The organism is Burkholderia sp. 4M9327F10 (assembly GCF_005503145.1).
Taxonomy (GTDB): domain Bacteria; phylum Pseudomonadota; class Gammaproteobacteria; order Burkholderiales; family Burkholderiaceae; genus Paraburkholderia.
This window is the reverse complement of sequence record NZ_SCNV01000003.1, coordinates 228140-284836: the sequence shown is the minus strand read 5'-3', so window position 1 is coordinate 284836 and position 56697 is coordinate 228140. Positions and strand designations below refer to the sequence as shown.

The window sequence follows — 56697 nt, the reverse complement described above, 5'->3', positions numbered from 1 at the left end:
CTGCTGATCATGATGAACACGCCATTCGCGCCGAAATCGCGCAGAAAGAACGCCACCAGAAAGCCCGAGAAAATTGCGCTCAGACGGCTCCACGAGTAGACAAAACCAATGGCCCGCGCGCGGATTTCAGTTGGATAGAGCTCCGACTGATAAGTCTGGAACGAATAGGTCATGATGGTCAGCGCCAGGTTCATGCAGAAGCCGAAAACAATCAGCCCCAATGAACCGGTCTGATGCGCAAAAGCGAGCCCGAACACCGCAATCGCACCCGACGCGCCGACCAGACTCCACTTGCGCTCGATCTTGTCGGCGAAGAAGAAAAACAAGGCCGGTCCAAGCGGCAGCGCAATCGACATCAAAAACGAGTATTGCAGGCTATGCACGAGATTGAAGCCCTTGCTGGTCAGCAGCGAAGGGATCCAGTTGCTAAAGCCATAAAAGCCGATCACCGAGACCGCGTTATAGACCGACATCATGATGGTGCGCTTCAGATAAGGCGCTTTCAGGATGTCGCGAAAGCGGCGCTCGACCGTGGGCGCGCTATGCGTATGCGGCACCGGCGTCGGCAATGGACGCCGGTATTGGCGCTCGACAACGCGCTCGATCTGCTGCGTGACGCGCGCAGCCTCATCGAGGCGGCCACGCGTCACCAGCCAGCGCGGACTTTCGGGGATACCCAGGCGAATCACCCAGACAATCGCCGCGCCCACCGCGCTCGCCAGCACGACCCAGCGCCAGCCATCGATGCCGAACGGCTGCTGCGGCACCAGCCACCAGGACATCAACGCAACCACCGGCACTGCGCAGTACGGCACGATCTGCGTAATCGCAAAGGCACGGCCGCGCAGATTCTTGGGCATCAGTTCGGCAACATAGGTATTGATGGTGACCATCTCGACGCCGAGCCCAATGCCCGCCAGCAGACGGAAAATATTCACGCCAGGCGCGCTATGCTGAAACGCCATCATGATGCTGGCGGCCGTATAGGCGAGCAGTGCCACCACGAAGATACGGCGGCGGCCAAAACGGTCAGCAAGAAAACCGAGCCCCATGGTGCCGATAAACAGCCCGAGAAACGTGGCCGCCACAAAGGCCGCAATACTGTTCATGGCAAAGATCGATGTCGAAGTCTTGACGAACAGACCGCTCTCGATCAGCCCCGGCGCGATATAGCCGGTCATAAACAGATCGTAAAACTCAAAACAGCCGCCTAGCGACAGCAGAAACACAATCGTCCAGATATGCCGCGTGGCAGGCAGACGGTCGAGCCGCGCGACAATGCCGCGGGCCTGGGTTTCTTGATCGGCGGTATGCTCCACGGCGTCCGCGAATCCTGCGCGCGAAACCGCGTTTGATGCGTGTCTCATGTACTCCTCCAGTCAGGTCTCTTCGCAGTGCGGGCTTAGATCGCGCCGTCTTCTCGTAGCCGCGCAATCGTGTCGGCATCAAAGCCGAGCCGCTGCAAATGCGCGTCTGTGTGTTCGGATAGATGCGGCGCGCGCGAGGCCGGCGCGCCGTTCATGACTTCGCCGTGGGCGTCGGCAAAGCGGAAGCCCGCGCGCGTAACACGCTGGACGGTTTCGCCATCCTGCAGCTCATGAACGAATTCACGCTCGACAAGTTGCGGCTGGCCAATCGCCTCGGGCACGCCTAGCACCAGTCCGGCCGGCACGCCTGCCGCGGTCATGCGCTGCTCCCAGTTGCTGGCGGTGTCCAGGGCGAGCGCCGCTTCGATCTCACGCTTCAGTTCGATGCGATAGCGCTTGCGCGTATTGCGTTCGCTAAAGCGTTCGTCGTGCGGCAGATCGGGGCGGCCAATCAGTTCGCATAGCGAAATAAACTGCTTCGTCTCATTAGCGGCAATATTCAGCATGCCTTCGCCGCAGACAAAGGTTCCGGAAGGCGCGGCGGTGAAGTTTTCGTTGCCCATGGGAGTGGGCGTGACACCGGCATTCAGATAGTTGGAGACCACCCAGCCCATGCTGGAAAGCGTCGCCTCAAGCATCGAAACATCGATTACCCTGCCCTCACCCGTGCGCTGCGCCGCCACCACCGCCGCACAGATCGCCAGCGCCGCGCTCATGCCGCCGACCGTGTCCGCCACCGGATAGCCGACCCGCAGCGGCGCGCTAGCGGCGTCGCCGGTCACGCTCATTGCGCCCGACATGCCCTGGATAATCTGGTCGTAGGCCGGACGATGCGCCAGCGGACCGTCATTGCCGAAGCCCGAAATCGCGCAGTAGACAAGGCGCGGATTGACCTCGAGCAGCGCCTGCGCGCCCAAGCCGAGGCGGTCCATCACGCCGGGCCGGAAATTCTCGACCAGCACATCGGCCTCGGCCACAAGCTTGCGCAGGATCGCTTTACCCGCCTCGTGCTTCAGATTGAGCGTGAGCGATTCCTTGCCGGCGTTCACAGCCACAAAGGATGCGCCCATATTGCGTGCGGAAGCCTGCGGATCGGCGCCCAGGCGGCGCGCCAGATCGCCGCCGGCGGGATTCTCGACCTTCAGGACATCAGCGCCGAGCAGCGCAAGCTGATAGGTGCAGAACGGCCCTGACAGAACATTGGACAGATCCAGCACGCGAATGCCGGAAAGCGGGAGGGAAATCATAACGAGCCTTTTCCGAGTTGACCTGCTGACGTTCCATCTAACAGAACGTCGTTCTATAATTTGATGAAGCGGATCGTAGTCCTCGGAATCGGGAGGTGGGAATAGGGGTTAGCACGGAGACAGCGGTGCTGTACGAGCAGTTTCTGCGGGGCCGTTTTGCCGCGGGGGAGTGCTGGAAATATCTACCTATAGATCCGCCAAACGATCTACCATTAACTTCGTATCTATCTGTAATAAAAGGGATTTTTATGATAAAATTTCACCCTCAGATCTACCACGAGATCCGCCACCAAAACAGCCATGAGCAGCGCTGAATCGAAATACCCGTATCACGCGGTCCATCAGATGCATCCCCTGCTTCCCTCGGAGCCGAAGCTAAATAGCTTGCGTCCGCTGGCAGCCGAAGTCATCGGGCAAGCCAAAGACCTGGCTGCGCATGGCATGCCGCATCTGCGCGATCTCTTGCGTGAGGCGCTGCGCCCGATGAATTCGTACTACACCAACAAGATAGAAGGCCAGCATACCGAGCCCTTGTTAATCGAGCAGGCGCTTCAGAGGGATTTCTCCAGCAAGCCAGCGGAAGCACGCAAGCAACGTATCGCGGTGGCCCATATCGTCACGGAGCGTTGGGCAGAGGAAACCTTTCCGTCTTTCGACTCCGATACGCTTTTCCAGAGCACTGTTGCGCAAGCCATTCACCGGCACCTTCATGATCAACTGGCGCCGGAGGATCTGATCCAGACGGATGACGAGGGTAAAGAGGAAAAGGTCACGCCCGGTGTATGGCGCGAGCGGGGCGTCAAGGTCGGCGTGCATATCCCTCCCGATCCGGCCATGGTGGCGAACTTTATGGAGGAATGGCATCGCGGCTATCGCTACACCCGCTCGGGAGAGACGGCGCTTATCGGCCTGATGGCGGCCCACCATAGACTGGCCTGGATTCACCCGTTTCTGGACGGCAACGGCCGTACGGCCCGGTTGCATACGCATATCGGACTATCCGCGCTGGGGCTGACACAAGGGCTATGGTCGCCCATGCGCGGTTTTGCGCGGGAACAAGCGGCGTATTACAGCCATCTTGTGGCGGCCGATGCACGTCGTAAAGGCGATTACGACGGCAGAGGCGTATTGAGTGAAAGCGGTCTCGTGGAATTCATTACCTTTGCCATGAATATCTGCCTGGATCAGATCGGCTTTATGGACGGCATGCTGCAAATGCAGGCGTTTGAAGCAAGGCTGGCGCAGATGCTGGCGGCCGAGGCCACCAAGGAACAGACCCGCTATCTGAAAACCGAAGCAGCTCAGCCGCTTGCTTACCTCGGAACAGTCCGGTCAATGGAGCGGGCCAGATTCAAAGGCATGATGGGGCTGCCTGCGCGAACCGCAGATCGTGCGTTGGTCGATCTGTTCAAGCTGGGCATTGTGCGCTCCAGGTCACCCAAGGGTCCTGTCGAACTTGCGCTGCCCATTGGGCTGTTTCGCTATCTTTTCCCACGCCTGTGGCCGGAGGCGGAGGCCAACACCGCTTAATAAACCCGCTGCGAGTCACCGCAACGTCGTTACGCCCGCACATGGCCGGCGCTCACCGCCCATGCGCCACTCCTGTGCGCCCAACCGGCCGTGCACCGCTTCCGTGCGTTGCACTGGCCGAACGCCTGGCGGAAAAGCATTCCCGCACAGCCATCGCATCAACTGATATAGATGGCATACCGCTTGCTTAAAGCTCGATTTGCTGCCCAACCATCGCAAGCCAGGCGCGAAGCGCTGCCCAACCCGATACCCCTCTCCCGATGCCGCCGCCCTCAGGCGAACCATGCTGCGCGTACTACTCGTAACCGATACCGACAAACCGATAGGCGATCTGCGCGAAGCACTCGCCCGGCTCGGCTACGACATGCTGGCCGGCACGGCGGCCTCGCAGGCGCTGCACCGCAGGGTTGAAAGCGAGCGGCCTGATGTCATCATCATCGACACCGAATCGCCGTCACGCGACACGCTCGAACAACTCGCGGTGATGAACGCAACCGCACCGCGCCCCGTGCTCATGTTCAGCAACGACGCCAACCAGCAACTGATCCGCGACGCCGTGGGCGCGGGCGTCACCGCCTACCTGGTCGAAGGCCTGGCAACCGAAAAGCTCGCACCGATTCTCGAAGTCGCGCTGGCCCGCTTTGCCCAGGAAACGCAGCTACGCGAAAGGCTTGCACAGGTCGAAAACGAACTGGCCGAGCGCAAGCTGATCGACCGCGCCAAGCGTCTGATCATGGATCAGGAAAAGCTGGCCGAACCCGCCGCCTACGCGAGCCTGCGCAAGCGTGCAATGAACCAGGGCGTCAAGCTCATCGAGGTCGCGCGGCAGATTGTCATGGCCGCTGACTCGCCCAAATAAAGCGTGGCTCATGAACCAACCTGCCCCCCTTACCCCACCCTCGCCACCCTCCGCGCCGATGCCGCCCGAGAAAACGCATCTGCGGCTTGGCTTTGTCTCGCTTGCCGATGCGGCGCCGCTGGTCGCAGCCAAGCTGCTCGAGTTCGGACATGCGCACGGCCTGACCCTCGAGCTATCGCGCCAGCCGTCATGGGCCGCACTGCGCGACAAGCTGCTGGCGGGCGAACTGGATGCCGCCCACGCCCTATACGGTCTCCCATACGGTGTGCAGCTTGGCCTCGGCGGCCCGCAAACGGATATGGCCGTGCTGATGGTGCTCAACCGGAACGGCCAGGCCATTACACTGTCGAGCCGTCTTGCCGACGCGTTGACCGAACACCGTGAGTTGCCGCGCGCACTGGCTACGCTCGGCCGCAAGCCGGTCTTTGCGCAGACGTTCCCGACCGGAACGCATGCAATGTGGGTCTACTACTGGCTCGCGTCGCAAGGCGTGCATCCGTTACGCGATATCGAAAGCGTGGTGATTCCGCCACCGCAGATGGTGGCCGCGCTTGCAGAGAACCGGCTCGATGGATTCTGCGCCGGCGAACCGTGGAATGCCGCGGCCCAGGCACGCGGAATCGGTCGAACCATCGCTTATACCAGCGAGATATGGCCGGATCATCCGGAGAAGGTCCTCGCCTCCCGGCGCGATTTCGTCAACCAGCATCCGCGCACCGCGCGAGCGCTGGTGCAAACCATGCTCGAAGCGTGCCGCTGGCTCGATGGCGAGGGGCATCGCAACGAGATTGCGCGCTGGCTGGTGCGGCCGGAATATATCGGCATTGATGAAGCCTTGATTGCGCAGCGCCTTACCCGCGACAGCGCAGCGCTTGCCTCCAGGCGGCAGCCCGTGCGGTTCTTCGAAGACGGCGCAGTGAACTATCCGCGCCCGGACGACGGCGTCTGGTTTTTGACTCAATACGAGCGCTGGGGGATGATCGCGCACCGCGACGACTATCGCGAGATTGCGGCTGCGATCAATCAGACCGGCTTGTATCGCGACGCTGCGAGCCAGATCGGCATTGCGATTCCGGCCGAGACCGTCTCGCAGGTTTTGATCGATGGCAGGGTGTGGGACGGTAGCGATCCGGACGGATATGCAAAGGGGTTCGAGATCCGCGCTTGAAGCAGCGGACCGGAGGCGGCCACGGCGCACGCCCCACCGCTGCCCGACTGCGCAGCCCGAGTTCACAAACCTGAGGCCAATTCACAAAAAAGCACGGGGCGCATCCCAAGTCCAACGAACCATCACGCGCCCCGCTACGGGGAAACCCGTCTCGCCTCAGTGCGAAGCGATATACGACTTCACAGCAGGCAACCCCGGCTTGCCATCGATCGTCGTCACGCCGGCCAGCCACTGATCCAGCACTTGCGGATTCGCCTTTAGCCACTCGAGTGCGGCCTGGTTTGCATCGGTCTTGTTCATGATCGGCACCATCACATGATTCTCGATGGCCGTGGTGAACTGCAGATTCGACACCAGCTTCGCCGCGTTCGGGCAGCGTGCGGCATAGTCGGGCGGCGTCGCCGTAAATACCTTGGCTTCGCCATAGTTTGGCCCGAATACATCGTCGCCGCCGGCCAGATAATCGATCTTCATCTGCACATTCATCGGATGCGGTTCCCAGCCGAGAAACACGATCCATTGCTTTTCGCGGATCGCGCGGTTGACCTCGACCAGCATGCCCGCTTCGCTCGATTCGACCAGTTTGAATTTGCCGAGGCCGAACTGGTTGCCATCGATCATCTTCTTGATCAGCGCATTGCCGTCATTGCCCGGCTCGATACCGTAGATCTTGCCATTGAGCTTGTCCGCGTACTTCTGGATATCGGAAAAATTCTTCAGGCCGCCGTTATACACATAGTCCGGCACGGCCAGCGTATACTTCGCGCCGGTCAGATTCGGCGTCGCCAGCACCTTGATCGTGCCCGCCTTGACGAACGGGGTGATGATCGGGTCCATGGTCGGCGCCCAGTAGCCGAGAAACACATCGATCTGCTTGCTCTTGATACCTGCAAAGGTAATCGGCACTGAAGCGATGGTCTTCGTTGGGCGATACCCGAGTCCTTCAAATACCGTCGAGGCAAGCCCGGTCGTGGCCGCAATATCGGTCCAGCCTACATCGGCAAAGCGCACATCGCGGCATACAGCCGGATCTGCTGCGTGCGCCATCGCGCTTGCGAGCCCAAGTACGCAAGCCGCTGCCCTGCACTTTCTATTCATTTCTGTTCTCTCCACGCTTGTTGTTGACTTAATTGGCCTGACGACGCTCCACACTCGGCGCATGGCCGAACTGCGCCCGGTATGCCTTGCTGAAATGACACGGCGAGTGAAACCCGCATATTGTCGTGACGCGCGCAATGGATGCATCGGTGGTGCGCAACAGATCGCGGGCCCGGCGCAGACGCAGCGTCAGATAGTAGTGCGTCGGCGATACGCTCAGATACACCTTGAACATGCGCTGCAAATGACGCTGCGAAAGCTGCACGAGGCGCGCAAGTTCCTCCAGCGAGAGCGGCTCCTCGATATTCGCCTCCATCAGGCGCACCACCTCGATCAGCTCCGCACGCGAAAAACCCACCCGGGCGTCGACAGGAATGGGCTGCGGATCGCTGGCGCTACGAATACGCTCCAGGATAAATTGTTCGGATACCTGAGCAGCAAGATTTTGCCCCAAGCGGCCACCCACGAGATTCAGCATCAGATCAAGCGGCGCCGTGCCGCCGGTGCACGTCAGGCGATCACGATCGATCACAAACAGTTCGTCCGCGAAATGCACGCGTGGAAACTCCTTGTGCAGCGTCGACAGATCCTCCCAATGCACGGTGCAGCGATAGTCGTCCAGCAGACCCGCCGACATCAGCGCATAAGCGCCTGTGCAGATGCCGCCAAGCGGTACGCCCTGCTGCGCCACATCGCCCAGCAAGGCCTTGACGTCGGAATCGACCGCGCTGCGAATCTGCGTACCGCCGCACACGATCAGCGCATCGGGCATACCCGCCTCTTCGAGCGTGCGAGTCGGCTTGACCGTCATGCCGTTGCTGGCCCGCACCGCGACACCATCCGGTGTCAGCACCGACCAGCGGTAATGCTGTGCCCGGCCCACATAGTTGGCCATGCGCAAGACTTCGATCGCGCTCGTGAAGGCGATCATCGAAAAGCTGGGCAGCGTCAGAAAACCGAAATGCGCAAGACTCGACAATGGCGCGCCAAGTCGGGGCGAGCGGGCCGATTCAGTCGTAGCAGGCGTCACGTCGCGCTCCATGATGCTCAGGGTGAGTTGTTCCATCGCGAAGGCCTGAAGGCCTTCGCGATGCGCGAGTTGAATTCGAACGGGTTAAGGTGGGCTTCTGTGTTCTTGTTCGAAAGGTCAGCTTTGTACGGCCGGCTGTTCGCGGCGCACCCGCATGACATTGCGCAAGCCTGCAAAACGCGGCGCGGTGGCGGCGCCCGGCGAGCGGCCAAAGCTTTCGGTGATCCGGTCCAGAATGATCGCCAGCAGCACCACCGAAAGACCGCTTTCGAAACCGAGTCCGATATCGAGGCGCTGGATACTCGCCAGCACATCGTTGCCGAGACCGCCGGCGCCGACCATCGAAGCAATAATCACCATCGAGAGCGCCATCATGATGGTCTGATTGACGCCCTGCATGATCGACGGCAGCGCGTTTGGAAACTGCACCTTGTAGAGCAGTTGCCACGGTGTGCAGCCGAAGGCCTGGCCTGCCTCGACAATCTCGCGGTTGACATGACGGATACCGAGGCTCGTCAGACGCACGGCGGGCGGCATCGCAAAGATCACCGTGGAAAGAATCCCCGGCACGCGCCCGAGACCGAACAGCATTGCCGCAGGAATCAGATAGACAAACGCGGGCATGGTCTGCATCAGATCGAGAATCGGCCGCACCACCATGGCCACATGCTTGTTTTTGGCAGTCCAGATACCGAGCGGAATACCAAACAGCAGACTGATCAGGGTCGACGACAGCGTGAGGCCAAGCGTAATCACGGTCTCGTCCCAGAAGCCGGTCGCATAGATCAGCAACAGCGCGAGCGTCGTAAAGAACGCGAAACGCCAGCCCACCCGCCACAGCCCGATGCCGATAAAGAAGGCCATCAACGCCCACATCGGAATCGCTTGCAGGCCATGTTCGATCAGCGCGGCGAAGCTCTCGATAGCCTTGCCGACTGCGTCGAAGGTATTCGCGTCGTGATCGAGCAGATAGTGAACGGAATCGTCGACCCAGCGGCCGAGCGGGATCATCTCAGACATGGGAACCTCGATTGCGCGTAAGAACCTTCAGGACAGCGGCCTGATTGACGGAACCGCAATAGCGCTCTTCGTCATCCACCACCGGCAACGCGGTCGCATTGGCACAGACGCGCGACACCACATGTTCCAGCGACGCACCCAGCGAAATGCATTCCACCTTGCGCAGATCGGGCGCGGCGTTGCCGATCGCATCGCGGGTCACAAAGCCGCGAATGCGCCGTTCCGCATCCAGCACGAACGCATACTCGGCGCTGCCGTTTAGCGAAGCCGCGACGCTCGTTTGATCGAGATTGCGCACCAGCGGGATATCGTTGGTCTGCATCAGGTCGCCGGCGGTCAGATAGCGGCTTGTATCGACGCCTTCGAAAAACGCGCGCACATAGTCGTCGGCCGGGTTGCTGATGATTTCCTGCGGCGTGCCGATCTGCACCACCCGGCCGCCTTCCATAATCGCAATCCGGTTGCCGATGCGCAGCGCCTCTTCGAGATCGTGCGAGACAAACATGATCGTGCGGCGCTGGTTCCTTTGCAGCTCCAGCAGCACGTTCTGCATTTCCTTGCGCTTAAGCGGATCGAGCGCGGAAAACGCTTCATCCATGATCATCAACGACGGATTGACCGCCAGCGCACGCGCCAGACCGACACGCTGCTGCATGCCGCCGGACAGCTCAGCCGGCAGCTTCTGCGCAAAGTTCGCGAGGCCGACCTGTTCGAGCACGCCCAGGGCGCGTTTTTCGCGTTCCTTGCGGTTCACCCCCGCCACCTCAAGACCGAACGCGGCATTCGAGAGTACCGTGCGTTGCGGCATCAGCGCAAACGACTGGAACACCATGCTCATATCGGTGCGGCGCAGCGAGGTCAGCTCGGAGCGACGCACGGCGGCTATATCGCGGCCGTCGACCAGCACCTTGCCCGCGGTCGGCTCGACCAGCCGGTTGATCAGGCGGATCAGCGTCGACTTGCCGGAACCCGACAGGCCCATCAGCACGAAAATCTCACCTTCCTGCACGTCGAAGGACACGTTGTGAACACCGACTATATGGCCGGTTTTCGCATGCACCTCGTCCTTGGTGGAGCCGCTTGCCAGCATATCGAGCGCCAGCCTGGGATTGGCTCCGAAAACCTTACATAATCCTTCGACCACGACCTTTGGGGAATTCATCGAATCCATCTCCTCGTTGTGCTGGCGCCGGCCCGCACTGTCTGCCTACATAGTTGCCAGAAAAAACCCCGACAGGCCGACTATTTGCGACAGACGCTTGCGGAAATACGACACGCACAGAAAAGCACAGGTGTTAGGAGGAGGCTGGGAGGCTTGCTGGGTGGGTGTTTGAAGCGATGGTGCAATGCGTCACAGGTAATTTGCCGATGTCGCGTATTGGATGGTGGGTGTCCGAATGGGGACAACCGGATATGGCGTGGGCGCGAAGCGGCCGCTTTCCTGGAGGGGCTCAGCGGCTCTTGGCCGCCGCCCCGCGCCCAGCAACCTTATCATCCGTCAAAACCGATACCCGATAGAAACAAACGAAATGATCGGGTCAAGCTTGAGCTTCGTACTACTGGTCACGGTTCCAACTTCGGAGTGCGTGGTCAGCGTAGCCCGCGTTGATAGCCACATATATGAAAGCGAGACGTCGACCGACCAATGTTTGTCGATGTTATAGGCGAAGCCCGCATTGATGACAGGTGCAAAAGAACTGCTCAACTTCGCCGTAGTCGTCCCCTCGAGGGCAGTGCCATATGTCTGCGAATACAAAAAGCTGCCACTCGATACAGCCTGGCTCAATTTCACACCGCTATACCAGACGTACGATCCACCCGCGCCGAGGTATGGACGAAAGCGACTCTGCGCATCGTTGAAGTAATACTTCAGGAGCAGCGTCGGGCTCCACTCGTATGCAGATCCAATTTGCCCGAGGGCCGCGAGCGACCCGGTGCCGGTCAAGTGAAACTTCGGCGGTGCGCCGAGCACGGCGGTCGTGGCGATGTGATCGGTGAAAAAGTAGGTGGCCGTAAGACCAAACGTGTCCGCATCGTCAACCGTCGCGCCCGTGCCGGCCTCCGTTACGCTCGTGCCGAGTGCGTTGACAGTGAGCGGCTTGCTGGAGTCCTGCGGCGCAAGATGAAACCAGCCGACGTCCGTGACGAAATCACCAGCGCTCTGCGCCTGCGCGGCCGTGCTTGCCAACAACAATGCGGCCGTTACACCGAAACCCCGTACCCTTTTCATTTCATCTCCTCCGTTTTTAACCGATTTTGGTGATACGTCGGAGGAGATTCTATGCGCACGCTCGTTCGATTTATCGTCTGTTCCGTTGAGTGTTATCTCTGTAATTTGGTAAGGATTGGTGGTCAGTGCCGAAACAGCGAACGCGAACGGCGAGCGCGCCGATCAGATCGGGGGCAATCCGCCTCCACTCCGCGACGAAGGATCGTAAATTTCTTTGGATTCCTGATGTAGCTACCGCGCTAGTAGCTGGCGCACGGCCCCAATAAAACCCTCAGCCTAGGCAACAGCCCAGCGAGCTTTGTCTGGCGGGATCGCTTCGACGCCGTAGTCCGCGATCCCCCGCAGACTTTCGACCTGCCGCAAAGCCCTACCAAATTCCGGTTGAACAAGACCACCCTTCACCAACTTCAAACCGAACGCGGCAATCAGCCCGCTATGCGTTTCAGGTGACTTATCCGCCACACCGCTACCCAGCAGCGCCGCGTGTGCGGCATCAAACATGGCGTAGTACGCACGATTGCACGCCCCTTCGTAGCCGCCGGCCCGTAACAGTACTCGCGCCTCTTCGAGCGCCCGGTCTGCCTTCGCCATGAAGTCCGAGTGCGTCCTGCTCACAGCGGAATGCCCTCTCGCCTGATGTTCTCAATCAATACCGGATTGCTGAACAGATCGGGATGCTCCATTTCATCCTCCCACAGGGGCAGGGCCCCCACCAGCACCCCGGTTTCCAGCAACACATCGAACGACATTCCTGCCATATCGAGGGCAATGTCCGTGCGCTCCCCATGCTCACCGTGAAGAATGACCGCAATATCAGCGTCGCTCTCGTCGTTGTAGTCGTGCCGGGCACGACTACCGAAAAGAAGCGCCCTGCTCAACGGATACTGGCTGGCAATGCGCTTCAGAAATACTTCCGCGGCATGAGCTGTTATCGGATCAACGGATGGATTCACCGAGTTCCCCTTTCCACCAACAGTTAATTTCATAGTGTCAACGTGTGTTGCAGAAAATCGTCACCAGCGAAATATCCCGGATCGAATTCTGCCGGGTAACCGCGGCGACCTCAAGCGCAAGCCGAACCTGATACGGCCCAGTGAACGGCGGGTTCGACACTCCGTAACGCTGCCCATACTGCACACATTGCAAGCAAGTATGACGGCCCTGCGCCGTGAATGCAACGGACGCCCCTGGACTGCCGGCGCTTCCGCGCTGCCCACCGATGCCGAGCCCTCGGCCAACACGCCAGCGCTAACGTGAAATGATCCAGCCTGCGCATGCGCATGCGCACAAACCAGCCAACCATCACACGGATTACCTCCGCCCGGAATCCGCCACCGCATTCGCACCCGACACCTCAGCAAAAAACTCCGCCGCGTGCTCGACAAACGCTTTCACCTTGGCCGGCAACAGCGTGCGGGTGTTATACGCGATCCGCAGATCAATTTCCGCATCAACTACTTCGAATTCCTGAAGAATAGCCACCAGCTTTCCGCTGGCCAGTTCATCCTGGACGATAGCCGCCGGCACAAAACTGAGGCCAAAGCCCTGCTGCACCATCTCGCGATTGAACACGGCATTATTCGATGCGATGTCGTACCTGAGCGGCACGGCCAGTTCCTCCGCGCCGAGGCGGAAGGTCAACTGGGGTTTGCGAAACGCCGGCGAAAACACCACAAAAGTATGGTCGGCCAGATCGGACGGATGGGTCGGCCGTGAATGCCGTTTCAGATATGCCGGACTCGCCACAATAACAAGAGACATGCGCTCCAGAAGCCGCGTGACAACAGTCTCGGTGCTCAGCATGAAAGGCAGCACGATGCCGAGGTCGAAACCGTCCGCCACCAGATCGACGGGCCGCTCCGTGAGCGTCACATCGAGGCTCACTTTGGGGTGCTTGCGCTTGAAGGTGGAGATCAGCGGCACCAGCCGGTTGACAGTAGCCGTCGTATGCGCAACGAGGCGCAGCACCCCGCTCGGCTCGAGAGTCTGCGATGATGCGTCCGCTTCGAGCGCTTCCAGATCGTCGAGAATTCGTGCGCAACCTTCGTAGAAACGTTCTGCCGCCTCGGTGAGCGAAACCTGCCGCGTGGTCCGGTTAAACAGACGGCTGCCCAGACGCCGCTCGAGTCCCGAGATCGAGCGGGACACAATCGGTGTGGTCAGGCCGAGCATATCCGCAGCGCGCGTAAAGTTGCGCGCTTCAACAACAGCGCGGAACACCCGCAGACTCTCCAGATAATCCATAGGGCACCTCGTAATAGACGCAACGATAAGCAGTTGGCGGCGAGGCTCATGGCTCTGCGCCGCCGAATGCTGAACTGAGCGTCTGGAGATTACCGCATAGTGGTCCTGGGCCTCAGCAATCGTGTCAGCGGCGGCAAGCGCAGCCGCCGCTATGGCGTGCGTGCTGGCTTATCCCGCCGCGCGCACCCCGTAACGCGCCGCCGGCTGACTGCGCGACAGCTTTGGGCCCATCGCGGCGCGGGCTGCCTCGAATGCCTCCCAGTCCGCCACGTCAGGCAGCGAGGGAACCGTCGCGAGTTCGCCCAGATCGAGACCGGCGAGCGCCGCATCGACGAGATCGTCGGCGCTCATCACGATAGCCTCCGGGAGGTTTTCCACGGGCTGACCGGCAATGTCCCAGAACTCGGTGCGGGTGGCCCCCGGCAACACGGCTTGCACGCGCACGCCCTTGGCGGCCAGTTCGTGATGCAGCGACTGGCTAAACGCCAGCACGAATGCCTTGGTGCCGCCGTATACGCCGTTCAGCACTTCCGGCGCCACCGCCACGATTGAGGCGATATTGACAATGGTGCCGCTGCCGCGCGCCACAAACACCGGTGCAATCGCATAGGTGAGGCGCGTCAGCGCCGTGACATTCAATTCGATCATCGCTTCCATCTTGTCGACGTCGGAAACGAGCAGCGGCCCGGCGCCGCCGATGCCGGCATTGTTCACCAGCATGGTGATGCTCGAATCGGTGCGCAGAATCTCTTCGACGCGGCGCACGTCCGCCTTGACGCCCAGGTCGGCGGCGACCACTTCCACCGAACGGCCCGTCGCAGTTGTCAGACGATTGGCCAGCGTATCCAGGCGCTCGCGGTTGCGGGCAACCAGAATCAGGTCGTAGCCGCGGCGGGCAAGGCGCTCGGCATAAACTGCGCCGATTCCCGAAGAAGCACCGGTAATGAGGGCTGTGCCCTTGTGTGTCGTGTCGTTCATTAGATCTCTCCATTTGCACCGACCCATGTCGGTCTGCATGAAACACAGCGTAAGCGCATAATGGAGTGTCTCCAATGTCATAGATGCCACCTTTTAGGCCATCGCCAGACCGTCAGTTGCCTCTCACCAGGGAATCATCATGTTGCGGATCGGAATCGTGCTCTACCCCGGTTTCCAGGTAATCAACCTGGCCATCACCACCGTGTTCGAATTCACCAACATTACGGCCGGCGAGGCGCGCTATGAGGTCGTGCTGCTTTCGGAGCATGGCGGGCCGGTGCGCTCGTCGGGCGGGTTTTCGGTGGAAACCCAGCCGTTCGACGACAGCCGTTTCGATACCGTGCTGGTGGTGGGCGACAACGAAGTGATTGAACCGAGTAGCGGGCTGATCGGGTTTCTGCAGCATTCGGCGCAGACCTGCCGGCGCATCGGCTCGACCTGCACGGGTGCGTTCAACCTGGCACAGGCCGGGCTGCTCGACGGCCGGCGCGCCACCACGCACTGGTTCTTCGCGGCCCGCTTACGGGCGGACTACCCGGCCGTCAAACTGGAAGAAGACCGGATTTTCATTATCGATGGACCGGTATGGACTTCCGCGGGCATGACGGCGTGTATCGACCTTGCGCTTGCGTTGGTCGAAAAGGACACGGGCGTCGAACTCGCGCGCTCGGTGGCGAAGAAACTGGTGGTCTACCATCGCCGCGCCGGCGGGCAGTCGCAGTTTTCCGCGCTGCTGGAACTGGAGCCGCGCTCGGACCGCATTCAGACTGCTCTCGCCTATGCGAAAAACAATCTGCATACCGAATTATCGGTGGAGCAGCTTGCCGAAGCCGCACACCTGAGCCCCCGTCAATTCAGCCGGACGTTTCGTGCCGAAACGGGTCAGTCGCCGGCCAAGGCGGTCGAGCATCTGCGCATTGAGGCGGCGCGTCTGATGCTGGAGTCGGGGTTGCATCCGATCGAAATCGTCGCAAGGGATACAGGTTTCGGGGATCGCGAGCGGATGCGGCGCGCCTTCCTGCGTGCATTTGGCCAACCGCCGCAGGTGATTCGCCGCGCGGCGCGCGGCGAGGAACAGGAACCGGCGTAAAAAACCGCCAAGGACAATGCCCTGCGCCGATTCCGGCTTGTCCGTCCGGCGCCTCAAAGCTTGCACGCACAGCAACCGTGGCATGCGAACAGTTGCCGGACGGACAACCGCTTTCCTTATGCACGCGCTGCGTCGGCAACACGGGGAACTGCGTCGGCGCTGCGCTGTTTCGGTTCGGCCGGCTCCTTCAACACGAGCCACACCACCGCCGCGCCAACCAGATCGAAGCAGGCGAGCGCCACGAACAGCGGGTCATAACCGACCCATGCCACCACCACACCCACGGCCAGCGAAAACAGCGTCGCCCCGGCGTAGCCAGCCATGCCGGTCAAACCCGTGGCGGTCGCAACGTCGTTCTTGCCGAACACGTCGGATGCCAGTGTATAGAGCGCGCCTGAGAGCGTCTGGTGTGCAAAGCCACCGATACAGAACAGCGCAATCGCCACATACGGGCTTGTCGCGAGGCCAATGCAAGCCGGCCCGATCATGCACAGCGAACCGGTCACCACCACCAGCTTGCGCGAGGTAATCAGCGACGTGTTGAAGCGCTTCTGGTACCACGGCGCCAGATAGCCCCCAAGCACACAGCCGATATCCGCGGCCAGAAACGGCAGCCACGCAAACATCGCGATTTCCTTCAGGTTCATATGGCGCACGCTCACCATATAAAGCGGAATCCAGAAGTTGAAGGTCTGCCACGCCGGCTCGGCCAGAAAGCGCGGAATCGCGATGCCCCAAAAGGCGCGGCGCTTGATAATGGCGCGCCACGACGGCCGGTTCGCGCTGCTTGTCTTGTACTGGGCCTCCTGGCCCTGGAGGATATAGTCGCGCTCCGCATCGGAGAGGCGCGGCTGATCTTTGGGGGCGCGATACAGCAGCAGCCACAGCAGGCTCCACACCAGCCCGAGCACGCCGATGCAGACAAACGCCATGCGCCAGTTGCCATGCAGCACCCACCAGACCACCAGCGGCGGCGCGATCACCGCGCCAATCGACGAGCCGATATTGAACCAGCCGGTCGCAATCGAGCGCTCTTTGGCGGGAAACCATTCCGAGGTCGCCTTGAGGCCCGAGGGAATGCCCGCGGCCTCGGTGACGCCCAGCATGCCGCGAAACACAGCGAGCGAAATCCAGCCATTGGCGGTGCCATGCAGCATGCAGGCGCCCGACCACGCAATCGCAAACAGCGCAAAACCGATCTTGGTGCCAACCACGTCGAGCACATAGCCCGCCACCGGTTGCATCACCATATAGGCGGCCTGGAACGACGCGACAATATACGAGTACTGCGCGGTGGAGATGCTCAACAGCCGGTTCATTTCCGGCGCGGCCACCGCCAGCGAATTGCGCGCAATGTAATTGACGATCAGACCCGACGTGACCAGTCCGATCATCCACCAGCGCATGCCTCTCACCTTACTCATTTGCTCCTCCAGATTGCCGCCGTGTCCCGGCGTGCCGTATCGCATGGCGCGTACCGCGTGGACCCGGCGGCTCGGATCGCACCATGGACGCCAAGATAATCAAGAGGTCAAATAGTTGTCAAGCAACATTCATGGGGGCGGAACTGGTGCGCGTGAGGCAGCCGCATTTTGCATGACTTTTTGCGGATATAAACGGGTATTAACACGAATATAGCTGCATAATTGAATACATACGCGTTTACCCGATATATCATTTTGCCATACAACTTTTTTGAGAAAACGCCAGGGATGTCAACCGGGAGACGGCGCGCAGTCACGGCGCAACACTGCCGTAGCGCGCATAAGAACGGCCGGCGAACGCCGGCCGCGTCATGTTTCAATCAGCCAGATCAGTGCAGCGTATTCTCATCCAGCGGTTGCAGCAGCGCGGTTACGCTCAGGTCCTGCTGCAATTCCGGCCAGTAGAGCCGCTGCTTGTCGATCGAGATGGCGAAGTGTTCCCGCTCCACCGGCGAGGCCGAGGCCAGAGCCGGAAACTGGCTCAGCGGAAAATGCGCCGCCCGGCCATCGGCGAGATCCAGCACCATAAACCTTGCATCGAAATGCACATTCACCGCAGCGCCTTTCATGTCCGGCTCCTTGAGAGAGGCAAGCCCTATGAGGGTATAGCGCCGAAACCGGCCATTCAAGGAAGAAAAAGCGGGTACGAGCAGGCGTCGAAAACCTAGAAATTGAAGTTGTCGATATTGCTCGAATCAAACGTGGTCGGCGGTCCAAGGATAATTTCGCCCTGCGCCCCAATCGTGCGTTTGCCCAGCTTGCCCGCATCGAACGATTCGCCTTCCTTGCCGGTAATCGTGCCCGAGGCGAGCGCCGCCGCCGCATAGGCGGCCAGATAGCCGAGCTGATTCGGGTCCCACAACTGGAATGCCTTCACGGTACCGTTCTTGACGAACGCACGCATCTGGTTCGGCGTCCCCAGGCCGGTCACATCCACCTTCCCCTTGCTCGACGACGACGAGATATAGCGCGCCGCGGCCGCAATCCCCACCGTCGTCGGCGCAACGATTGCCTTCAGATTCGGATACGCTTGCAGCAAGCCTTGAGTCTCGACAAACGACTTCTGGTCGTCATCATTGCCATAGGCGATTTTCACGAGCTTTATCTTCGCGTACTCGGGCTTTTTCAACTCCTCTTGCATCCACTTGATCCATGTGTTCTGGTTGGTCGCATTGGGCGTAGCCGAAAGAATCGCAAACTCGCCCTCCCCGCCCATCAGTTTCGCTACCAGCTGGATTTGCCCACGCCCGATCCCTTCCGCGTTCGCCTGGTTCACAAACAGTTGACGTCCCTCCGGCGCGGTATCCGAGTCGAAGGTAACGACCTTGATGCCCTGCGACATGGCCTTTTTCAGGTAAGGCACGACCGCGTTCGCATCGTTGGCCGCAATCACAATCGCATCCTGATGCTGCGTAATCAGCGTATTGATGTACTGCACCTGCGACGATGCGCCCGCATCCGACGGGCCCACCACCTTGCCGACGCCGCCGAATTCCTTGATTGCGGCCATGCCGCCGTTATCGGCAATCACCTCATAGGGGTTGTTGATCTGCTTGGGAATAAATGCAATCTTCAGGCCGCTCTTGATATCGGCTGCGCCCGCCGCGCAACTGATGCCCAACAGGGCGACGCACAGCGCAAGCGCTCCGGCCTGACGTAGGGGTTTGAACATGAAGTGTCTCCTGGCTGAATAATCGGACGTTGCTGCGTCCGGGTTGTTGATTTCAGGAACGGCATGCCGCACAAGCGTCGTCTTGCGGCAAGGCAAGGCAACGCTAGGCAAGACCAATAGGCTATGAAGCAGCAGACTTCGCGATAAACCGCCGGTCGCGCATTGCCCGCCAGCGGGCCACCAGATTCGGAATCAGCACGGACGCGAGCAGCAGCACACCGGTCACGATCGTGAGCGTTTCGCTGGAGACGTCATCGAGCGTCAAGGCGTTTTTCAGCACGCCGATAATCAGCAGCGACAGCAACACACCGACCATCGAACCACGTCCGCCGAAAATGCTCACGCCGCCGAACAGCACCGCCGCAATCACCGAGAGCTCGAAGCCCTCGCCGTTATCGCCCCGCGCGCTGGTAAAGCGCAAGGTGTAGACCACGCCGGCCAGTGCACTCATCAGGCCGGACAAGACAAACAGGCGCAAACGGATCTTCGCCACCTCGATACCGGAGAACGTCGCGGCGGTCGGATTCGCGCCAATCGCATAGAGACTGCGGCCGAACGCCGTGGCCTGCAGCAGCACGGTGAACACCACCGCACCGACGATCACAATCACAAACGGCAGCGGGATAAACGTCGCGCCGAGATTGTTCATGCCGAATGCCGTATAGCCCGCCGGAAAATCCGCGACCGCCTGATCGCCGAGCAGCACATACGCCAGGCCGCGAAACAGCGCCAGCGTGCCGATCGTCACGGCAAGCGAAGGCAGATTCAGCTTGACAATCACCAGGCCGTTCAGCAGTCCGGCCAGCGCGCCGACGATCAGCACCAGCCCGATCGCGAGCGGCATCGGCAAGCCCATATGCCACAGCACGCCCATTAGCGCGCTCGATGCCCCGAGCACCGACGCCACCGAAAGATCGATTTCGGCGGCCACGATAATCAAGGTCATCGGCAGCGCCATCAAGGCAATCTCGGTCAGATCGGCCAGCACGTTGCTGATATTGGCACCCGTTAGAAACACTGGCGAGAGCACCCGGCCCAAGGCCAGCGACAACACCAGCACGATGACCAGCAATATTTCCCAGCGCAAAGGCGTCTCGCGCTTGCGGGTCAGCAAGGCGGAATCGGGTTTAGCCATGATCGCGTTTCCTCATCATGCGTTTGGCGACGGAGCGGGCCAGGAGTGTGTCGGCAGCAATGGCGGCGACAATCAGCGCGCCTTGAATCGCCTGCTCCCAGAACGGCGACACGCGCAGCACCACCAGCGCAATGCTGATCACGCCCAGCACCAGCGCACCGAGCGTCGCGCCGAGGATGGTGCCCACTCCCCCCGTAATCGCCACGCTGCCCACCACCGCGGCGGCCACCACCTGCAGCTCGATGCCCTTGGCGGTGCTGGCATCCACGGTGCCGAAGCGCGCCAGCCATAGCGCGCCCGCAAAACCCGCAATCGCACCGGACAGCAGAAAGCCCGACATCACGCGCCGCTCGACATTGACGCCCGCGAGGCGCGCCGCCTCCGGATTCGAGCCGATCGCATAGTGCTCACGTCCGCCGCGAAACTGCTTCAGATACACCGACAATCCGGCCAGCACCACAAGCGCGATCAGCGCCAGCGTGGGCACGCCAAGCACCACGCCGGTCGCGAGCCGCGAATACGCATCGGGCAAGCTGGTGGCGTTGATCTGACCGCCATGCACCCACGCATAGTCCGCCCCGCGGAAGATATACAGCGTGGAGAGCGTGGCGACCAGCGAAGGCACCCGCCCCACCGCCACCAGCAGCGCATTGATGCCGCCCGCCACCAGGCCGATTGCCAGCCCCGCCGCCAGCGCGACCAGCACGGGCATATGTGGAAACGCGACATACAGGCTGCCGACGGCATAAGCGCTGATGCCGACCGTCGAGCCCACCGAAAGATCGATATGCCGCATCAGGATCACGACCGTCATCCCCGCTGTCAGCAGGCTGATAATCGACACATTCAGCAGCACATCGCGCAGATTCTGCAGATTCAGAAACTGCGGCCGGGCGAGGCCCGTGCCGGCAATCAGCAGCACCAGCACGATAAACAGCGTGGTTTCGCGGCTCCTGGCAAGCGCCGCGACCAATCCGCCCGCTTTCGGCGTAGCGCCGCCAGCGACGGAAGGCTGAACCGGCGCCGGATGAGGATGAGTATGGGAGTGGCGCATCATGCGGCGTGCCCCAGTGGGTTAGCGGGTTGACCGAGGGCGGCGCCCATGATGCGTTCTTCGTTTGCATCGGCGCGGGCGATCTCGGCGCTAATCCGTCCTTCGTGCATCACGAGCACCCGGTCGGCCATGCCGAGCACTTCCGGCAACTCGCTTGAGATCATCAGCACCGCCATGCCGTGCGTGACCAGTTCCGCGAGCGCGCTATACACCTCGGCCTTGGCGCCTACATCAATGCCGCGAGTCGGCTCGTCGATGATCAATACCTTGGGGTCGGTCGCGAGCCATTTGCCGAGCACGACTTTCTGCTGATTGCCGCCGGAAAGCGTGCCGACCGGCGCATTGGCGTCGCCCGCTTTCAGACGCAGCCTTGAGCCCCATTGCGCGGCAAGTTGCGTTTCGCTGCGCGTGGAAATCAGCCCGTGTTTGACGAGACGCCCAAGCACCGTCATCGACGCATTGCGCGCGATGCTCAGTTCGAGCGCCAGCCCCTGCTGGCGGCGGTCTTCCGGCACCAGCGCAAGCCCGGCCCGCACCGCCGCCGCGGGCCGCCCGGTGGCAAGCGGCTTGCCCGCTATCCACACCTCGCCCGCATCGAGCGGATCGATGCCGAAGATCGCGCGGGCCACCTCGCTGCGTCCGGCGCCAACCAGTCCGGCCAGCGCCACAATCTCGCCCGCGCGGACCTCGAACGAGATGTCCTTGAACACGCCAAGCCGCGTCAATCCGCGCACCGACAAACGCACGTCGCCCGGCGCAACATCCGCTTTCGGATAAAAGCTCTCCAGATCGCCCCCGACCATCTTCGCCACGATTGCCGCCGTGGTCAGATCCGCGGTGGGCGCATCGAACACCTTCGCCCCGTCGCGCATGATGGTGACATGCTGCGTCAGCGCAAACACCTCGTCGAGACGATGGGTAATGAAGAGAATCGCCACATCGCGTTCGCGCAGCTTGCGCACAATCGCAAACAGCCGCTCCACTTCGGTCAGGGACAATGCCGCGGTCGGCTCGTCCATGATCAGCACGTTCGCGTTCAGCGAAAGCGCCTTGGCGATTTCAATCACCTGCTGATCCGCAATGGACAGCCCCCGCACCAACTGGTCCGCCTGCAGATCGACGCCGAGCGATGCCAGCAGGCCATCCACTTCGCTGCGCATTGCTTCGTACTGAATCCGGCCAATGCGATCCACCGGCTGCCGGCCCATGAAAATATTCTCGGCAATCGACAGATCGAAAAACAGCGTAGGTTCCTGGTAGATCACCGCAAGACCGGCATCGCGCGCTTCAGCAGGTGTCGCAAAGCGCCGCGCCACCCCGTCGACCACAATCTCACCGGTATCGGGCTGATGAACACCCGCGAGTATTTTTACGAGCGTCGATTTGCCCGCGCCGTTTTCGCCGAGCAGCGCATGCACTTCGCCCGGCCATAGCGTGAGATCGCCATCCGATAGCGCGCGAACCCGGCCGAACGATTTGCTCGCATGCCGCAGTTCGAGCCGGGGCGTAGCGGTTGTCTGTTCCTGCACTGCCTGTCTCCTCCATCCTGCGGCATCGTCAGCGCGCCGCCTTGCTTCAGGGGTATTCCAGAGCGACTTCCAGCCGGTCAGATCCGGTAAATGCGCTCGGCGTTGCGGCGAAACAGCGCGTCCTGCTCGGCCACGCTCGCGTCCGCCACGATTGAAGCGTAGGCATGCCAAAGATCCTCATACGATCCAAACAGGCGGTCCACTGGAAAATTGGATGCAAACATGGCGCGCTCGACGCCAAACGCGTCGATCGTTTCGAGCACATAGGGACGCAGGCTTTCCACTGTCCAGTGATGATCGAACATCGCAAGGCCGCTGATCTTGACCGCTACGTTCGGGCAACCGGCGAGGCGCCGCATGCCGTCACGCCAGGCGCGATATCCCGCCACGCTATTGCGGTCCACAAACATGCCCGCATGATTGACGATGAACTGGGTGTCGGCATGGGCCTCGGCCAACGCCACCGCTTCGTCCATCTGCGACGGATACAGTTGCAGGTCGAACGACAGGTTATAGCGGCGCAGCAAGGCAAAATTCTCACGCCACAACGAGTCGCGCATCAGATGCCGGCCGATATAGTCGAACAGCTTGTTCCCATGCACATTCAGGATCTGCCGCACGCCGCGCGTATTGGCAAAGGCCGCATGAGCTTCGAGGACCTGCGCGGCATTGGGCGCCGCAAGATCGGCCCCGGCGACGATGCCGTTCGGCATGCCATGCGAGCCTGGTTCGTTCGCAATGCCCTGCAGCCAGCGCGTTTCTTCGACCGGGTCGGCCGGGTCGTGATTCGCCTCCACATGCACCACTTTGAGAATCTCGATCTCGCCCGCTTCGCCGCGCAGATCGGCCAGCAAATAGTCGTGCTTCATCTCACGGGCGTCGCCGACGAACGACACGCCCGGATTTTCAAGCCACGGGTAGCGATGCGTCTTCAGATCCCATAGATGAATATGCGGGTCGATCACTTGCATGAGGCATCTCTCCTTGCTCGAACGGTCCATCAACCCGGGGGCGGCAAATGAAACACCGGCTCCAGCGCCTGCTGCAGCGGCGTGTGATCCGGGGCGGTCTGCATGATGTCAGCCATGTAGTCCCACCATTTGCGCATGACATCGAGTTCCGGCAAACGGTCCATATGATGATTGGGGATGCGCGTCAGAATGGCAAACAGATGATTACTACCCGCGTCGAAGAAAATGCGGTACTCGTGCACGCCGGCCTCGCGCAAGGCATCCACCAGTTCGGGCCAGATCTCCCGGTGCCGGCGTTCATACTCCTCGCGCATGCCGGGGTTAAGCACCATCCGGAAAGCGATTGTCTCCATTGCGGCCTGTCTCCCGTCGTTGCTTTTCATCTTCGGGGCGCTTTCTGGGGGAAGCGTCTGAACCGACTATAATTCCTGCGTCGATAGCATCTCAATCCGTTGTTGGGATTAGGCGATCCAGAAACCGGATCGCACGGCGCATGCATCCGCCCTATCCATTCGCCGTCTGCTTCCGCCTGCCCGCATCCGTCAACGCCTCCGCCATATGAGCCAGAACGCCGCCACTGTCGCCCTCGTCAACCGGCTCAAATTCAAGCATCTGGCGCTGCTGGTCGCGCTCGACGACGCCCGCAACCTCCACCAGGCCGCCGACGCCGTCAACGTTGCCCAACCGAGCGCATCCCGCATGTTGGGCGATATCGAAGAGGCGTTCGGCTTCCTGCTGTTCGAGCGCAACGCGCGCGGCATGCAGCCTACGCCGCTTGGCGTCGTCACCCTTGCCTACGCCCGGCGCGCGCTGGCCGAGCTGACCCGCTTCGCCGAAGACCTCGACGTCAAGCGCAAAGGCGGACACGGCCAGTTGACGGTGGGCGCCATCATGGGCGCCGCGCCCGATCTGCTGGCCATGGCGGTCGCCGCGCTGAAAACCGAACGGCCGCTGCTGAACGTACGCATCCTCGGCGAAACCAGCGACCAGGTGGTCCAGTTGCTGCACCGCCGCGAAGTCGATCTCGCCCTCGGCCGCCTGACCAATCCTTTGCAGCACAACGATTTCAGTTTCGAGCCGCTCGCCCGTGAGACCTTGATGCTGGTGGTGCGCACCGTTCATCCGCTGGCGCAGCGCACCGCCATTACCTTGCGCGAACTGATCGACTGGCCGTGGGTTGCCCAGCCCATTACCAGTCCGGCGCGCGTGCTGTTCGAAGAAGAACTGGCCCGCGCCGGACTCGCTACCCCGGTCAATCTGACCGAATGCGCGTCGATCTTCGCTACCCTGCAATTGCTCGAAAACTACGATGCCGTGGCGATGCTGCCGGAATCCGTGGTGCGCGACCATGTGCGCGGCAAGCTGCTGGTGGCGTTGCCCGTCGAGATCGGCAAGAGCCTCGCCGGCTTCGGCATTCTCACGCGCAAGGAAGAGCCGCTCGCCGAACCGGCGCTGCATTTCATCGACTTGCTGCGTAGCGTTTCGCATAAGCTGGCCCGCGAGGCAGGCGTTCAACCGGATAGCGCGGGCAGCGGCGCGATTGAGCCTGCGGATGCCCCTCCCTTCCCCTTGCCCGCTCACTGAGTCTCGCGCATTGCCCTGTATCTGTTCGCTCACTGCAGGTTGACGAACAAACCGCCATCCACCAGCAACGCCGCACCGGTCACATAGCGCGCATAGTCCGAAGCAAGAAACACCACGCAATCCGCGACATCCTCCGGACGTCCTAACCTGCCTAACGGAATCCGCTTCTCGAAGTAGGCCTTCTTGGCTTCGTCCGCGAGGTCTTCGGCATTCAGGTCCGTGGCAATCGTGCCCGGCAGCACCGAATTGCAGCGAATCCCATACGGTCCCAACGCAATCGCGCACGACTGCATCAGCGAATGCACGCCGGCCTTGGTCGGTGTGTAATGCGTCTGCATGCCGCCGCCAACGAGTGCGCTAATCGAACTCGTAGCGACAATCGCGCCGCCCGTGCCTTGCGCCTTCATCTGCTGTGCCGCCGCCTGGGTCACGAAAAACGCGCCGTTCAGATTGACCGCCACGGTCGTCTCCAGCACCTCGGCGGGCATATCGAGAAACGCGTGGAACGGACAGATGCCCGCATTGCTCGCCAGCACGTCGACCCTGCCGAAGGCCTCCACGGTACGCCGAACCAGTTCCGCACCGGTCTCGCGTGCAGCAACGTTGCCTTCTACCGCTAGCCCACGCCGGCCAAGTGCGGCAATCTCGGCCAGGACTTCTTCAACGGCCGAGCGGCGTCCGTACGATGCGTCGTTATCGCCCCAGTAGTTGATCGCCACATCGGCGCCTTCGCGTGCGCAGGCCACGGCGATAGCCCGGCCAATGCCGCGCGATCCGCCTGTGACGATCACCACCTTGTCCTTGAGCAGCACTGGGTTCTCCTTGACCGGTCCGGCCGTTGCCATCTTTCGGTTTTGCGTCACGCACTACAGGCTCAACGCGTCCATCTCGACACACCGCTTTTAACGCGGATAAGGCCGCACCAACGCACAGTCCGGATTGAGCCGCACGCCGAAACCCGGCGTCTCCGGCACCTTCATGCGGCCATTCACGGGCACGGGTTCATCGAGCAGCAGCGGCGTGAACATGGGCACCACCTGATCCGCCTTGGGCGCCATCATCAGAAACTCCGCGAACGGCGAGTTGTGACGCGTGACGACAAAATGATAGCTGTACACCGAGGAACCGTGCGGTACCACCATCACGTTATGCGCATCGGCCAGCGCGGAAATCTTGATCAGCTCGGTCATGCCGCCGCACCAACCCACATCCGGCTGGATCAGATCGCAGCAGTTCATTTCCAGCAGCATGCGAAAGCCCCAGCGCGTCGCCTCGTGTTCGCCCGTCGAAACCATCATGCCGCGCGGTACATTGCGGCGCAGTTCGGCGTACCCCCAGTAGTCGTCCGGCGGCAGACACTCTTCCACCCATTTCAGGCCATACTCGTGCGCCGCGTGCGCGAGCTTTGTCGCATAGGGCACGTCGAGACTCATCCAGCAATCGAACATCAGCCAGAAATCGTCGCCGACGCGGCTGCGCATCTCGGCCAGGCGCTCGATATTCTTTTTGAGTCCGGCTTCGCCCTCGGCCGGCCCATGCTGCAACGGCAGCTTGCCGCCGATAAAGCCCATTTCTTTGGCAAGATCGGGGCGCGCGCCGGTTGCGTAGAACACCAGTTCGTCGCGCACCGGGCCACCCAGCAATTGATAAACAGGCTCCTTGCGAATCTTGGCGAGCAGATCCCACAAGGCCAGATCGACGCCGGAAATCGTATTCAGCACGACACCCTTGCGGCCATAGTACAGCGTGGCGAAATACATCTGATCCCACATCTTCTCGATGTCGGTGACAAGCTGGCCTTCAAGGAAACGCGCCAGATGCTTCTCAACGATAAACGCGCCGATCTCGCCGCCCGTCGTCACTGCAAAACCGACGGTGCCGTCGCTCGCCTCGATCTCGACCACCAGCGTACCGAGCACATTGATACCGAACGACTGGCGGCTCTGCCGGTACTCGGGATAGCGCGCCATTGGCGTGGAGATATGGTCGTCGATCCAGTGGCCATCGGCCTGATCGTGATAATCCGCACCGCCGCCTCGGACGATAAAGGCACGCACGTGCTTGATAGTGGGCATCGCCATAAGAAAGGCTCCGTTTTCCGTTTGTAGGGCAGTCAAGCGCGGCCGTCGATAGACTAACGGGCGCGGTGTATCAATGGCGTCATGGTCTGTGCGGCAGGCGCAGTGTCGCGGCGAAACAGCGTGCCGATCAGGAGCGCCGCCAGCAGGCTCGCCGCGCCGAGCAGCAGCAGGCCCGCCGAAGTGGACGCGAACGCGTGTTCCGCGGCGGTACGCAACGACGGCGCGATAAAGCCGCCGAGGCCGCCGAGCGAGTTGATCAGCGCAATGCTGCCTGCGGCGGCGGCGCCGGTCAGATAACGGGTGGGGAAAGTCCAGAACAGCGGCTGTGCCGCGATAAAGCCGCTCGCGGCGCAACACAGCGCGGCCAGCGCAAACAACGGGCTATGCGTCAATCCGGATGCGCAGATGCCGAGTCCGGCCAGCACCAATAGCGCCACTGCCCAGCGGCGATGGCCGCCGCTGCGGTCCGCGCGTCGCGGCACGCTCCAGGTCACAGCCAGCGCACACAGCCAGGGAAGCGCGGCGACAAGCCCCACGCGCAGGCCGACCGTCGTGCCCATCAATGCCGCAACCTGCTGCGGCAGATAGAAAATCACACCATACACGCTCATCTGGATCAGCAGATAGATCGCCGAGAGCGCCAGCACCCGCCGGTCGATCAGCGCGGCCAGCAGGTTGCGCGGGGCGTGCGCGGATGCCGTGCGGACGTCCTGATCGAGCGCCTCGCGCAAGGCGGCGCGCTCTGCGCCATCGAGCCAGCGGGCGTCTTCAGGCCGGTTGTCCAGATACCAGAACGCCCATACACCGACCGCCGCCGCCATGGAGCCTTCAATCAGAAACAGCCATTGCCAGCCCGCCAGACCCGCGGCGCCATGCAAATCGAGCAACAGGCCCGAGAGCGGACTGCCGAAGATAAACGCGAGCGGCGCGCCGAAATAGAACACCCCCACGGCCCGCGCACGCGCCGACTGGGCAAACCAGTGCGTCAGGTAATAGATCACGCCCGGAAAAAAACCGGCCTCCGCGACGCCAAGCAGAAAGCGCAGCGCATAGAAAGCGTTCGCGGTATGCGCGAGACACATGGAGGCCGACACCAGCCCCCACGTCACCATGATGCGGCACATCCATAGACGCGCGCCGACCCGGTGCAGCAGCAGATTGCTTGGCACTTCGAACAAGGCATAACCGATAAAGAACACCCCGGCGCCGAACGCAAACGCCGCGTTCGACAAGCCGGTATCGTGCTGCAGCGCCTTTTGCGCGAAGCCGATATTGGCTCGATCGAGAAACGCCAGCACATACATCAGCAGGAGAAACGGCAACAGGCGCCGCATCACCTTGCTGTTGATCGCCTCGAGGGAAGCGGGCGAAGTGGGATTCATCGACTCTCCTGTCGACCTCTCAGGTCCGTCTTATATGGCCGGTTCGGTAGTGCCCGTGCGCGGGTTACAGCGGATTCGGCGAGCCCGGCTGCGGCTCAGTAAGTCGCGCGGCCGCCGGACAGATCGAACACTGCGCCGGTGCTGAACGCACAGTCTTCCGACGACAGCCACAGGATCAGCGAGGCCGCCTCTTCCGGCAACAGGAAGCGGTTCATCGGGATCTTCGAGAGCATGTAGTCGATATGCTGCTGCGACATCGAATCGAAGATCTCGGTCTTGGCCGCCGCCGGCGTGACTGCATTGACGAGAATATTCTTCGTGGCCAGTTCCTTGCCCAGCGATTTGGTGAGGCCAATCAGACCGGCCTTCGAAGCACTGTAGTGCGACGCGTTCGGGTTGCCTTCCTTGCCGGCCACCGAGGCGATATTGACGATGCGTCCATAGCCCTGCTTGAGCATCTGCGGCACGACCGCGCGGCAGGTCAGGTAGGGGCCAATCAGGTTGACGTCGATCACCCGGCGCCAGACCTCCGGTTCCAGTTCCCAGGTGGTGCCGTTGCCGCCGGTAATGCCCGCACAGTTGATCAGCACGTCGATACTGCCGTGGGCGGCGAGAGTTTGCGTGACGGCATTCGTCACCGAAACTTCATCGGTCAGCTCGACGCTCACCGCCGACACCTTGCCCAGTTCAGCCAGTTCGCCGCGGCTGCGCTCGAGGCGCACCGCGTCGACATCCCAGAGCGCGACCGAGGCGCCTGAATTCAGCGCGCGCTGCGCCACTGCATACCCAATACCGCGCGCCCCGCCGGTAATGACGACGGCACGCCCCTCCAGATCGATTCGGTTCATCGTGTGTCTCGCTTCCGTGACACGGCTCGCACCCTGTCACGGTTATGGTTGTGTTGGTGTCAGCCAATATACGGCGCGTCTGATACCGGAACAATTCGAGTATTGGAAGGTGCGATAACAAAAGTGGATCGAAGCGGATTGTCAGATCCCAACTCCCTCAAGCCCCCGCGCTCACCCGATTGCGCCCCGCCGACTTCGCCACATAGAGTTGCGCATCGGCCTGCGCCATCAACCCGGAGACACTTCCTCCTTGCGCCGGCAAGCAGGTCGCGCAGCCGACGCTCACCGTCACCGAGCCCTGAGCGTCCGGCTCATAAAACACGCTGATCGCCTGGACCTTCTTGCGGATCTTCTCTGCGATCACCAGCGCCCCTTGCGCCGAAGTTTCCGGTAGCACCACGGCAAACTCCTCGCCGCCATAGCGGGCCACCAGATCCACCGAGCGCCGCACCACCGAGGCAATGCATTCCGCCACCGCGATCAGCACCTCGTCGCCGGCGGCATGGCCATAGGTGTCGTTAAACTTCTTGAAGTAATCGACGTCCACGAACAGCACCGACATCGCGCTGCCGTTGCGCCGCGCACGCAGCCATTCCTCGTCGAGCCGGTTGTCGAGGACGCGGCGGTTGCTCAGGCCCGTCAGCGGATCGGTGGCGGCCAGTCTCACCAGCTCCGCCTGCGCCTCCACCTTGCCCTGCAGCGTGAACGCCAGCAGCCACGACACCAGCACGAACACCGCGCCCAGCGCAAGCGTCAGACCACCCGCAAGCAGACTGCGGCGGCGCCATTCGGCAAACACGTCCTCCTCGGCCGGCGCCACCACAGCGATCAACGGCGTGGACGGCACATGCGCATAGGTAAAGATGCGCCGCACGCCATCCACCGCGGATTTCGCCACATAGGAGCCTTCCGCGCGCGAGGCCATCAACATGAATGTCGGGGACTTTGCGATGCTGCTGCCGATTGCCTCCTCGGTGTACGGTTTGCGCGCGAGCAGCGTGCCGTCGTCGAGGACGATAAATACCGAGCCCGCTTTACCCGTATTGATCTTGTCGAGCAGATGCTGGAAATATTCGATCCGGATAGCCAGTAGCGCGACGCCCGCAAAGGCGCCATCCGGGCCATTGATGCGGCGGGTCAGCCCGATCGACAGATTGCCGCCGCGCAGCCGCGAGCGAAACGGATGCGACACGAACAGGCCCACATCGGGATTGCGCTGCTGGGCAACAAAGTAATCGCGGTCGTCGAGCCGTACCGACGGGTCGAGTTCGTCCCGCTGCGAGGCGATCACGCGGCCGCCGGCATCCAGCACATAAGCCCCGCCCAGATAAGCGGCCGTGGTCGCCCGGTCGAACAGCACCGCCTGGCGCAGCTCGGTGGGCAGCTTCCAGGTCTGCGGATTCTGCGCGCCATCGACCATCGAATGCAGCGACAGATCGTAGATCTCGACATTGCGCGCGAGGTCACTGGAGACTAGCGACACCAGGTTTTCCGACGTTTCGTGTGCGTGGAGCAAAGCGTCGGCACGGCCGTCGTAAAGTGTCAGAAAGGTCAGGCTTGCCATGGCCGTTGCCACCGCCGTGCCGGCAATGCCCGCCAGAAACGGGTGGCGGCCCACGGCCTGGGTGAGTGCCGCTGCGCACCTGCGCACCGCCTTACGCCAGCGCCGACGTAGAGAAAGCACTCGACCCGTCACCGGTTCCCCTCCGTCGTGGATAAAGCGTTCGTCAGAACGGTGGGTCTGTCTGACGAACTGGAACGTACCGCCAGCGCCCGATCCGGCCTAACGCCTGCCGCCCGCCTCGCGTCGCTAGCCGCCCGTACATTGACTGTAACCGCTTCGCCGCGCCACGGGAAATCCGCGTGTGCCCGGGGCGGCGGCATAACGTCGCCTGCGTCGCTGCTTTTCCACGACAACGCCAGCAGAGGCCCCGGTTTATCGCTAAAATCTTGAGTCTGTCCTTGCGCAAACATGGAACCATGTCGACGACCGGTTCGGATTTACCCAGCCTGCTTCCGGCCATGCTGCCGCGCTTGTGGGCGTTTGCGCTACGCATTTCAGGCGACCGGCACGACGCCGAAGACCTGGTGCAGCGCGCCTGCGTGCGTGCGCTCGAACGCGCGCATCAGTTGCAGCCCGGCACATCCGCGCTGAGCTGGATGTTCGCCATCGTGCATTCCACGTGGATCAACGAGTTGCGCGCCCGCAGCCGGCGCAACCGCTCCAGCACGGAATGGGATGATGAAATGCTCGAAACCGTCGCCGATCCTGCCGCGCGCACGCCGGAGGAAAATGCCATCAATAACCAGATTGTCAATGCAGTGGCCCAGTTGCCGGAAGCGCAGCGCGTCGTGATGCTGCTCGTGGCCGTAGAAGGGCTCAGTTATGTCGAAGCGGCTCAGGTGCTCGACGTGCCGATCGGCACGGTCATGAGTCGGCTGTCGCGGGCGCGTCAAACTATCGGCGCGCTGTTCGGGGTGCGGGACAGCCGGAGAAACAAAGTTGCAGTCGCGAGTAAGGACCCGGTCTCATGAAAATGGACTCTATCCTGCTGATGGCATATGTGGACGGCGAACTGTCCGCAGAGGAATGCCAGGAGGTCGAAAAGGAGATCGCCGTGTCGCCCGATGCCGCCGAATTTGTCGCGCAGTTGCAAACGTCGCGCCTGCCTTATAAGGAAGCTTTCGCGCAACAAAAGCTGCCGCCGGTGCCGGACAGCCTGACCGAAGCCATCGCGGCGCTGGCGCGCACCCATGCGCAGCGTACCGCCACACCCGGCGCCAATGACGCTGTGCTCGAGCACGGCCCGCTCGCTCCGCCGTCGGAGCCGGTGCGCTCGCGGCTGCGTGTGGCGCCGCTGTGGCTGGCGGCGGCCTTCGTTGCCGGGGCGTTCTGCTGCAGCATCGGCCTGCGCCTTGTGCCGGGCCTCGGCGCCGGCCCCGGCGCCAACTCTTCCGCAACGGTTGCCGCGGCCAACCCGCAGGCGTCAAGCTGGATCGCAGCCGCGGCGGGCTATCAGCAGCTCTATTCGCGCGAGACCATTGCCCAGGTGCCGGTCAATGCCGAACTGTCGGCGCAAACGCTCGACGAAATTCGTCATCAGGACGGGCTCGATTTGCGAATTCCGGACCTGAGTCAGGCCGGACTGACCTTCAAGCGCGTACAGCGGCTGCGCTTTAACGACAAGCCGCTGGTGCAGATCGTCTATCTGCCGCCACAAGGTGCGCCCATTGCGCTCTGCGTGATGAAGGACGCACGGGCCGACGCGGCAATCGCCGAGCAGCGCGTCGCCAGCATGAACGTCGTGACATGGCGCCACGCCGATCTTAGCTATGCGCTGATCGGTAAGCCCGAAGGGGTCGATCTGTCGGCGCTGGCGAAAAATATCTCTTCCGACAACGTGCAGACGCTGTTCGGCGACGCCGGGATCTCGATGCTGGCGGCAAACTAGTCGCAAGGCGCGCAAGCTGCGCTAACAGATGGGGGTCTTTGCGGCCATGCCCCTGAGCGAGAAGCGAATTCGCCAGATCGCAATGCGGGCGCGTGACAGCTGGACGCACTCCCGCTGAGGTGGGATCGTGTGATCCTTGCGCCGCTCACATCGAGAAGTGTGCGCTACCAGGTCCAGCGCGCGCCGGCATTGCCGGTAATCGTGCGCTGATGCTCGCCGCCGAGATTCGTCAGGTAGCTGAACGTCGCATAGACGCTGCCGTGCTTCGTCAGTTGTGCGACCAGCCCTGCGCCGATCTGGCCGGCCGTCTGGCCGACCTGGGTGCCCAGCGTCGTCGTCCCGTCGAAGGTGGTCTGGTCATCTGCGCCGAAGGAACGCAGCACGTTCACGCGCAGGTAAGGCTTCCAGTCAATCCCGTGCGCGTCGAATGCCCATTGCAGCCGCGCCCCCAAGCGGGCGAGGAACGTGTTGCCGTTATTCCACGCCACGTTCGATATGCCGTCGTTAAATTGTTCCAGCGACAGCCATTGCCAGACCAGTTGCGCCTGCGGCTCGAGCGTCAGACCGTAGCCCAGTGGAATCGGCAGTCCGGCCTCGACCGAACCCGTGAATGCATTGCCGTCCGTCGAACCGCTCACGCCGTCGTTCGAAAGCGTCCGTACGGTCAGCGCGCTGCCCATCAGCACCGCGTCCGTGTACCAGCCACCGGGGCCCAGATGCGTCCAGTAGCCGCCAAGGTTGTACGCATTCACCTGCAAGGTGCCAACGCCCAGATCCGGCTGACCCAGTGCGAAACCGTTCACGTCGCCCACGGCGCGTGAGAAGCCGAGAAAGAATCCGTAGTGATTGCTGTGACCGCTGGGGCCGTTGTCCGCATACAGGTCCTGCCCGATCTGCATCCCCCACACCGAGCCGTCGAACGACGGTGTCACGTCGCCCTTCTGCTGCATGTCGCTGTAGCCGCCCCACGCACGCGCCCACGATGCGGGCGCCGGGCCGCTGCCGGTCAGCAGCCCCTGTTCGCCCTCGCGATCATGGAACGTATCGATCTGCAGCAGCCCCAGTTGGCGGGCGACGGCCGGCGCTTCGGCATACAACGGTACTTCCTCGCGGTAAACCGGCACCTCTGCGGCACCCGGGACCGCATCGGCAACAGCCTCGGTGATCGGTGACGGCGTGCCCTCCGCAACAACGGGCGATTCGACCGGCGCAACCGGCTGCCCCGGTTGCGACGTCTCCGCCAGCGGCTTCGAGGGCACCGTGTCGCGCAGATACCAGCTATTGCCTGTTCCCGCCGACGTGCCGCCTTTCGCGAGGTAATACGTGTAAGCACCCGCACTGACCGATCCGCCTGACAACGTGAATGCGCTCGCAGCGGTCGTCGCCCCGCTGAGCGCCTGTACCACCTGGATTCCGTCCGCGAGGGTCTGCGCACCCGGTCCGCCAGCATTCGTCACCTTCAGCGCACTCGTACCGCTGGCCGCGCCGCCATTGATCACCAACTTGTCCGACGCCGCACCGTCCCCCGCCAGATACGTATTCAGCGCGATCGTCGCGTTCTGCCCGACATAGTTGCCCGTGACCGTCAACGTATTGCCGACGCCACTCCCACCCAGTTGCACAAGCCCCGCATTCGTCAGATTGCCGTTGATCTGAAAGTTTCCGGTCGAGCCGCCCGAAAGGCTGGCGAGCGCATTCGCCACGGCAAGCGTCCCGCTGTTTGTCACGCTGCCGGTCACACTGCCATAGCCGCCAAGCGTCGCGCCCGACGCGACCGTCACCGGTCCGCCGCCGGACAGTGCCGCCGATGCACTCGTGCCGTCACCGACGATCGCCGTGCCCGCATTTACGTTCGTGCCGCCCGTATAACTGTTCGCACCATTGAGCGTCAGTGCGCCGGAGCCGAGCTTCGTCAGCGAGCCCGCGCCCGTGATGTTCTGCGCGATTGTCGAGTTGTAGCCTTGCGTGTCGATCGTGCCATTGTTCGAAGTGATCGACACCGCGCGGCTCGACGCGAGATTGAACGCGCTGCCAAACTGCAGCGTGCCACCGTTGAACGTCAAGCCACCGGACGACGCGCCGAGCGCATTGTCTGCCGCCACCAATAACGTGCCCCCGGTGATCGTCGTGCCGCCCGAATACGTGTTGCCGCCCGATGCGGACGGCGACAGGCTCAGCGTGCCGGCGCCGGTCTTCTCTACCGCGCCCGCGCCGCCGATGAGGCCTGTGTAGGCGCCTGCACTGTCCTGCTGAAAGCGCACGAGCCCGTTGTCGGTCACCGAGAGCGGCAGGTTCGATGCGTTGGCCTGCAGCGTCGCGCCGCTGTCCACTGTCGCGACAACCGATGCCGTCGTTGTGCCAAGCGTGCCTGTCAGGTCCAGCGTGCCGCTCTGCACGAGGGCTGTCGCAAACGTGCCGGTGCCGGCCCATGTCCAGGCGTCGCCTGCCATCGTCAGGCTCTGGAAGTTGACGAATGCGTTCGACGCGGTTCCCGAGCCTTGCAGGTTCACCACGTTCGTACCGGCGCCGCCGTCAGCCGTGCCGACAATCTGCGAACCGGTCTGCAGGTTTAGCGTGACGTTGCCGTTGCCGCCCTTGATTGCGGTGCCGCTGCCTCCCTGAATGAGCCCGGCGTTCGTGATCGTCGTATTGCCATTGGTCGAACGCACACCAATGCCGTTGTTGCTGATGATCTGTCCGCCCGCCTGGTTCGTGATCGTCGCCGTGAACGAACTGCCGAGGGTGTTCGACACGACCGCGTCCACACTGCCGCTGCTCGACGCGGTGCCGGTGGTCTGGACCGTGCCGCTATTGATCAGCGTGTCGTTGTTGCCTTGCATGTAGACAGCCGGGCTGTCCTTGCCGTTCGAGGTCAACGTGCCGCTGTTGTTGATCGTACCGCTGCCGCCGAGCAGCGATGCGGCGCGCGCATTGCTGCCCGATGTCGAGACCGTGCCCGTGTTGATGAGCATATTGCCTGAAGCGCCGGTGTTGCTCTGCCCCCAGGCGGCCGTCATGCCATACGAGTTGTTACCCGTGGTGGTGACCTTGCCGTTGTTGATCAGCGTGTTGTTGTTGCCGTTCGCTGCGATGCCGTCGTTGTAGGCGCCGGTTGTGGTGATCACGCCTGTCGTGCCGTTGGTGACGGTATTGCCGTTGTTCACACCGTTCAGCATGGCGCCGCGGTTGGTCACACCAGAGCCGTTGCCTGATAGCGAGAGCGTGCCGTTGTTGATAATCGAGCTCGATGTGTCGACCGAAAACGGCGTCGGATTGCTCGACAAGGCATAACTGCCTGTCGCAGTTGAATCGATGCTGATGGTGACATTGGTGCTGCCGGTCACCGCGACGACAGAAGGTATGCCCGCGCCCGAACAGGTAACGGTCGTATTGCTGGCCGGCGCCGTAGCCGAGCACGCCGCCTGAGCCCCCACCGGCATCGCGCCGGTCAGGATCGCTATCCCGCCGATGCCGAGACTCCACACGTTCCTTTGCATAGTGTCGCCCGCTTCAAATCAGGGTTGTCGATGCAGACCGGTGCGTGGTTTGGTTTATATATCTATCGTGAATACATCGCAAGAACTGGCCGAATTGGCATCTGCCATCAACGCGTAAAAGACACCGGTTAAAACGCGACCTCTCAGGCTATTCTTGTGCATCACAACATAATCAGGTTTCCGAAATAGCAAATGATCTTCGCCGATTAAACGGCAAGCGCAATAGCCTAGCTGGCAAGACATTCGAGGAAGATCGGCAGTTTAAATTACGACCCCGCTTACGCCACCGTCGATACCAGGCCATTGTGCAATGCCGTATGCAATACAGATAACGAATACCCCGGCCGGATCTTTTGAAAAGAAAGCCGGCGTCCACCCGATTGCGGCGCGCAGAAATAGCACCCGCCCCTACGCAACCAGGACAGCCTTGGCCCCTTCCCGGGACTCATACGCCATGGCCTGTTCGATCTGGTCATAACCGAACTCCATTCCCGCTCTGGTCCTGAACATTGGATCGTCGATCACGCCCTCAAGCGCCTTCAGCGCGGCAACCAGCTTCTCCTGCTCCTTCACAGTCCTGCTTTCGAAATTGCTGAACCGCCTCATGGTCAGGTTCGTCATCATGAAATGCGCAGATTGAATCGAAAGCGAGGTGGCGCCCCCCAGAACGCCGTAGAAATAGATTGTTGAATTCATCGGCAGGCCTGGATATATCCTCCCGGTCAATTCGCCGCCCACTCCGTCGAATACGGCAGTCGCCCCAAGTTCGGCGGACAGCGCGCCGAGCGTGCCGGTAAAACCTTCGTTTGTGACGATGACATGCTCTGCACCCGTCCGGCAAAGCGCCTCTCTCGCTGCCTCGCTACGCACCAGGAAAATCGCGGGCAGCTTCCTTCTGCGCGCCAGCGAAGCCAGCGCGTATCCGGTAGCCGAATTCCCGGCCGTGACAATCACCCCTTTGTGGCCCGCTTCGGCGATCTCTTCGAGAAAGGCGTAGGCCGTCATCACGTTGACGAGCGAACCGCTATAGTCCCTCGCACGAACATGATCCGGCAGGATCAAGCAACTGGTGTAAGGCACTTGCGCTGTTTCACACCACAGCCCGATACTCTCCGGGCTTCGTTTGAGCGACCGGTAGATTGCCACTTGCCGGCCCGCATATTCCGCCGGAACACCGGCTCCTACCGCGATCACCCGCCCTGATCCAGAAGCTCCCCATACGTCATACCGGCTGGTTGCCAGTGCAACACCGGCGGCTGTCGGCCGCTTCAGGAAAGTCTTGTCGCCAGGATTGATCGCCGAGGCCTCCATGTCGACCAGGACATGGCCCGGCGCGGGCTCGTTCGGGGTCGGGATGTCGCGTAGCTCCAGTTCCCGGCTCGGCGTCACACATATCGCTTTCATCAGTCAGCTCCTTCAGTCCAAGTGTCAGTGATTGCACAGCCGATAACATAAGCAACTTGATCCATTGCCGAAACGCTGCCTCTCGACATACCATCAATTCCATTCTGGAATTGATGGTGGTGGTCCATATGGATCGACTGGATGCGATTCGCCTGTTTGTGCGCCTCGTCGAATGCGGCAGTTTTTCTGCCGTGGGACGTGAGCAAGGCATCGGGCAGCCTGCGGTGAGCAAGCAGATTGGTGCGCTGGAGCGGCATCTTGGCGCCCAGCTCGTGATACGGACATCACGCCAGCTCGCGATCACGGAAGCGGGGCAAACGTTCTACGAGTCGGCAAAACAATGGGTCGACGACTTTGACGCGCTCGAGTCTTCCGTGGGCGAGCGGCAGCAGTCGCCACGCGGCGTGGTCAGGCTCAATACCGCGCCAGGGCATGGCCGGCTTTGCATTACGCCGCTACTCCCCGAGTTCTTTCGACGGTATCCGGACGTCGCGATCGAGCTATCCGTATCCGAGCGCTATGCGGACCTGGTTGGAGAAGGTATCGACCTTGCAATCCGCCATGGTCGATTGCTGGACTCCTCGCTTACCGCAAGAAAGTTGTCCGAGACCGATTTCGTGCTGGTGGCAAGCCCGGGCTATCTCGCCGCGAACGGTGTGCCGACCCGCTTCGCGGACCTGGACAAGCACACCTGCATTGCCTTTGCGAAAGATGGTGAGCGCAGCCCCTGGTCACTCCGGGTCGGGCAGAACAGCGTCTCCTACGTTCCGCGCGGTTCGCTGCTGACCGGCGATGCGGAACATATTCGCGCGGCTGTGCTTTGCGGCCTTGGCATTTCTCAGGCGCCATTCTGGCTACTGGCCGAAGAAATCCGCTCCGGCCAGGTCCAGGTGTTGCTGCCCGAGTTGCAACCTGAGACGGTGCCGATCCATCTTGTCTATGCAGCAGGCCGCCGGGTGCCGATGAGGGTCCGGGTGTTGATGGAGTATCTGGTCTCGGCATTCGAGTCGAGTGGCTCATGATCGCCTGACCGGCCGCTTATTGCTCCGCCCATTCGCGAATCGCCTCAGCGAACAGCCTGAGCGCCGTAGGTGGGTGACGGTTTGCCGGGTAATACAGGCATAGCCCTGGAAATGTCGGACTCCACTCCGGCAACAAGTGTACGAGGCGCCCGGAGTTCACATGATCCACCACCAGATGTTCCGGAACCCACGCAATGCCGATGCCATCCAGCGCGGCCTCCACCATCAGATTCAGATTGCCAAGCGTCAACTGCCCCTCTACATCCACGCTCGTGCTCTTGCCGCGATATTGCAGATCCCAGCGGTAAAGCGAACCGCTCTCGAAACGGAAGCGAATGCAGTTGTGTTGCTTCAGGTCGCGCGGGGTTTTTGGCAGCGTCCGGTCTGACAGGTACTCCGGCGACGCTACCGCTGCAAACCGCATCTCCGGGCCGAATCGAATCGCGATCATGTCGCGTGGAACGTCTTCCAGAACGCGAATACCGGCATCGAAGCCGTCCGCGACGATGTCCACAAGCCGCGTATCGACCACGAACTCGACCGAGATGTCCGGATAACGCTTAAGAAATTCCGGCAGCACGTGGCGGATCAGCAGCCTTGCCGCTGACTCCGATGCGCTGATCCGGATTGAGCCGGACGGACGGTTGCGAGCCGAGGCCGCCTCGTTCACCGCATCTTCCAGGTCCGCCATGGCCGGCCGAACCCGCAGCAGCATTTGCTCGCCCGCTTCTGTCAGCGCCACTGAGCGCGTGGTGCGGTTGAACAGGCGTACATCGAGTTTGGCTTCAAGGTTACGAATGGTGTGACTGAGCGCGGACGGCGACACGCCAAGCGACCTTGCCGCGCGGCTGAAGCTTTGCTGCTCCGCTATTTCGACGAAAGCCGTCAACTCGGGTAGACCGGTGCGCATGATTTGTGAAATTTACTCAATACATCATGAATCATATCGCGGATTGTTGAAGATACGACATCAACCTAAACTTTGCTTTGTTGCCGGCACGTCGCGTGTATCCCTACCGCGAGCCGTATTCGGGAGAAGCAAATGCAAAAGCGAACACTAGGAAACAGCGGCCTTGAAGTCTCTGCACTCGGCCTCGGCTGCATGGGCCTGAGCTACGGCTACGGTCCGGCCACGGAACAGGCGGACGGTATCAAGCTGATCCGCTCGGCGTTCGAGCAGGGTGTGACGTTCTTCGACACGGCTGAGTGCTACGGCCCGTTTCTCAACGAGGAACTGGTCGGCGAAGCACTCGCTCCGTTCCGCGATCAGGTGGTGATCGCCACCAAGTTCGGCTTTCAGGATGGCGACTCGAAGCAGCCGCTCGACAGCCGCCCCGAGCGCATCCGTGCCGTGGCAGAAGCCTCGCTTAAACGCCTGAAAACGGATCGTATCGATCTGTTCTATCAACATCGCGTCGACCCTGCCGTGCCAATCGAGGATGTGGCAGGCACGGTCGCCGAACTGATCCGGGAAGGCAAAGTCGGTCATTTCGGCTTGTCCGAGGCCGGCGCGGAAAGCATTCGCCGTGCGCATGCGGTACAGCCGGTCGCGGCGCTGCAAAGCGAATATTCGTTGTGGTGGCGCGAGCCGGAAAACACCGTGATGCCGGTGCTTGAAGAACTCGGTATCGGGTTCGTGCCGTTCAGCCCGCTCGGCAAAGGCTTTTTGACCGGCGCCATCAATGAACATACGACCTTCGACAAGAGCGATTTCCGCAACATCGTGCCGCGCTTCTCGGAAGCGAACCGGAAGGCCAACGGCAATCTGGTCGGCGTGCTGGGTGGTATCGCTCAAGGCAAGGGCGTCACGCGGGCACAGATAGCACTGGCCTGGTTGCTCGCACAAAAGCCGTGGATCGTGCCGATTCCCGGTACGACCAAGCTGCATCGTCTTGAAGAGAACCTCGGGGCCGCGGCAGTCGAGCTCTCCGACGACGATCGGCGCCAGATTGCCGATGCGCTCGCGTCGATCCAGGTGGAAGGCGACCGCTATCCGTCGTCGCTACAGGCCCGTGTCGGCCGATAACCCGGGACAGATAGGAACTCGAAGATGAAAATGCGAAAACTCGGCAATAACCTGGAAGTGTCGGCCCTGGGCCTCGGCTGCATGAGCATGAGCGCATCGTACGGGCCGCCTGCCGACAAGCAGGAGATGATCAGGCTTATCCGCAATGCCCATGAACTTGGCATCACGCTGTTCGACACGGCCGAGTCCTATGGACCGTTCGTCAACGAAGAGCTGGTTGGTGAAGCGCTGCGGCCTATCCGCGATCGCGTCGTCATCGCCACGAAATTCGGTTTCGATATCGATCCGGCTACCGGCGCTCGCCGGGGCGGCACCAATAGCCGGCCGGAACATATCAAAGCCGTGGCGGATGCCTGCCTGAAGCGCCTCGGCACCGAATATATCGACCTCTTCTATCAGCATCGTGTCGACCCCGCTGTACCGATCGAAGATGTTGCAGGCGCGGTGCAGGACCTTGTTGCCGCTGGCAAGGTCAGGCACTTCGGTCTGTCGGAAGCTGGCGTGCAGACGATCCGGCGCGCTCACAGCGTGCTGCCGGTGACGGCCGTACAGAGCGAATACTCGCTGTTCTGGCGAGGACCAGAAGCTGAACTTCTTCCGGCACTGGAAGAACTAGGCATTGGCTTCGTACCGTTCAGCCCGCTGGGGGCCGGCTTCCTGACCGGTAAGATCGACGAACACACCCAATTCGATCCAACCGATTTCCGTAATCACGTGCCGCGTTTCTCGCCCTCAGCACGTAAAGCGAATCTGGCGCTGGTCGAGGTCGTCAAGACCGTGGCCGCTCGCAAGAATGCGACGGCCGCTCAAGTGGCGCTGGCCTGGCTGCTTGCGCAAAAGCCGTGGATCGTGCCGATTCCTGGCACAACCAGGTTGCATCGCCTTGAAGAAAACCTCGGCAGTGCCGATCTCGAACTGACCGCTGACGATCTCACGGAAATCAACCATGCAGTGGCGAAGATCGAGATTCAGGGCGAGCGGCTTCCTGAAGCGGCGATGAAGATGACCGGTCTTTGAACGAACGGCTGGGCCATACGCGGTGAGACTCGCTTGCCTCAAGGTTCGCTGCGCCGATATGCACGATGCCGCAGGACTGCATTGCGCTCACCCGCGGTCATCGTGCGGCGCTTATCGTACGTCGCTTACTTCGCCGCCGCTGCGCGTTCGATCGCGGCAATATCGATCTTCTGCATGGTCATCATCGACTCCATCGCGCGCCTGGCGGCAGCGAGATCGGCGCCGTTGACAAGTTCAAGCAGGCGCCTCGGCGTGATCTGCCACGAAAAGCCCCAGCGGTCCTTGCACCAGCCGCAAGGCATTTGCGCCCCGCCATCGCCGGTAATGGCGGCCCAATAGCGGTCAGTCTCTTCCTGGCTATCAGTCAAGACCATGAAGCTGATCGCCTCATTCGCCTTGTAGTTCGGCCCGCCGTTCAGTCCCACGAAGCGCCGGCCGAGCACGGTGAACTCGACCGTCAATTCCGCACCCTGCCCAATGCCCGGTATGGGGGATACATGACCCGCATCGACATGGCTGTCGGGAAAGGTGGCGGCGTAAAACTCCGCCGCTTCGCGTGCCTGGCCTTGATCGAACCACAGGCATGTTACTAGCTCAGTCATCTCCGTCTCCTCGCAAGAATTTCCGCTAGCGAGCGGCTTCGAAGGAAGCGCTTGGGCGTCTGCACCATCATCGTTATAGCGGGTACCGCTACTGACAACATTGCGGCCACCGAGTTTCAAAGCCGCCATGCCTCGCCAGGCTCAAACCCGGCCAGTATGCAGCCTTCGTTCACGTCATCAGGCCGGGCAAGGCGGACGCCAGCGAATCGACCGCGAGACGGACCTTCAACGGCAGATGAGGTGTCTGCAGCCACAGCGCATAGGCGTCGTATAGAAATACTCGCTGATCCGGCAAGAGCAGAACCAGCGCGCCAGTCTCGATGCGCTCACGAATGAGCCAGTATGGAAGCCACGCAAGCCCCATACCGGTGGCAGCCGCGTCGGCGATTGCATCGAGGTCGTCGAGGCGCAACCGGTTAGCGGGTGTGACTTCCGCCGCAGGCTGATCCTGGCGTGGAAACAGCCACGGGCGAATCCGCCCCGAGCGCCTGTAGATGATTCCATGGTGACTGCTGAGATCCTCTATCTGCTGTGGCCGCCCGTGTCTCTCGAGATAGGATGGCGAGGCGCAGACGACCATGCGCTGACGCGCAATCCGCCGCGCAACCACCCCACCCTTGTCCTCGGGAACGCCGGTCCGAATGGCCAGATCGTAGTCGCCCTCCGCAAGGTCGGTGAAGCGATCGTTAAACGACAAATCCAGTTCCAGAGCTGGATATTGTTGCGTCAGCGCCAGCAGAACCGGAGTCACGCAACGCCGCCCGAAGTGCACGGGCATGGTCACGCGTAGCTTTCCGCGTGGCTCGGACAATTGATCGGCCGCCAGCGCATCCGCCGCGTCCGCCTCAGCGAGTACGACGCGGCAGCGCTCATAATAGGCTCGCCCGAAGTCGGTCAGGCTCTGCCGGCGCGTCGTCCGGTTGATGAGGCGCACGCCCAGCCGCTCCTCGAGAAACCGGACATGCTTGCCGATCATAGGCCCGGATAGACCGAGCGCGTCTGCTGCGGCCGCGAACGAGCCCAGATCGACGGCTCTGACAAACACGGCCATGCTGGTAAGGCGATCCATATTTGAAAACTCCCAGTTTCGACTGTTTTAGTTTTCCGGCTATTTATCCACGTGAAGGCCGCGGGCATAGTGTATTCGGTTCACCTACTTTGGAGTTGGATCGAGATGACACGAGTCGTTCGCTTTTATGAACATGGCGGTCCAGAGGTTCTGCGCATCGAGAACGTCGACGTTCCCCCACCCGCACGCGGCGAGATTCAGATCCGCGTCAAGGCGTTGGGGCTGAACCGGGCCGAGGCATTGCTGCGTGCGGGTTCCTATATCGAAACGCCGGCGTTACCGTCCGGTCTTGGCCTCGAGGCTGCGGGCATCATCGAAGCGCTCGGCGAAGGCGTGGAAGGTTTCGCGCGAGGCGACGCGGTCAGCGTCGTGCCGCCGTTGTCGATGGTCCGCTGGCCGGCTTATGGCGAGCTGGTCACGTTCCCCGCCGGGCTGGTCGTCAGGCATCCGCCATCGCTGAGCTGGGAAACGGCGGCTGCCGTCTGGATGCCATATCTCACCGCGTATGGTGCGCTGATCGACATTGGAAAACTTCGCAAGACGGATTTTGTTGTCATAACCGCGGCATCCAGCAGTGTCGGACTTGCTGCCATCCAGATTGCCAATATGATTGGCGCAACCCCGATCGCGGTCACACGGACATTCGACAAGAAGCAAGCCCTGCTTGAGTCCGGTGCGGCGCATGTGATCGCCTCAGCGCATGAAAACCTGGCTGACCGGCTGCGGGAAATCGCCGGTCCAGGTGGGGTGCGAGTCGTGCTGGACCCGATTGGGGGTCCGCTCTTCAATGCACTAACGGCCGCCATGTCCCCGGGAGGCATTCTCATCGAATATGGCGGCTTGAGCCCTGAGCCGACACCCTTTCCTCTGTTCGCGATACTAAGCAAGACGCTAACGCTGCGCGGTTACCTCGTTCACGAGATCATCGGCGATCCGCAGCGACTGGAAGCGGCCAAGGCGTTTATCTTCGATGGGTTGAGGTCCGGTTCACTGCGGCCTGTCATCGCGAGAACTTTTGCGTTCGACCAGATTGTCGAGGCGCATCGTTTTCTGGAGTCGAATGAACAGTTTGGGAAGATTGTTGTGGTGGTTTGATTGGGTACGAGGCGACGGCTCCGATCCCAACCACGCTCCGGTCGATCCGCGAGCAACCACCGTTCGTACCCGATCGGATACGAAAATTACTGTCGCAACGATGACAGAATCAACCCGGCTTCCGACTATCGTGCTAAAAACCCCGGATACTGAAAGCACCCAAATTTGCTTTCCCAGCGCATAAGCGGTCTACTGACCCACCGCGCCAGCCGACAACAGCCCGATCGACCCGAAAGGACATCACCCGATGCTCAACGCGACATCCAGATGGTTCTCCCTGCTTGCCATCGCCATTGCGACCACCGTCGCGACATCACCGATATTCGCCGAATCGCCTTCCACCCCGGGTGACGCCGGCATGCCCGCCTTCTACACCTGGACGGAAAAAGTACCTTCAACCCCCGGCCAGATGCTGCGCACGGAACCGCTCACCCCTGATCAAAGCCTCGCCGAAGCCGCGCAAAACATCCGGATCCTCTACACGTCGACCGACGGCATCGACAACCACACGCCGATCGTCGTATCGGGCGCGTTGTTCTTGCCCAAGGGAGCGCCGCCACAAGGCGGCTGGCCGCTGATGGCGTGGGCGCACGGCACAGTCGGCAGCGCCGACATCTGCGCGCCCTCCTTCACCCGCCGCAGCGAGCGCGATTCGCGCTATCTGAACTACTGGCTCGCGCGAGGCTACGCCGTCGTCGCCACCGACTATCAGGGTCTGGGGGCACCCGGCCTGCATCCGTACGGGCTGACGCGGCCGCTTGCCTACGGCGTGCTCGACAGCATCCGCGCGGTGACGCAAGGCCACTTCGACATAGCGACGCGGGTCGTCGTGTTCGGGCAGTCGCAAGGCGGCCGCGCGGCCTTTGCGACAGCCGTCTACGCGCAGGCTTACGCCCCCGAACTGGACATCGTCGGCGTGGTCGCAACCGGTACCCCGTATGCGGCCGTCCATGAGCATGCAGACGACGTGGAACTCGCGAACGCGCGCAAGTCGGTCGTCCCAACCTTCGCCTACGACATGCTGCGGCTCAGCACGGCGGCGTTGCTCGATCCGTCGTTCGTACCCACCGACTACGTGAACGAGCGTGCGATGCCGGCTTTCGAACTCAGCCAGCACGCGTGCCTGCATGCGATCGAGCAGAAGATCGTCGCGGACGGTCTCACGTTCGACACCAGCTTCAAGCGCTCCCCGCAGCGGGCGCTCAATGCGATCAACCGCGAGGCCGCTTATCCGACCTTGAAGTCGTCGATGCCGATTTTCGTCGGCACCGGCGGCAGGGATCTCGACGTGTTCGTACCGGGCCAGGCCGCGCTCGTCGACAATGCGTGCAAGGCCGGCGACCGGATCGAATGGCGCGTGTATCCAGAGCTCGATCATTCCGCGACGGTCAACGGCTCGCTTCCCGACTCCACGCGCTTCGTTGCGAGAGCTTTTGCAGGCGAGCACATCGACGGCAACTGCGATTCCTTGCCGAAGCTTTAGGATCGCCGTCAGGCAGATAAAGCGGTGGATCGGCGAACGTGTGTGACCGATCCTGCTTTCAGGCGACGAACCGGCGCACAGCGAACGCCGGCCCATTCAGGATGGCCGTGATCCCGCTTTAGCCAGCGATTGCGGAAGGTGCCGGCATCGCTCCCAGAAAATGCGGCCGGGTACTAAACGGAACCCGCTGCGAAACACAAAAATAGTCAGCGCGCTGAGCAATATTCCTGCAAGCACGTCTGCAAGGTAGTGGCCACCTTGTGTTGGCGTCGAAGCGATCATGGTGAGATTCAGCAAAACCGCAAACGGGAATAGCTTTCGGATATGCCGAAGGGCGTAGACAGATAGAATCGCGACTACGGTGTGAAAGGAAGGCAGAGACACAAGACCCTGCGACGGCACCATTTCGAAAACTCGCAGCCTTCCGCTACGAAGCAAATTGAAATCCGAGTAACCGGATGCAGTTCCAGGATCGGAAATACCGAAATGCAGGAAGGCGCTCGATGCCGGAATGGGCGTCGAAATCAGAAGAAGCAGCGTTCCGGAGAGCATGAAGAGAAGCACAAATTCCGATAGCTCGTGCCGGCGACCGGTCAACCCGAGGACCATGGGAACTGCAAGGACTTGCACAAAGAAGCTCAGATACGCCAGTTGTAGAACGCCTTGAAGTGCCGGATGGGCATGCACCCAGCGATAAAAGAGCAACCAGTGGAAGCCGAGAGCGCTATCGAACCGTATGAGACTGTCGTCCACGAGAGGCGCGTTTGTTGTGACGCTCAGGTATTGCAGCAAGTCGTCGGATGCAATGAAGCAAAGCAGCAGCACAAGCCACCCCAGCGTATAAGCTGCCGCCCGCAAGCGCAATATCTCGGCCATCGCAGAGTAACGGCGAATGCACGCCAGCGCGAATAGACCGCCGGCAATGCCGATCAGGTTCGCGGCGGACCTCGCAATCCCAACGATCCCTTCTTCGGGAACCGAATAGCCGCATACCGAGACCCATGCGTAGTCAATAGCGATGACAAGTACAAGGATGAGGCAGCCAGAAAGGTATCGGCTCAGGAACAATTGGCTGGTTCGCGCTTGAGATAGCAGCGCGGCATAGCTCCTTGTCATGTGTGCTCCCCCTCGATTTTGTTCTGCAACGCTCGCCGCCATCGGCTCTGCCTTCGATCGCCGCCGCTGGACGCCGCTGGACGCCGGAACGCATTAGTCATGCCAACGGCCGTTCGTCCCTGTCGCTGCTGGTTCGGCGATGTGTAGGCGTGAACGCGCGGGAGAAACTTGCACTGAGTGCCTCAGATTTGAGACGGCAATAATTTTCGAAGGCAGGCCACGAGATTTATGGGCTCCAGGAAAATCTTCTGGCCTTACGCGTAAAGGGGCGCATTCTTTCTTCCTGACACCGGATACTGCGCAACAAAAGCGCCCGTAGCGTGAAACGCGGCAAATGCCAAGGGGTCCGGCAGCACATCACCGCCGGCATTTTGCCGCGCCTCTCCGCTTTTCAGTCCGCCCAATTTGACTCAAATTCGAACGTCTCATTCGAATTGATACATGAGGAACACGCACGGCCATCGATCCACAAGTTGAGTGCTACTCCAACGGGACGCCGACGCGCCGCACATTGCCGAACCGAACGACGATACGTAACAGCATGGCTGCAAGCATGATCATCCCCGGCACAACGTAGCCGGCGTGTTGATGAGCGCGGGTAAGAAATGAAGCCGCAAAAATGACCGCGATAAACCAGACCCCCGCGCGATGAAGTCTTTTCCAGTTTTTCGGACCGACAAGGCGCGCCGGGGTTGTGAACGAGGTCACGGTGAGAAGCACGATCATCAGGTAGCCGACGCTGCCTGGTACGTTAGTCGCCGGCGTGCGTCCAATCCAGAATGCTTCCGGCGCCGTCGTGATGTACACGGCGAGTGCCGCCGCATGAAGAAGCTGCGAAAAGGCGAACGACAACCCGATATAGCGCCGCTCCCGTGTCAGCGCTCTGGTAAGCGTCGACGGCAGCAGCTTCACCAGAGAGGAAGCCGTGAATACGGCCAAAAAAAGGAGAAAGGACGTGCGCGCCGTCGCACGCACTGCGTACTGCAGGGCTTGCACCTGGTTGGGGGCCAATGCGTAGGCTGCCGCGGCTGTCAGCGACACCATAATGGCCAATACACCGAAAAGCTTCCAGCGTGTCATATTGATTCTCAAGTGATGGAGTGCGACGAACGGCCATATTCAGTTGCTACGCGGGCCGAAACCCGAGTAAGCGCGCAAATGGCTGATTTGCGGTTGGGCAAGGTAGCCCGACTTCACCAATGGAAGCGCTGACAGTAGCTGTTGCAGACGGCCTTCGTCGTCGGCTTCGGAAATCATGCATGCCCCGCCCTCGGCTCTCAACCATATCTGCCGAACTATCCCATCGACGTACAACTGCCGGACGAATTCAGCCTCCGCTTCGACGTCCTGTTTACGAAGGGCCACAGATGCTGCGTTTTCTGCACGGGGTATAACAACGAGATACTGCATTTCGCTCTCCTAAAAAATTGCATTGCGATCGGATGTTTTGCGTCGTGATATAGCAAACCCGAGCCCAGCGCCGGGTGAGTCTGCTCAAGCCCGCTTACCGAAAAAGAGTCGCACCCGCTCTTGCATCTGCCGACACCTTGACCGGCCCGAACGTTGAACGACTGCGCGACCTCTTGACGCCATTGTATATATGATTTTCATATCTTCAAGTTTTATTTGAGCGGGTCAGTTCGTGGACACGGGGGCAGACCCGCTCACCAAGGGAGGAATCACGCCTCACTTGACACTATGATTTTCATATATAAAATGCGTTCGGGGGCAGAGTTCACGAGCCCTAACGCTGCCAGTGCCTCTCACTCGCACCGCCGTGCGACAAGCAAATTGTGTTGAGACGCTGTTCCGGCGAGCCACTCCTTGAGGAATCCAAATGAGCCCCATCATCTACGACGCCAGGCCGACAGCACTGCTGCTCGCTGGTTTGCTGGCCAACCCGTGTATCGAGGCGACAAGGCGATATGTGCTGGAACTCGGCAACCACGTCACGCTCATGAAGAATGCGACAACGGCGTGCCGGGGGGCCCAGAAGCCATGAAGACACTTACGATCTCGCCGCGCCAGGTTTTTCTGATGGCGGTGAGTTGCGCACTAGCCGTTTCGCCGATCTATTACCACCAGCCGCTGCTGCCGCAGATCGCCTCGACGTTTGCTGTGCCTTCGGCGCATGCAAGCCTCGTCGCGACGTTGACGCAACTTGGCTATGCGCTGGGGCTGCTGCTCTTTGTGCCGCTAGCTGATGGGGTTCAACCGCGCACCCTGGCGTCGCGGGCGGTTGTCGCCAATGCAGTGGCGCTGATCGCCTGCGCAGCCGCCCCTTCGTTTCTGGTCCTTACCACGTGCAGCTTTCTGGTCGGCATGACGGCAATCTCAGCGCAAATCATCATTCCCACTGTCTCAGGCAAGGCGCCGCCGGCAATGCGCGGGCGCATCGTCGGTTCGTTGCTTGGCGGGTTGTCTTCGGGCGTCCTGCTGGCGCGCACGTTGAGCGGCATTATCGGCGCGCTGCTGGGATGGCGTTCGATATTCTGGGTTGCCGCGGCGATTGATCTCGCGCTCCTCGTCGTGGTCAGAGAACTGCCTGAGTCATCCACTCGCGCCTCGATCCGCTACCGCAAATTGATGCAATCGCTGATCGGCCTGGTCCGCGAGGAACGACTGCTGCGCCTCTCTGCGCTGATGGGTTTCCTGGTGTTTGCCGCCTTCAGCGCGCTGTGGGCGACGCTGGCGGTGCTTCTCGCGCGTCCCCCTTATCACTACGGCCCCGCCACTATTGGTGCATTCGGCCTCATCGGACTCATCGGCCTTTCGGTATCGCCACAACTCGGCGCACTTGTCGACCGGGTCGGCTCCCGAAACATCGCTTCTATAGGCGCGATAACGGTCACTGCCGCCTTCGTGTTTATTGCCGCAGGCGGACAAAGTCTCTCATGGCTTGTCGTGGGGATTGTGCTGTTAGACCTGGGCAACCGTGCGAGCTTCATTGCCAACCAGGCGCGGATCTATGCGTTGCGTCCCGAGGCCCGTAGCCGCCTGAACACGGTGTACATGGTTTCGTACTTTTTAGGTGGCGCATTGGGTGCAGCGCTGGGTGGCGTCAGCGCCCTTCACGCTGCCTGGATTGGCCTCGCCGCGGTCGGCATGGTGCTCTCGCTTGCGGCGCTCGCGGTAAATGCCCTGTCGTACTCGCAGTGGCGTTTGGCCCGGGACAACCGGCATACGCAGGCCGAACCCATGAACGACGCGCGATAGCACTGTCAATGCTGGAAGTTCAGGAGAAACGGCGGCAAATAAAAGAGACGCACCCAGTTTCGCGTCTCAACATCAGCGGCGCGAGAGTGGCATCCAGCAATCACTCATGGCATGGGCTCCTGTGCCCGACGAGTCATTCAGAGCGCGCTTTCGCGGCCTTATACGCTTCGCGCCGGTTTTCTCGCTCCTTTGCGAATCTGGCACTCATGGTCGCGTCGAGATCACGCCGCGCCACATGTTCGCGGCACTTTGGGCAAAAATTATCGAGCCCAACCTCGTGACCACACACGCGGTGCGTATACCGTACTGCGACTCCCTCGTCTTCGCTCTTGCACCAGGTTTCCCCCCAGGCGCGCAGCGCCTGGATCACTGGATAGAAGGCCTTGCCTTTCTCCGTGAGAAGATACTCGTAGCGCAAAGGTCTTTCCTGATACGGATGGCGCTCGACCATACCGTCTGCCTCGAGGGCCTTCAGACGCGTCGCCAGCATCTGCGGCGTTGCTTCGGTCTGGATCAGGATTTCCTCATACCTGGTGGCGCCCATATACATCTCGCGCAGGACAAGCGTTGTCCATTTATCGCCGACAACTTCCGACGATCGTGCAACCGGGCACACCGTCGTCACCGATTTCTCTCCGCGCTTCATTCCCATCTCCCACGTAACTCTTGAATTCATAGTAACACAGATCGCCTGCTACGTATGCTTGGGCGTCGGGGACGCTCATGGCCGGCGTAATTCCGTGCAGGGGCAGAAAATCCATGTTTTTCTTGACACTATGATTTTCATATCTACGATTCATTTTTAAGGCATCGTCGTGCACGACATCGCAAAAGCCCCTCGCAACCGGACGTCGGCTGCGATATTCCCGCCCTTAATCCGTATCCCGGAGAACATCATGTCAGACCCCGTCTATCGCGCCGAGCACACAGGCCTTTTGCTTGTCGACCCCTACAACGACTTCCTGTCGCACGGCGGCAAAGTGTTTCCCATGGTCGAGGCAGTCGCCAATGACGTCAGGCTGCTCGACAACCTGCGCGCGGCGGTGGGCGCGGCACGCAAAGCCGGCATCCGCGTTTTTTATGTACCGCACCGCCGCTGGCAACCTGGCGACTATGAGGACTGGGACCATCCGAACCCGACCCAGCGCATCGTGCAAAAGCGCCAGTCTTTTGCAAAAGGGACATGGGGCGGCGAATGGCATCCGGATTTCATCCCTCAGGAAAACGACATCGTGATCCACGAGCATTGGGCGCAAAGCGGCTTCGCGAACACCGATCTCGACTTCCAGCTCAAGCAGCACAAAATCTCCCATGTCATCACCGTGGGCATGCTTGCCAATACCTGCATCGAATCCACCGCGCGCTTTGCAATGGAACTTGGATATCACGTGACCCTCGTGCGTGATGCGACCGCTGCATTCACGCAGGAAATGATGCGCGCCGCTCACGAGCTGAACGGTCCCACGTTTGCTCATTCGATCGTCTCGACGGCCGAATTGCTGGCCGCACTGCCGGCCTGGCAAGGATTGCAGAATGATGCCGAGCGCTCGACAGGCAACTGACGGATCGCACACGAACAACGCCATGGCGGATTCTGACGGATAATCCATCCCTGAAGTACCCGTTTGAATTCCCAGAAAGGGAGTTGTCATGAGAGCCATCTTCGGCTTGCTCGGTGTAGCTGCATTCGGCGCGGCGCTCGGTCCGCTGGGTTGGTTAGCGTGGCTTGGCTATAGCCACGCGCTGACCGCCACCCTGACCTATCAACTTGTGATTGCAATCCTGACGGCCTCGCTGATAGGGGCGTGTTGCCTGGCAGCCAATTGCTCCTTGAATCGCCGCGCGCCCGTGCCGCCGGTCACACCAACGTCACAGCGCGGCTAGGCAAAGAAGCGCGAGATGACGCCAGTGCGCAAAACCGGCTAATCCGCGCACCGTTGACTAGCGGCCAACCATCGAGAAGTTCGCCGCAACACCGCGCAAACGATTGCGTCCATCGCTACAGACCACGTTCCCCTTCCAGCACCGCATCGGCGCAATCAAGAAAGCCCCTGATCAGCCGGCCGCGCGGTGACGCCCTATGCCAGAGAACACCAAATCGGCGCGGCTCCGTATGCACCGGCAGCGTGAGCTTCGCCACGTTCAGATGCGTGGTCAGCGGTGACACGATATCCGGCACGAGCGACACGCCGAGCCCACGGTCGACCATTATCGCAATCGCCATCAACGAGTTCAGTTCAAACAGTTCATGCGGCACGATCTTCGCCGCGCGCAGGTATTGATCCGCCTGTTTGCCGCCGCCCAGCGAGCGGTCGTAACGGATGAACGGCTCGCGCGCCAGAAGATCGTGCGGATCGCGCGCTGCAAAACGCGCCGGGGCAAGCACGACAATCGGTTCTTCGCGCAGCAAATGCCAGTCGTACGCCTTGGGTAACGCGAACACGGGGTGCAGGCAGACAGCGACATCCACATCGCCACGCTGCAGGGCCTCGTAGAGTTCCATTGACGTGGCCGCACGGATCAACACGTTCGCGTGCGGAAACGACGCCGCAAAACCGGAGAGCACGTCCGGAATGAGGCTCAGCAGCGCGGTCATGATCGTGCCGATCCGCAATTCCCCCGCGGCTTCATCTTCAAGCGCAAACGCCTTCAGCTCTGCAAATTCGCGTACCAGGCCGCGCGCCCGCTCGATCACGCGATGACCCGCTTCCGTCGGCGTCACGGTTCGCCCCGAGCGCACCAGCAGTTCGACACCCAGTTCTTTCTCCAGCGCCTGCACCTGCTGCGCGATCGCAGCCGGTGTCACGCCGATTCGGCGCGCGGCTTCCGCCATCGAACCACTATCGACGACCTGCAGAAGATTGGCGAGAAAGGTGACATCCATAAAGATAGTTTATGTGTCTTTTGAAGATAGATGGAGATAGTTTATCTAAATCCATCATAGACTTAGACTCGCTTCCAGTAAATCAGTAAATGGAAGCGGAGACATGAGAAGCAAGCTGTTCGTGCCGGGCTCGCGCCCCGAGCTGTTCGCCAAGGCATTCGCCAGCGCCGCCGACGCGCTGTCCTTCGACCTCGAAGACGCCGTCGCTCCGGATCGCAAGCCGCAAGCGCGTCTGGAGCTGCGCGCACTGCTGCGCTCCGAACTCGTCGACAGGAAAAAGGTGCTGATCGTTCGCGTGAATGCGCTCGATACGCCGCACTTCAGCGACGATATCGACGCCGTCGCGCAACGCGGCCTCGACCTCATCAATCTGCCAAAACCCGAATCCGTCGACGACGTCCGCGCCGCCGCCGCCGCGCTCGAACGCGCCGAAACCGTCAACGGCGTGACCGCGCCAATCCGCCTGCTGCTCAACATCGAATCGCCCAAAGCCTTGCGCCACGCCGCCGAACTCGCCGCCGCGCATCCGCGCGTCGCGGGCTTGCAACTCGGTCTCGGCGATCTGTTCGAGCCGCTTGGCATTGCGCGCCGCGAGCCGGCGGCCGTTCAGCAGGCGATGTTCGACCTGCGCATCGCGGCGGGCGTGGCCGGCGTGTTTGCTTACGACTCGGCGTTCGCCGATATCAAGGACGCAGCGGGTTTTCGTGCTGAAGCACAGCTCGCGCGGTCGATGGGCTTTCTCGGCAAGAGCTGTATCCACCCCAGCCAGATCGCGCTCGCCAATGAAGTATTCCGCCCTTCCGACGCTGAAATCGCCCACGCGCTACGCGTGGTCGAAGCGGCCCGGGAAGCCGAGGCGAATGGTATTGGCGCCTATGTGGTGGACGGCAAGATGATCGATCCGCCGTTCGTCGAACGGGCCCGTGCGCTAGTTCGCGATGCCGGGCGGCTCGGGCTGCTGAGCAACCCCTGAGCGGCTTGTGCATCACGCACTCCGCGCCCAGGACACGATATAGATGGAGCCGATGATGATGGAACGTTCTTCCCACGCAGCCGAAGCGGGTGCGACTGGCCCACTGGCCGGCATTCGCGTGCTGGACCTGAGCGCGTATATCGCCGGTCCGTACGGCTGCACGCTGCTCGCCGATCAAGGCGCCGAAGTCATCAAGATCGAGCCGCCGGCCGGCGACAACCTGCGCAAATATCCCTCCACGCTCGAAGCCGAAAGCCGCGCCTTTCTCGGTGTGAACCGTGGCAAGCGCGGTCTCGTGCTGGACCTGAAACAGCCGGAAGCGCTCGACGTCCTGATGCAACTTGTAAAGACCGCCGACGTCCTCGTGCATAACTTCCGCCCCAGCGTGCCCGCGCGCCTCGGCATTGCCTACGAGCAGCTTCGCGAAGTCAATCCACGCCTGATCTACTGCGCGGTCACCGGTTACGGTGAAACCGGTCCGAACAAGGACAAGGCCGGCTATGACCAGGTGCTGCAAACGATGAGCGGCATGTGCACACTGCAAGGCAAGCATGGCGGTCCACCGGAGATCCTGTACGGCTCTGTGGTCGATTACTACGCTGCGGCGCTGGTTGCGGCGGGCGTGTCTTCGGCCCTGTTCGAGCGCGAGCGCAAAGGTGCGGGACAGTACGTGGGGGTATCGCTGCTGCGCAGTGCGCTGACGATGCAATCCGCCCGGATGATCTGGGCCGACAGCGAACCCAGGGATGTCGGTCGCGATATGCGCTCCGGTGGCATTACGGGCATTCATCCGACCCGCGACGGCTATCTGTACATCTCCGCGAACACACCGCATTTCTGGCAGGCGCTGTGCGAGAAAGCGGGTCTCGACGCACTCGCGAACAATGAACGTTACGACTCGGTGCGCAAGCGCGCGCTGCATCGCGATGAGATTGTGCCGCAACTGCACGCCGCACTCGCGACACGCAGCGCACTCGAATGGGAAGCGCTATTTGGCGAAGCGGTGCCATGCGCGGCCGCGCGTAGTGTCGAAGATATGTTCGACGATCCGCAGGTGCTTGCCGAAAATATGGTTGCGACTTACGAATATCCGGGCGTCGGACGTTACCGGGGCTTCCAGCAACCGATCCGCTTCGGCACGGCAACGGCCCCCACGCCACTCGCGGCACCCGCATTCGGCCAGCATTCGGATGCGGTGCTGCGCGACGCGGGATGGAGCGGCGACGAGATCGCTGCATTGCGGGCGAAGGGCGCGGTACTCTGAGCCTCGCTTTCGCAGGCGCACGGGCATAGGCAGCAGCGGGACAAGACATAAAACGGAGACGACGATGGACACGCAACAGCGCTCGCGCGACGCGCAGCCGCCACAACGCAAGGCCCCGGCGGGCGCGTGCGATTCGCACATGCATATCTTCGAGCGTCGCTTTCTCGCTGAGGGTGCGAGTCACGCGAACTTCCCCGAGCACGCGAGCGCCACCGACTATCTCGACGTCCAACGCAGAATCGGCACGCAACGCACGGTCGTTGTGACGCCGCGCAATTACGGCACGGATAACCGGGTCACGCTCGACGCGATCCAGCAGCTCGGTTCCGACCGCACACGCGGTGTCGCGGTACTGACGCCCGACGTCACGGATCGGCAACTCGCCCTGCTGCACGACGGCGGCATTCGCGGCATCCGTTTTACCCTTTACACCCCAGCCAATGCGGTGGTCACGTTCGGGATGGTCGAGCCGCTTGCCCGACGTGTCGCGGAGCTGGGCTGGCACGTTCAACTGCACTGGACGGCCGCGCAGATCCTCGAACATCGGGCCATGCTGGCGCGCCTGCCATCGACGATCGTGTTCGACCATCTCGCGCGTCTGCCGATGCCCGAGGGTACGTCACATCCGGCGTTCGGCATCGTGCGCGTCCTCGCCGATTCCGGCCGCGTCTGGGTCAAGCTGTCCGGCCCCTATCTCGACTCCGCGGCCGGCCTCACCGAGGACTATGCAGATGTCCTGCCGACCGCGCGCGCGTGGATCGGCGCCCTGCCCGAGCGCGTCGTGTGGGGCAGCGACTGGCCGCATACAACAGAGTCGCACAAACCCGACGACGCCCGGCTGTTCGATCTGCTCGGCTCATGGACGGGCGACGACGCGATCAGCGAGCGCATTCTGGTCGCCAACGCGGCGACGCTGTATGACTTCCCCAACCAGGCGGACCCTGCTCTGACAGCCTGATTCCACGCTACCCAGGCG

53 protein-coding genes (1 of these 53 running past the window's edge) are annotated in these 56697 nt (G+C 61.5%); 19 read left to right on the top strand and 34 right to left on the bottom strand.

The genetic code is table 11. The features are described from left to right. Nucleotides 1-1367, bottom strand: partial view of an MFS transporter gene (locus FFS45_RS05530; protein ID WP_137953694.1) — the 5' portion only. Its footprint begins 82 nt before the window's first position; only the first 1367 of its 1449 coding nucleotides appear in the window; the start codon lies at nt 1365-1367; its stop codon lies beyond the left edge, outside the window. A gap of 35 nt (nt 1368-1402) precedes the next feature. Then, nucleotides 1403-2611 (bottom strand): CoA transferase, encoded by a 1209-nt coding sequence (locus FFS45_RS05525; RefSeq protein WP_137953767.1) that lies wholly within the window; start codon nt 2609-2611, stop codon nt 1403-1405. Nucleotides 2612-2914: 303 nt separating this feature from the next. Here FFS45_RS05525 and FFS45_RS05520 point away from each other — a divergent pair, with 303 nt between their 5' ends. The 3 genes from FFS45_RS05520 (at nt 2915) to FFS45_RS05510 (ending at nt 6171) form a co-directional block, all read left to right on the top strand. Next, nucleotides 2915-4144 carry a Fic family protein gene (locus tag FFS45_RS05520; RefSeq protein WP_137953693.1) on the top strand — a complete coding sequence of 410 codons (1230 nt, stop codon included), beginning with the start codon at nt 2915-2917 and terminating at the stop codon, nt 4142-4144. Nucleotides 4145-4427: 283 nt separating this feature from the next. Further along, entirely contained in the window at nt 4428-5003 is a 576-nt protein-coding gene (locus tag FFS45_RS05515) for an ANTAR domain-containing protein (RefSeq protein ID WP_137953692.1), read from the top strand. Nucleotides 5004-5013: 10 nt separating this feature from the next. Further along, nucleotides 5014-6171, top strand: a complete 1158-nt coding sequence (locus FFS45_RS05510; protein WP_137953691.1) for a CmpA/NrtA family ABC transporter substrate-binding protein — start codon at nt 5014-5016, stop codon at nt 6169-6171. Nucleotides 6172-6327: 156 nt separating this feature from the next. Here FFS45_RS05510 and FFS45_RS05505 read toward each other — a convergent pair whose 3' ends face one another. The 9 genes from FFS45_RS05505 to FFS45_RS05465 form a co-directional block, all read right to left on the bottom strand. Continuing rightward, nucleotides 6328-7269, bottom strand: coding sequence for a choline ABC transporter substrate-binding protein (locus FFS45_RS05505; protein ID WP_137953690.1), 942 nt, complete (start codon nt 7267-7269; stop codon nt 6328-6330). Nucleotides 7270-7297: 28 nt separating this feature from the next. Then, nucleotides 7298-8311, bottom strand: coding sequence for a GlxA family transcriptional regulator (locus tag FFS45_RS05500; RefSeq protein ID WP_137953766.1), 1014 nt, complete (start codon nt 8309-8311; stop codon nt 7298-7300). 105 nt (nt 8312-8416) lie between these two features. Beyond that, nucleotides 8417-9319, bottom strand: coding sequence for a choline ABC transporter permease subunit (choW, locus tag FFS45_RS05495; protein WP_137953689.1), 903 nt, complete (start codon nt 9317-9319; stop codon nt 8417-8419). After that, nucleotides 9312-10481 carry a glycine betaine/L-proline ABC transporter ATP-binding protein gene (locus FFS45_RS05490; protein WP_137953688.1) on the bottom strand — a complete coding sequence of 390 codons (1170 nt, stop codon included), beginning with the start codon at nt 10479-10481 and terminating at the stop codon, nt 9312-9314. The genes choW and FFS45_RS05490 overlap by 8 nt, the downstream gene beginning before the upstream one ends. Nucleotides 10482-10817: 336 nt before the next feature. Further along, nucleotides 10818-11549: an OmpW family outer membrane protein gene (locus FFS45_RS05485; protein WP_137953687.1), complete on the bottom strand. Its 732-nt coding sequence runs from the start codon at nt 11547-11549 to the stop codon at nt 10818-10820. Nucleotides 11550-11825: 276 nt separating this feature from the next. Next, nucleotides 11826-12140 (bottom strand): HEPN domain-containing protein, encoded by a 315-nt coding sequence (locus tag FFS45_RS05480; protein ID WP_171029573.1) that lies wholly within the window; start codon nt 12138-12140, stop codon nt 11826-11828. A gap of 20 nt (nt 12141-12160) precedes the next feature. Further along, entirely contained in the window at nt 12161-12502 is a 342-nt protein-coding gene (locus tag FFS45_RS05475) for a nucleotidyltransferase domain-containing protein (RefSeq protein ID WP_249362651.1), read from the bottom strand. Between the two features lie 358 nt (nt 12503-12860). Continuing rightward, on the bottom strand, nt 12861-13793 hold the full coding sequence (locus tag FFS45_RS05470; protein ID WP_137953684.1) for a LysR family transcriptional regulator: 933 nt from the start codon (nt 13791-13793) through the stop codon (nt 12861-12863). A 168-nt stretch (nt 13794-13961) separates the two neighbouring features. Then, nucleotides 13962-14771, bottom strand: a complete 810-nt coding sequence (locus FFS45_RS05465) for an SDR family oxidoreductase (protein WP_137953683.1) — start codon at nt 14769-14771, stop codon at nt 13962-13964. 139 nt (nt 14772-14910) lie between these two features. Between FFS45_RS05465 and FFS45_RS05460 the strand changes: the two genes are divergently transcribed. Next, a complete protein-coding gene (locus FFS45_RS05460) occupies nt 14911-15861 on the top strand; it encodes a GlxA family transcriptional regulator (RefSeq protein WP_137953682.1) in 951 nt (316 codons plus the stop codon). A 116-nt stretch (nt 15862-15977) separates the two neighbouring features. Here the strand turns inward: FFS45_RS05460 and FFS45_RS05455 are convergent, their stop codons facing one another. The 8 genes from FFS45_RS05455 to rhaM form a co-directional block, all read right to left on the bottom strand. Then, nucleotides 15978-17285 carry an MFS transporter gene (locus FFS45_RS05455; RefSeq protein ID WP_137953681.1) on the bottom strand — a complete coding sequence of 436 codons (1308 nt, stop codon included), beginning with the start codon at nt 17283-17285 and terminating at the stop codon, nt 15978-15980. Nucleotides 17286-17674: 389 nt separating this feature from the next. Then, a complete protein-coding gene (locus tag FFS45_RS05450; protein ID WP_137953680.1) occupies nt 17675-17914 on the bottom strand; it encodes a DUF2442 domain-containing protein in 240 nt (79 codons plus the stop codon). Between the two features lie 95 nt (nt 17915-18009). Continuing rightward, on the bottom strand, nt 18010-19017 hold the full coding sequence (gene rhaS / locus FFS45_RS05445; RefSeq protein WP_137953679.1) for a rhamnose ABC transporter substrate-binding protein: 1008 nt from the start codon (nt 19015-19017) through the stop codon (nt 18010-18012). A 121-nt stretch (nt 19018-19138) separates the two neighbouring features. Beyond that, nucleotides 19139-20152, bottom strand: coding sequence for an ABC transporter permease (locus FFS45_RS05440; RefSeq protein ID WP_137953678.1), 1014 nt, complete (start codon nt 20150-20152; stop codon nt 19139-19141). Continuing rightward, a complete protein-coding gene (locus FFS45_RS05435; RefSeq protein ID WP_137953677.1) occupies nt 20145-21209 on the bottom strand; it encodes an ABC transporter permease in 1065 nt (354 codons plus the stop codon). Before FFS45_RS05435 ends, FFS45_RS05440 begins: the two co-directional genes overlap by 8 nt. After that, nucleotides 21206-22735: a sugar ABC transporter ATP-binding protein gene (locus FFS45_RS05430; RefSeq protein WP_137953676.1), complete on the bottom strand. Its 1530-nt coding sequence runs from the start codon at nt 22733-22735 to the stop codon at nt 21206-21208. Before FFS45_RS05430 ends, FFS45_RS05435 begins: the two co-directional genes overlap by 4 nt. A 77-nt stretch (nt 22736-22812) precedes the next feature. After that, the gene (locus tag FFS45_RS05425; protein WP_137953675.1) at nt 22813-23706 is read right to left on the bottom strand and encodes an amidohydrolase family protein; all 894 of its coding nucleotides are present in this window, start codon (nt 23704-23706) and stop codon (nt 22813-22815) included. Nucleotides 23707-23735: 29 nt separating this feature from the next. Next, nucleotides 23736-24059: an L-rhamnose mutarotase gene (gene rhaM / locus FFS45_RS05420; RefSeq protein WP_137953674.1), complete on the bottom strand. Its 324-nt coding sequence runs from the start codon at nt 24057-24059 to the stop codon at nt 23736-23738. Between the two features lie 205 nt (nt 24060-24264). On the opposite strand from rhaM, the gene FFS45_RS05415 reads away from it, so the two are divergent. Continuing rightward, entirely contained in the window at nt 24265-25290 is a 1026-nt protein-coding gene (locus FFS45_RS05415) for a LysR family transcriptional regulator (protein WP_249362649.1), read from the top strand. A 29-nt stretch (nt 25291-25319) separates the two neighbouring features. On the opposite strand, the gene FFS45_RS05410 is transcribed toward FFS45_RS05415, so the two are convergent. The 5 genes from FFS45_RS05410 to FFS45_RS05390 form a co-directional block, all read right to left on the bottom strand. Continuing rightward, nucleotides 25320-26102, bottom strand: a complete 783-nt coding sequence (locus tag FFS45_RS05410; protein ID WP_137953765.1) for an SDR family NAD(P)-dependent oxidoreductase — start codon at nt 26100-26102, stop codon at nt 25320-25322. Between the two features lie 90 nt (nt 26103-26192). Next, entirely contained in the window at nt 26193-27371 is a 1179-nt protein-coding gene (rhmD, locus tag FFS45_RS05405; RefSeq protein ID WP_137953673.1) for an L-rhamnonate dehydratase, read from the bottom strand. Nucleotides 27372-27424: 53 nt separating this feature from the next. Continuing rightward, nucleotides 27425-28753 carry an MFS transporter gene (locus FFS45_RS05400; RefSeq protein ID WP_137953672.1) on the bottom strand — a complete coding sequence of 443 codons (1329 nt, stop codon included), beginning with the start codon at nt 28751-28753 and terminating at the stop codon, nt 27425-27427. A 95-nt stretch (nt 28754-28848) separates the two neighbouring features. Then, nucleotides 28849-29601, bottom strand: a complete 753-nt coding sequence (locus tag FFS45_RS05395; protein ID WP_137953671.1) for an SDR family NAD(P)-dependent oxidoreductase — start codon at nt 29599-29601, stop codon at nt 28849-28851. A gap of 157 nt (nt 29602-29758) precedes the next feature. Then, a complete protein-coding gene (locus FFS45_RS05390) occupies nt 29759-31285 on the bottom strand; it encodes a GGDEF domain-containing protein (protein ID WP_249362648.1) in 1527 nt (508 codons plus the stop codon). 296 nt (nt 31286-31581) lie between these two features. Between FFS45_RS05390 and FFS45_RS05385 the strand changes: the two genes are divergently transcribed. Both FFS45_RS05385 and FFS45_RS05380 read left to right on the top strand, forming a co-directional pair. Beyond that, complete coding sequence (locus tag FFS45_RS05385) at nt 31582-32136, top strand: RNA polymerase sigma factor (RefSeq protein ID WP_137953669.1); 555 nt, start codon at nt 31582-31584, stop codon at nt 32134-32136. Next, nucleotides 32133-33053, top strand: coding sequence for a zf-HC2 domain-containing protein (locus FFS45_RS05380; RefSeq protein WP_137953668.1), 921 nt, complete (start codon nt 32133-32135; stop codon nt 33051-33053). Before FFS45_RS05385 ends, FFS45_RS05380 begins: the two co-directional genes overlap by 4 nt. Nucleotides 33054-33217: 164 nt before the next feature. Here FFS45_RS05380 and FFS45_RS05375 read toward each other — a convergent pair whose 3' ends face one another. Further along, nucleotides 33218-36550 carry an autotransporter outer membrane beta-barrel domain-containing protein gene (locus FFS45_RS05375; RefSeq protein WP_249362646.1) on the bottom strand — a complete coding sequence of 1111 codons (3333 nt, stop codon included), beginning with the start codon at nt 36548-36550 and terminating at the stop codon, nt 33218-33220. Nucleotides 36551-36958: 408 nt separating this feature from the next. Then, nucleotides 36959-37939 (bottom strand): Zn-dependent oxidoreductase, encoded by a 981-nt coding sequence (locus FFS45_RS05370; RefSeq protein WP_249362645.1) that lies wholly within the window; start codon nt 37937-37939, stop codon nt 36959-36961. Nucleotides 37940-38082: 143 nt separating this feature from the next. Between FFS45_RS05370 and FFS45_RS05365 the strand changes: the two genes are divergently transcribed. Next, nucleotides 38083-38976, top strand: a complete 894-nt coding sequence (locus FFS45_RS05365; protein WP_137953666.1) for a LysR family transcriptional regulator — start codon at nt 38083-38085, stop codon at nt 38974-38976. Between the two features lie 16 nt (nt 38977-38992). Here FFS45_RS05365 and FFS45_RS05360 read toward each other — a convergent pair whose 3' ends face one another. After that, on the bottom strand, nt 38993-39889 hold the full coding sequence (locus FFS45_RS05360; RefSeq protein WP_137953665.1) for a LysR family transcriptional regulator: 897 nt from the start codon (nt 39887-39889) through the stop codon (nt 38993-38995). A 129-nt stretch (nt 39890-40018) separates the two neighbouring features. On the opposite strand from FFS45_RS05360, the gene FFS45_RS05355 reads away from it, so the two are divergent. Both FFS45_RS05355 and FFS45_RS05350 read left to right on the top strand, forming a co-directional pair. After that, on the top strand, nt 40019-41002 hold the full coding sequence (locus FFS45_RS05355; RefSeq protein ID WP_137953664.1) for an aldo/keto reductase: 984 nt from the start codon (nt 40019-40021) through the stop codon (nt 41000-41002). Nucleotides 41003-41026: 24 nt separating this feature from the next. Beyond that, a complete protein-coding gene (locus FFS45_RS05350) occupies nt 41027-42019 on the top strand; it encodes an aldo/keto reductase (protein WP_137953663.1) in 993 nt (330 codons plus the stop codon). A gap of 125 nt (nt 42020-42144) precedes the next feature. Here FFS45_RS05350 and FFS45_RS05345 read toward each other — a convergent pair whose 3' ends face one another. Both FFS45_RS05345 and FFS45_RS05340 read right to left on the bottom strand, forming a co-directional pair. Further along, a complete protein-coding gene (locus FFS45_RS05345; RefSeq protein ID WP_137953662.1) occupies nt 42145-42621 on the bottom strand; it encodes a VOC family protein in 477 nt (158 codons plus the stop codon). A gap of 169 nt (nt 42622-42790) precedes the next feature. Then, a complete protein-coding gene (locus FFS45_RS05340; RefSeq protein ID WP_137953661.1) occupies nt 42791-43690 on the bottom strand; it encodes a LysR family transcriptional regulator in 900 nt (299 codons plus the stop codon). Nucleotides 43691-43795: 105 nt separating this feature from the next. On the opposite strand from FFS45_RS05340, the gene FFS45_RS05335 reads away from it, so the two are divergent. Together FFS45_RS05335 and FFS45_RS05330 are read left to right on the top strand one after the other, a co-directional pair. Then, nucleotides 43796-44785 (top strand): zinc-dependent alcohol dehydrogenase family protein, encoded by a 990-nt coding sequence (locus FFS45_RS05335; protein ID WP_137953763.1) that lies wholly within the window; start codon nt 43796-43798, stop codon nt 44783-44785. A gap of 247 nt (nt 44786-45032) precedes the next feature. Continuing rightward, nucleotides 45033-46268: a lipase family protein gene (locus FFS45_RS05330; protein WP_137953660.1), complete on the top strand. Its 1236-nt coding sequence runs from the start codon at nt 45033-45035 to the stop codon at nt 46266-46268. A gap of 96 nt (nt 46269-46364) precedes the next feature. On the opposite strand, the gene FFS45_RS05325 is transcribed toward FFS45_RS05330, so the two are convergent. The 3 genes from FFS45_RS05325 to FFS45_RS05315 form a co-directional block, all read right to left on the bottom strand. Then, nucleotides 46365-47384: a phosphatase PAP2 family protein gene (locus tag FFS45_RS05325; RefSeq protein WP_171029572.1), complete on the bottom strand. Its 1020-nt coding sequence runs from the start codon at nt 47382-47384 to the stop codon at nt 46365-46367. A 480-nt stretch (nt 47385-47864) separates the two neighbouring features. After that, nucleotides 47865-48464, bottom strand: coding sequence for a ferric reductase-like transmembrane domain-containing protein (locus FFS45_RS05320; protein ID WP_137953658.1), 600 nt, complete (start codon nt 48462-48464; stop codon nt 47865-47867). A gap of 39 nt (nt 48465-48503) precedes the next feature. Continuing rightward, a complete protein-coding gene (locus FFS45_RS05315; protein ID WP_137953657.1) occupies nt 48504-48794 on the bottom strand; it encodes a muconolactone Delta-isomerase family protein in 291 nt (96 codons plus the stop codon). Between the two features lie 427 nt (nt 48795-49221). Between FFS45_RS05315 and FFS45_RS41590 the strand changes: the two genes are divergently transcribed. Both FFS45_RS41590 and FFS45_RS05310 read left to right on the top strand, forming a co-directional pair. Then, nucleotides 49222-49386, top strand: coding sequence for a hypothetical protein (locus FFS45_RS41590; RefSeq protein WP_171029571.1), 165 nt, complete (start codon nt 49222-49224; stop codon nt 49384-49386). Further along, nucleotides 49383-50600 (top strand): MFS transporter, encoded by a 1218-nt coding sequence (locus FFS45_RS05310; protein ID WP_137953656.1) that lies wholly within the window; start codon nt 49383-49385, stop codon nt 50598-50600. The genes FFS45_RS41590 and FFS45_RS05310 overlap by 4 nt, the downstream gene beginning before the upstream one ends. 133 nt (nt 50601-50733) lie before the next feature. On the opposite strand, the gene FFS45_RS05305 is transcribed toward FFS45_RS05310, so the two are convergent. After that, nucleotides 50734-51246: a helix-turn-helix domain-containing protein gene (locus FFS45_RS05305; protein ID WP_137953655.1), complete on the bottom strand. Its 513-nt coding sequence runs from the start codon at nt 51244-51246 to the stop codon at nt 50734-50736. A 250-nt stretch (nt 51247-51496) separates the two neighbouring features. Here FFS45_RS05305 and FFS45_RS05300 point away from each other — a divergent pair, with 250 nt between their 5' ends. Both FFS45_RS05300 and FFS45_RS05295 read left to right on the top strand, forming a co-directional pair. Next, nucleotides 51497-52162 (top strand): isochorismatase family cysteine hydrolase, encoded by a 666-nt coding sequence (locus FFS45_RS05300; RefSeq protein WP_137953762.1) that lies wholly within the window; start codon nt 51497-51499, stop codon nt 52160-52162. A gap of 88 nt (nt 52163-52250) precedes the next feature. Then, a complete protein-coding gene (locus FFS45_RS05295; protein WP_137953654.1) occupies nt 52251-52484 on the top strand; it encodes a hypothetical protein in 234 nt (77 codons plus the stop codon). 115 nt (nt 52485-52599) lie between these two features. Here the strand turns inward: FFS45_RS05295 and FFS45_RS05290 are convergent, their stop codons facing one another. Next, a complete protein-coding gene (locus tag FFS45_RS05290) occupies nt 52600-53484 on the bottom strand; it encodes a LysR family transcriptional regulator (RefSeq protein WP_137953653.1) in 885 nt (294 codons plus the stop codon). A gap of 103 nt (nt 53485-53587) precedes the next feature. On the opposite strand from FFS45_RS05290, the gene FFS45_RS05285 reads away from it, so the two are divergent. The 3 genes from FFS45_RS05285 to FFS45_RS05275 all read left to right on the top strand — a co-directional run bounded on the left by FFS45_RS05285 (nt 53588) and on the right by FFS45_RS05275 (nt 56679). After that, nucleotides 53588-54457: a CoA ester lyase gene (locus FFS45_RS05285; RefSeq protein WP_137953652.1), complete on the top strand. Its 870-nt coding sequence runs from the start codon at nt 53588-53590 to the stop codon at nt 54455-54457. A gap of 58 nt (nt 54458-54515) precedes the next feature. Next, nucleotides 54516-55721 (top strand): CoA transferase, encoded by a 1206-nt coding sequence (locus tag FFS45_RS05280; protein ID WP_137953651.1) that lies wholly within the window; start codon nt 54516-54518, stop codon nt 55719-55721. A gap of 64 nt (nt 55722-55785) precedes the next feature. Further along, a complete protein-coding gene (locus FFS45_RS05275; protein ID WP_137953650.1) occupies nt 55786-56679 on the top strand; it encodes an amidohydrolase family protein in 894 nt (297 codons plus the stop codon). Nucleotides 56680-56697: the final 18 nt, after the last annotated feature.

Bases quoted from the DNA above. Each gene is read 5' to 3' on its own strand.
- FFS45_RS05500 (WP_137953766.1), bottom strand. From the start codon at position 8,311: ATGGAGCGCGACGTGACGCCTGCTACGACTGAATCGGCCCGCTCGCCC.
- FFS45_RS05310 (WP_137953656.1), top strand. From the start codon at position 49,383: ATGAAGACACTTACGATCTCGCCGCGCCAGGTTTTTCTGATGGCGGTG.
- FFS45_RS05275 (WP_137953650.1), top strand. From the start codon at position 55,786: ATGGACACGCAACAGCGCTCGCGCGACGCGCAGCCGCCACAACGCAAG.
- choW (WP_137953689.1), bottom strand. From the start codon at position 9,319: ATGTCTGAGATGATCCCGCTCGGCCGCTGGGTCGACGATTCCGTTCAC.
- FFS45_RS05280 (WP_137953651.1), top strand. From the start codon at position 54,516: ATGGAACGTTCTTCCCACGCAGCCGAAGCGGGTGCGACTGGCCCACTG.
- FFS45_RS05385 (WP_137953669.1), top strand. From the start codon at position 31,582: ATGTCGACGACCGGTTCGGATTTACCCAGCCTGCTTCCGGCCATGCTG.
- FFS45_RS05295 (WP_137953654.1), top strand. From the start codon at position 52,251: ATGAGAGCCATCTTCGGCTTGCTCGGTGTAGCTGCATTCGGCGCGGCG.
- FFS45_RS05350 (WP_137953663.1), top strand. From the start codon at position 41,027: ATGAAAATGCGAAAACTCGGCAATAACCTGGAAGTGTCGGCCCTGGGC.
- rhaS (WP_137953679.1), bottom strand. From the start codon at position 19,017: ATGTTCAAACCCCTACGTCAGGCCGGAGCGCTTGCGCTGTGCGTCGCC.
- FFS45_RS05355 (WP_137953664.1), top strand. From the start codon at position 40,019: ATGCAAAAGCGAACACTAGGAAACAGCGGCCTTGAAGTCTCTGCACTC.
- FFS45_RS05425 (WP_137953675.1), bottom strand. From the start codon at position 23,706: ATGCAAGTGATCGACCCGCATATTCATCTATGGGATCTGAAGACGCAT.
- FFS45_RS05480 (WP_171029573.1), bottom strand. From the start codon at position 12,140: ATGGCGAAGGCAGACCGGGCGCTCGAAGAGGCGCGAGTACTGTTACGG.
- FFS45_RS05330 (WP_137953660.1), top strand. From the start codon at position 45,033: ATGCTCAACGCGACATCCAGATGGTTCTCCCTGCTTGCCATCGCCATT.
- FFS45_RS05460 (WP_137953682.1), top strand. From the start codon at position 14,911: ATGTTGCGGATCGGAATCGTGCTCTACCCCGGTTTCCAGGTAATCAAC.
- FFS45_RS05485 (WP_137953687.1), bottom strand. From the start codon at position 11,549: ATGAAAAGGGTACGGGGTTTCGGTGTAACGGCCGCATTGTTGTTGGCA.
- FFS45_RS05315 (WP_137953657.1), bottom strand. From the start codon at position 48,794: ATGCAGTATCTCGTTGTTATACCCCGTGCAGAAAACGCAGCATCTGTG.
- FFS45_RS05335 (WP_137953763.1), top strand. From the start codon at position 43,796: ATGACACGAGTCGTTCGCTTTTATGAACATGGCGGTCCAGAGGTTCTG.
- FFS45_RS05510 (WP_137953691.1), top strand. From the start codon at position 5,014: ATGAACCAACCTGCCCCCCTTACCCCACCCTCGCCACCCTCCGCGCCG.
- FFS45_RS05375 (WP_249362646.1), bottom strand. From the start codon at position 36,550: ATGCAAAGGAACGTGTGGAGTCTCGGCATCGGCGGGATAGCGATCCTG.
- rhmD (WP_137953673.1), bottom strand. From the start codon at position 27,371: ATGGCGATGCCCACTATCAAGCACGTGCGTGCCTTTATCGTCCGAGGC.
- FFS45_RS05290 (WP_137953653.1), bottom strand. From the start codon at position 53,484: ATGGATGTCACCTTTCTCGCCAATCTTCTGCAGGTCGTCGATAGTGGT.
- FFS45_RS05455 (WP_137953681.1), bottom strand. From the start codon at position 17,285: ATGAGTAAGGTGAGAGGCATGCGCTGGTGGATGATCGGACTGGTCACG.
- FFS45_RS05505 (WP_137953690.1), bottom strand. From the start codon at position 7,269: ATGAATAGAAAGTGCAGGGCAGCGGCTTGCGTACTTGGGCTCGCAAGC.
- FFS45_RS41590 (WP_171029571.1), top strand. From the start codon at position 49,222: ATGAGCCCCATCATCTACGACGCCAGGCCGACAGCACTGCTGCTCGCT.
- FFS45_RS05435 (WP_137953677.1), bottom strand. From the start codon at position 21,209: ATGATGCGCCACTCCCATACTCATCCTCATCCGGCGCCGGTTCAGCCT.
- FFS45_RS05305 (WP_137953655.1), bottom strand. From the start codon at position 51,246: ATGAAGCGCGGAGAGAAATCGGTGACGACGGTGTGCCCGGTTGCACGA.
- FFS45_RS05440 (WP_137953678.1), bottom strand. From the start codon at position 20,152: ATGGCTAAACCCGATTCCGCCTTGCTGACCCGCAAGCGCGAGACGCCT.
- FFS45_RS05490 (WP_137953688.1), bottom strand. From the start codon at position 10,481: ATGAATTCCCCAAAGGTCGTGGTCGAAGGATTATGTAAGGTTTTCGGA.
- FFS45_RS05470 (WP_137953684.1), bottom strand. From the start codon at position 13,793: ATGGATTATCTGGAGAGTCTGCGGGTGTTCCGCGCTGTTGTTGAAGCG.
- FFS45_RS05515 (WP_137953692.1), top strand. From the start codon at position 4,428: ATGCTGCGCGTACTACTCGTAACCGATACCGACAAACCGATAGGCGAT.
- FFS45_RS05365 (WP_137953666.1), top strand. From the start codon at position 38,083: ATGGATCGACTGGATGCGATTCGCCTGTTTGTGCGCCTCGTCGAATGC.
- FFS45_RS05415 (WP_249362649.1), top strand. From the start codon at position 24,265: ATGAGCCAGAACGCCGCCACTGTCGCCCTCGTCAACCGGCTCAAATTC.
- FFS45_RS05450 (WP_137953680.1), bottom strand. From the start codon at position 17,914: ATGAAAGGCGCTGCGGTGAATGTGCATTTCGATGCAAGGTTTATGGTG.
- FFS45_RS05320 (WP_137953658.1), bottom strand. From the start codon at position 48,464: ATGACACGCTGGAAGCTTTTCGGTGTATTGGCCATTATGGTGTCGCTG.
- FFS45_RS05400 (WP_137953672.1), bottom strand. From the start codon at position 28,753: ATGAATCCCACTTCGCCCGCTTCCCTCGAGGCGATCAACAGCAAGGTG.
- FFS45_RS05300 (WP_137953762.1), top strand. From the start codon at position 51,497: ATGTCAGACCCCGTCTATCGCGCCGAGCACACAGGCCTTTTGCTTGTC.
- FFS45_RS05340 (WP_137953661.1), bottom strand. From the start codon at position 43,690: ATGGATCGCCTTACCAGCATGGCCGTGTTTGTCAGAGCCGTCGATCTG.
- FFS45_RS05285 (WP_137953652.1), top strand. From the start codon at position 53,588: ATGAGAAGCAAGCTGTTCGTGCCGGGCTCGCGCCCCGAGCTGTTCGCC.
- rhaM (WP_137953674.1), bottom strand. From the start codon at position 24,059: ATGGAGACAATCGCTTTCCGGATGGTGCTTAACCCCGGCATGCGCGAG.
- FFS45_RS05465 (WP_137953683.1), bottom strand. From the start codon at position 14,771: ATGAACGACACGACACACAAGGGCACAGCCCTCATTACCGGTGCTTCT.
- FFS45_RS05520 (WP_137953693.1), top strand. From the start codon at position 2,915: ATGAGCAGCGCTGAATCGAAATACCCGTATCACGCGGTCCATCAGATG.
- FFS45_RS05325 (WP_171029572.1), bottom strand. From the start codon at position 47,384: ATGACAAGGAGCTATGCCGCGCTGCTATCTCAAGCGCGAACCAGCCAA.
- FFS45_RS05380 (WP_137953668.1), top strand. From the start codon at position 32,133: ATGAAAATGGACTCTATCCTGCTGATGGCATATGTGGACGGCGAACTG.
- FFS45_RS05395 (WP_137953671.1), bottom strand. From the start codon at position 29,601: ATGAACCGAATCGATCTGGAGGGGCGTGCCGTCGTCATTACCGGCGGG.
- FFS45_RS05345 (WP_137953662.1), bottom strand. From the start codon at position 42,621: ATGACTGAGCTAGTAACATGCCTGTGGTTCGATCAAGGCCAGGCACGC.